The 57,671-nt window shown below is 46.4% G+C and carries 50 protein-coding genes and 1 riboswitch (1 of these 51 running past the window's edge); of the genes, 25 read left to right on the plus strand and 25 right to left on the minus strand.

All coding sequences use genetic code 11. The annotated features are described in order from the left end of the window. Positions 1-24: 24 nt before the first annotated feature. Positions 25-1,437 carry a D-alanyl-D-alanine carboxypeptidase/D-alanyl-D-alanine endopeptidase gene (gene dacB / locus GV64_RS21150; RefSeq protein ID WP_020582248.1) on the minus strand — a complete coding sequence of 471 codons (1,413 nt, stop codon included), beginning with the start codon at positions 1,435-1,437 and terminating at the stop codon, positions 25-27. Between the two features lie 193 nt (positions 1,438-1,630). Here dacB and GV64_RS21155 point away from each other — a divergent pair, with 193 nt between their 5' ends. Next, on the plus strand, positions 1,631-4,012 hold the full coding sequence (locus tag GV64_RS21155; RefSeq protein WP_236632976.1) for a Lon protease family protein: 2,382 nt from the start codon (positions 1,631-1,633) through the stop codon (positions 4,010-4,012). Between the two features lie 200 nt (positions 4,013-4,212). Here GV64_RS21155 and GV64_RS21160 read toward each other — a convergent pair whose 3' ends face one another. Both GV64_RS21160 and GV64_RS21165 read right to left on the minus strand, forming a co-directional pair. Continuing rightward, positions 4,213-4,722 (minus strand): hypothetical protein, encoded by a 510-nt coding sequence (locus GV64_RS21160; protein ID WP_152554148.1) that lies wholly within the window; start codon positions 4,720-4,722, stop codon positions 4,213-4,215. Between the two features lie 171 nt (positions 4,723-4,893). Next, positions 4,894-5,685, minus strand: coding sequence for a methyltransferase (locus GV64_RS21165; RefSeq protein WP_020582251.1), 792 nt, complete (start codon positions 5,683-5,685; stop codon positions 4,894-4,896). A 186-nt stretch (positions 5,686-5,871) separates the two neighbouring features. On the opposite strand from GV64_RS21165, the gene GV64_RS21170 reads away from it, so the two are divergent. The 4 genes from GV64_RS21170 to tcdA all read left to right on the plus strand — a co-directional run bounded on the left by GV64_RS21170 (position 5,872) and on the right by tcdA (position 10,719). Then, a complete protein-coding gene (locus tag GV64_RS21170; RefSeq protein WP_020582252.1) occupies positions 5,872-7,164 on the plus strand; it encodes an MFS transporter in 1,293 nt (430 codons plus the stop codon). 49 nt (positions 7,165-7,213) lie between these two features. Continuing rightward, positions 7,214-8,494 carry an MFS transporter gene (locus GV64_RS21175; protein ID WP_081622098.1) on the plus strand — a complete coding sequence of 427 codons (1,281 nt, stop codon included), beginning with the start codon at positions 7,214-7,216 and terminating at the stop codon, positions 8,492-8,494. Positions 8,495-8,575: 81 nt separating this feature from the next. Beyond that, positions 8,576-9,841 (plus strand): MFS transporter, encoded by a 1,266-nt coding sequence (locus tag GV64_RS21180; RefSeq protein ID WP_020582254.1) that lies wholly within the window; start codon positions 8,576-8,578, stop codon positions 9,839-9,841. A gap of 77 nt (positions 9,842-9,918) precedes the next feature. After that, on the plus strand, positions 9,919-10,719 hold the full coding sequence (gene tcdA / locus GV64_RS21185; protein WP_020582255.1) for a tRNA cyclic N6-threonylcarbamoyladenosine(37) synthase TcdA: 801 nt from the start codon (positions 9,919-9,921) through the stop codon (positions 10,717-10,719). Between the two features lie 9 nt (positions 10,720-10,728). On the opposite strand, the gene GV64_RS21190 is transcribed toward tcdA, so the two are convergent. After that, positions 10,729-12,498 (minus strand): SufS family cysteine desulfurase, encoded by a 1,770-nt coding sequence (locus tag GV64_RS21190; RefSeq protein ID WP_020582256.1) that lies wholly within the window; start codon positions 12,496-12,498, stop codon positions 10,729-10,731. 229 nt (positions 12,499-12,727) lie between these two features. Between GV64_RS21190 and GV64_RS21195 the strand changes: the two genes are divergently transcribed. From GV64_RS21195 to ilvM, 3 genes are all read left to right on the plus strand, one after another. After that, positions 12,728-14,011 carry a BamA/TamA family outer membrane protein gene (locus GV64_RS21195; RefSeq protein ID WP_020582258.1) on the plus strand — a complete coding sequence of 428 codons (1,284 nt, stop codon included), beginning with the start codon at positions 12,728-12,730 and terminating at the stop codon, positions 14,009-14,011. Positions 14,012-14,350: 339 nt separating this feature from the next. Beyond that, on the plus strand, positions 14,351-16,006 hold the full coding sequence (gene ilvG / locus GV64_RS21200) for an acetolactate synthase 2 catalytic subunit (RefSeq protein ID WP_020582259.1): 1,656 nt from the start codon (positions 14,351-14,353) through the stop codon (positions 16,004-16,006). Further along, positions 16,003-16,263 carry an acetolactate synthase 2 small subunit gene (ilvM, locus tag GV64_RS24510; protein ID WP_081622099.1) on the plus strand — a complete coding sequence of 87 codons (261 nt, stop codon included), beginning with the start codon at positions 16,003-16,005 and terminating at the stop codon, positions 16,261-16,263. Before ilvG ends, ilvM begins: the two co-directional genes overlap by 4 nt. 102 nt (positions 16,264-16,365) lie before the next feature. On the opposite strand, the gene GV64_RS21205 is transcribed toward ilvM, so the two are convergent. Both GV64_RS21205 and GV64_RS24045 read right to left on the minus strand, forming a co-directional pair. Next, entirely contained in the window at positions 16,366-17,565 is a 1,200-nt protein-coding gene (locus GV64_RS21205; RefSeq protein WP_020582261.1) for a hypothetical protein, read from the minus strand. A gap of 119 nt (positions 17,566-17,684) precedes the next feature. After that, the gene (locus GV64_RS24045; protein ID WP_020582262.1) at positions 17,685-18,644 is read right to left on the minus strand and encodes a LysR family transcriptional regulator; all 960 of its coding nucleotides are present in this window, start codon (positions 18,642-18,644) and stop codon (positions 17,685-17,687) included. A gap of 248 nt (positions 18,645-18,892) precedes the next feature. On the opposite strand from GV64_RS24045, the gene GV64_RS21215 reads away from it, so the two are divergent. Further along, positions 18,893-19,363 (plus strand): hypothetical protein, encoded by a 471-nt coding sequence (locus GV64_RS21215; RefSeq protein WP_020582263.1) that lies wholly within the window; start codon positions 18,893-18,895, stop codon positions 19,361-19,363. Positions 19,364-19,837: 474 nt separating this feature from the next. On the opposite strand, the gene GV64_RS21220 is transcribed toward GV64_RS21215, so the two are convergent. After that, complete coding sequence (locus tag GV64_RS21220) at positions 19,838-21,196, minus strand: hypothetical protein (RefSeq protein WP_020582264.1); 1,359 nt, start codon at positions 21,194-21,196, stop codon at positions 19,838-19,840. A 147-nt stretch (positions 21,197-21,343) separates the two neighbouring features. On the opposite strand from GV64_RS21220, the gene GV64_RS21225 reads away from it, so the two are divergent. From GV64_RS21225 to GV64_RS21240, 4 genes are all read left to right on the plus strand, one after another. Beyond that, a complete protein-coding gene (locus GV64_RS21225) occupies positions 21,344-22,435 on the plus strand; it encodes a helix-turn-helix domain-containing protein (RefSeq protein ID WP_020582265.1) in 1,092 nt (363 codons plus the stop codon). A 340-nt stretch (positions 22,436-22,775) separates the two neighbouring features. Beyond that, complete coding sequence (locus GV64_RS21230) at positions 22,776-24,017, plus strand: parallel beta-helix domain-containing protein (protein WP_026258220.1); 1,242 nt, start codon at positions 22,776-22,778, stop codon at positions 24,015-24,017. Between the two features lie 30 nt (positions 24,018-24,047). Continuing rightward, a complete protein-coding gene (locus GV64_RS21235; protein ID WP_201772506.1) occupies positions 24,048-25,220 on the plus strand; it encodes an SO2930 family diheme c-type cytochrome in 1,173 nt (390 codons plus the stop codon). Between the two features lie 430 nt (positions 25,221-25,650). Then, the gene (locus tag GV64_RS21240; protein ID WP_020582268.1) at positions 25,651-27,630 is read left to right on the plus strand and encodes a DUF1302 domain-containing protein; all 1,980 of its coding nucleotides are present in this window, start codon (positions 25,651-25,653) and stop codon (positions 27,628-27,630) included. Between the two features lie 208 nt (positions 27,631-27,838). Here GV64_RS21240 and GV64_RS21245 read toward each other — a convergent pair whose 3' ends face one another. Further along, positions 27,839-28,129 (minus strand): hypothetical protein, encoded by a 291-nt coding sequence (locus GV64_RS21245; RefSeq protein WP_020582269.1) that lies wholly within the window; start codon positions 28,127-28,129, stop codon positions 27,839-27,841. A gap of 465 nt (positions 28,130-28,594) precedes the next feature. On the opposite strand from GV64_RS21245, the gene GV64_RS21250 reads away from it, so the two are divergent. Then, positions 28,595-29,347 (plus strand): DsbA family protein, encoded by a 753-nt coding sequence (locus GV64_RS21250; protein WP_020582270.1) that lies wholly within the window; start codon positions 28,595-28,597, stop codon positions 29,345-29,347. A gap of 227 nt (positions 29,348-29,574) precedes the next feature. On the opposite strand, the gene GV64_RS21255 is transcribed toward GV64_RS21250, so the two are convergent. The 6 genes from GV64_RS21255 to GV64_RS21280 all read right to left on the minus strand — a co-directional run bounded on the left by GV64_RS21255 (position 29,575) and on the right by GV64_RS21280 (position 35,414). Then, entirely contained in the window at positions 29,575-30,006 is a 432-nt protein-coding gene (locus GV64_RS21255) for an H-NS family histone-like protein (RefSeq protein ID WP_020582271.1), read from the minus strand. 834 nt (positions 30,007-30,840) lie between these two features. Continuing rightward, positions 30,841-32,556 carry an AMP-binding protein gene (locus tag GV64_RS21260; protein ID WP_033402980.1) on the minus strand — a complete coding sequence of 572 codons (1,716 nt, stop codon included), beginning with the start codon at positions 32,554-32,556 and terminating at the stop codon, positions 30,841-30,843. 234 nt (positions 32,557-32,790) lie between these two features. Further along, positions 32,791-33,093 carry a GIY-YIG nuclease family protein gene (locus GV64_RS21265; RefSeq protein WP_020582273.1) on the minus strand — a complete coding sequence of 101 codons (303 nt, stop codon included), beginning with the start codon at positions 33,091-33,093 and terminating at the stop codon, positions 32,791-32,793. 150 nt (positions 33,094-33,243) lie between these two features. Continuing rightward, a complete protein-coding gene (locus tag GV64_RS21270) occupies positions 33,244-33,621 on the minus strand; it encodes a nuclear transport factor 2 family protein (RefSeq protein ID WP_020582274.1) in 378 nt (125 codons plus the stop codon). 66 nt (positions 33,622-33,687) lie between these two features. Beyond that, positions 33,688-34,896 (minus strand): aromatic amino acid transport family protein, encoded by a 1,209-nt coding sequence (locus tag GV64_RS21275; protein WP_020582275.1) that lies wholly within the window; start codon positions 34,894-34,896, stop codon positions 33,688-33,690. A gap of 185 nt (positions 34,897-35,081) precedes the next feature. Next, a complete protein-coding gene (locus GV64_RS21280; protein ID WP_020582276.1) occupies positions 35,082-35,414 on the minus strand; it encodes a PBPRA1643 family SWIM/SEC-C metal-binding motif protein in 333 nt (110 codons plus the stop codon). Positions 35,415-35,676: 262 nt separating this feature from the next. Between GV64_RS21280 and GV64_RS21285 the strand changes: the two genes are divergently transcribed. Both GV64_RS21285 and GV64_RS21290 read left to right on the plus strand, forming a co-directional pair. Further along, positions 35,677-35,925 carry a GlsB/YeaQ/YmgE family stress response membrane protein gene (locus tag GV64_RS21285; protein WP_020582277.1) on the plus strand — a complete coding sequence of 83 codons (249 nt, stop codon included), beginning with the start codon at positions 35,677-35,679 and terminating at the stop codon, positions 35,923-35,925. A 131-nt stretch (positions 35,926-36,056) separates the two neighbouring features. Further along, positions 36,057-37,181: a DSD1 family PLP-dependent enzyme gene (locus GV64_RS21290; protein WP_020582278.1), complete on the plus strand. Its 1,125-nt coding sequence runs from the start codon at positions 36,057-36,059 to the stop codon at positions 37,179-37,181. Between the two features lie 17 nt (positions 37,182-37,198). Here the strand turns inward: GV64_RS21290 and GV64_RS21295 are convergent, their stop codons facing one another. Continuing rightward, entirely contained in the window at positions 37,199-38,017 is an 819-nt protein-coding gene (locus tag GV64_RS21295; protein WP_236632977.1) for a CvfB family protein, read from the minus strand. Positions 38,018-38,089: 72 nt separating this feature from the next. Next, the gene (locus tag GV64_RS21300) at positions 38,090-38,689 is read right to left on the minus strand and encodes a DUF938 domain-containing protein (RefSeq protein ID WP_020582280.1); all 600 of its coding nucleotides are present in this window, start codon (positions 38,687-38,689) and stop codon (positions 38,090-38,092) included. 122 nt (positions 38,690-38,811) lie between these two features. On the opposite strand from GV64_RS21300, the gene GV64_RS21305 reads away from it, so the two are divergent. After that, positions 38,812-39,204 carry an acyl-CoA thioesterase gene (locus tag GV64_RS21305; RefSeq protein WP_020582281.1) on the plus strand — a complete coding sequence of 131 codons (393 nt, stop codon included), beginning with the start codon at positions 38,812-38,814 and terminating at the stop codon, positions 39,202-39,204. A gap of 65 nt (positions 39,205-39,269) precedes the next feature. Here GV64_RS21305 and GV64_RS21310 read toward each other — a convergent pair whose 3' ends face one another. Beyond that, positions 39,270-40,001, minus strand: coding sequence for an META domain-containing protein (locus GV64_RS21310; protein ID WP_020582282.1), 732 nt, complete (start codon positions 39,999-40,001; stop codon positions 39,270-39,272). Positions 40,002-40,414: 413 nt separating this feature from the next. On the opposite strand from GV64_RS21310, the gene trhA reads away from it, so the two are divergent. Then, positions 40,415-41,089 carry a PAQR family membrane homeostasis protein TrhA gene (trhA, locus tag GV64_RS21315; RefSeq protein WP_020582283.1) on the plus strand — a complete coding sequence of 225 codons (675 nt, stop codon included), beginning with the start codon at positions 40,415-40,417 and terminating at the stop codon, positions 41,087-41,089. Positions 41,090-41,182: 93 nt separating this feature from the next. Next, positions 41,183-42,349 carry a hypothetical protein gene (locus GV64_RS21320; RefSeq protein WP_152554149.1) on the plus strand — a complete coding sequence of 389 codons (1,167 nt, stop codon included), beginning with the start codon at positions 41,183-41,185 and terminating at the stop codon, positions 42,347-42,349. Positions 42,350-42,412: 63 nt separating this feature from the next. Here the strand turns inward: GV64_RS21320 and GV64_RS21325 are convergent, their stop codons facing one another. The 4 genes from GV64_RS21325 to pcp form a co-directional block, all read right to left on the minus strand. Continuing rightward, on the minus strand, positions 42,413-44,230 hold the full coding sequence (locus GV64_RS21325; RefSeq protein ID WP_020582285.1) for a DEAD/DEAH box helicase: 1,818 nt from the start codon (positions 44,228-44,230) through the stop codon (positions 42,413-42,415). 625 nt (positions 44,231-44,855) lie between these two features. Continuing rightward, positions 44,856-45,827, minus strand: coding sequence for an aldo/keto reductase (locus tag GV64_RS21330; RefSeq protein ID WP_020582286.1), 972 nt, complete (start codon positions 45,825-45,827; stop codon positions 44,856-44,858). Positions 45,828-45,893: 66 nt separating this feature from the next. Further along, positions 45,894-47,147: a sugar MFS transporter gene (locus tag GV64_RS21335; RefSeq protein WP_020582287.1), complete on the minus strand. Its 1,254-nt coding sequence runs from the start codon at positions 47,145-47,147 to the stop codon at positions 45,894-45,896. Between the two features lie 200 nt (positions 47,148-47,347). Then, complete coding sequence (gene pcp, locus GV64_RS21340) at positions 47,348-47,989, minus strand: pyroglutamyl-peptidase I (RefSeq protein ID WP_020582288.1); 642 nt, start codon at positions 47,987-47,989, stop codon at positions 47,348-47,350. A gap of 270 nt (positions 47,990-48,259) precedes the next feature. Here pcp and GV64_RS21345 point away from each other — a divergent pair, with 270 nt between their 5' ends. Next, complete coding sequence (locus GV64_RS21345) at positions 48,260-49,450, plus strand: hypothetical protein (RefSeq protein ID WP_020582289.1); 1,191 nt, start codon at positions 48,260-48,262, stop codon at positions 49,448-49,450. Between the two features lie 7 nt (positions 49,451-49,457). Here the strand turns inward: GV64_RS21345 and GV64_RS24905 are convergent, their stop codons facing one another. Together GV64_RS24905 and GV64_RS21350 are read right to left on the minus strand one after the other, a co-directional pair. Next, entirely contained in the window at positions 49,458-49,565 is a 108-nt protein-coding gene (locus tag GV64_RS24905; protein WP_020582290.1) for a MetS family NSS transporter small subunit, read from the minus strand. Between the two features lies 1 nt (position 49,566). Then, positions 49,567-51,054 (minus strand): sodium-dependent transporter, encoded by a 1,488-nt coding sequence (locus GV64_RS21350; protein ID WP_020582291.1) that lies wholly within the window; start codon positions 51,052-51,054, stop codon positions 49,567-49,569. 473 nt (positions 51,055-51,527) lie between these two features. Between GV64_RS21350 and GV64_RS21355 the strand changes: the two genes are divergently transcribed. Both GV64_RS21355 and GV64_RS21360 read left to right on the plus strand, forming a co-directional pair. Continuing rightward, positions 51,528-51,872, plus strand: coding sequence for a hypothetical protein (locus GV64_RS21355; protein WP_020582292.1), 345 nt, complete (start codon positions 51,528-51,530; stop codon positions 51,870-51,872). 19 nt (positions 51,873-51,891) lie between these two features. Further along, positions 51,892-52,698 (plus strand): carbon-nitrogen hydrolase family protein, encoded by an 807-nt coding sequence (locus GV64_RS21360; RefSeq protein WP_020582293.1) that lies wholly within the window; start codon positions 51,892-51,894, stop codon positions 52,696-52,698. 12 nt (positions 52,699-52,710) lie between these two features. On the opposite strand, the gene moaA is transcribed toward GV64_RS21360, so the two are convergent. Next, the gene (gene moaA, locus GV64_RS21365; RefSeq protein WP_020582294.1) at positions 52,711-53,691 is read right to left on the minus strand and encodes a GTP 3',8-cyclase MoaA; all 981 of its coding nucleotides are present in this window, start codon (positions 53,689-53,691) and stop codon (positions 52,711-52,713) included. After that, a riboswitch (molybdenum cofactor riboswitch) is annotated at positions 53,680-53,829 on the minus strand. (Overlaps the previous gene by 12 nt.) Before the next feature lie 620 nt (positions 53,830-54,449). On the opposite strand from moaA, the gene mobB reads away from it, so the two are divergent. After that, positions 54,450-55,004 (plus strand): molybdopterin-guanine dinucleotide biosynthesis protein B, encoded by a 555-nt coding sequence (gene mobB, locus GV64_RS21370; protein ID WP_020582295.1) that lies wholly within the window; start codon positions 54,450-54,452, stop codon positions 55,002-55,004. Then, entirely contained in the window at positions 55,001-56,239 is a 1,239-nt protein-coding gene (moeA, locus tag GV64_RS21375; protein WP_020582296.1) for a molybdopterin molybdotransferase MoeA, read from the plus strand. Before mobB ends, moeA begins: the two co-directional genes overlap by 4 nt. 87 nt (positions 56,240-56,326) lie before the next feature. On the opposite strand, the gene GV64_RS21380 is transcribed toward moeA, so the two are convergent. Then, entirely contained in the window at positions 56,327-56,662 is a 336-nt protein-coding gene (locus tag GV64_RS21380) for a glutaredoxin family protein (protein WP_026258221.1), read from the minus strand. A 321-nt stretch (positions 56,663-56,983) separates the two neighbouring features. Here GV64_RS21380 and GV64_RS21385 point away from each other — a divergent pair, with 321 nt between their 5' ends. Next, on the plus strand, positions 56,984-57,671 hold the 5' portion of the coding sequence (locus GV64_RS21385; RefSeq protein WP_020582298.1) for a Na/Pi symporter. Its footprint extends 485 nt past the window's final position; only the first 688 of its 1,173 coding nucleotides appear in the window; it begins with the start codon at positions 56,984-56,986; its stop codon lies beyond the right edge, outside the window.

A 57,671-nucleotide genomic window follows, 5' to 3' on the forward strand; every position in this document is an offset into this window, starting at 1 on the left:
ACCACCAAAAAGCTTACACCTTCTTTATCGCGTATCTGTCAGTCGCTCAAGAAATGCCCTGTGAAACAGCCTGATCTCATGGTGAAATGCTCTTATATCTTCATCTGTCGCCGGCTGAATCGGCCTCAATCCATTCAGCAGAACAGCAAATATCAAAGGTGAACTCTTTTCCGGGAAAGCATAGCCAACCATGCTATTCACTCCACTCATATATCCGGTCTTCAACCATCGACGTTCATTATCCCGCGATGCCAACCAGGGAGCTCTCTCTCCCCAGCTTCTCCAACCCGACTGCAGCACTTCAGTAAAATCATCAGCACTGAGCATGTTATATCGAGACAACCCAGACCCATCCACCAGCCTGCTTCTGGTCAGATCAATACCATCTTCTCTTAGCATCGCCAAAACGGCTTCTGTGCCTGAGAAATAAGAACCCCTTTCACCATTCACAGACGACCCAATGGTTTTGAGAATGCTGTCGGCGTATAAATTGTCCGATTTATCCAGTACTCGCTGTAATAAGTCAGGTACAGGCGCCGACAGATGTTGAGCAACAACCCATTCAAAATCATCCCCCTGCGGTTTATCAACCAACACCTCTCCTTCAAGCTTGATATTATTCGCCTTCAAGAAAGACTCAACGTACCTTATAGCAGCACGCTCAGGATCACGTACTGAAAAAGCCATGCGCATTGGTTTAGCATCAGGCTCAATACACCCTTCCAGACGGTACTCATGGTTTGATGATGGCCATACCTCCTGGACACAGCCATTCTGTTCATGCGCCCGCGGCTTTCGCACTTCTATTCGATTATCAATGGACAGCTGCCATTGGGGTTCATCGTAAACCATCTTTGCCCGCTGCCCCTCTTTTCCAGAAGGTACCAGCCAACCAAAAAAACAGTTACGGTCTAATATCATGGCGCTGACAGGAGCGGCAAAGCAGATGTTATGGTCATCCCAACTGGCACCACCTGCCCTTGGATACCCATTATATATAGAACCATCAAGCCAGATATTACCCCTGATGACTTTCACACCCTTGGTATTCAGTTTCCCCATCAATTCGGAAAGATCTGTTCTTGTAAGGGATGGGTCACCTGAAAACGATAAAACAAGATCCCCCGAATAGACCTTATCCTCTGACAAAGGCTTGTTACCCAATAAGACCGTTGAGTATCTGTAGTCCTCTCCCAACACACGGTATGCCGAGATGGCGGTTATCGCTTTGACTGTACTAGCAGGCAACAAGTTAAAGCGACTGTTTCGGTCAAAAAGAACTTTACCGGTTTCAGCATCAATGACTTTAATGGAGTGGATATGCCCGGGCGGTAATGTAGAAATCAACTGATCAAGGTCACCATCAATGGATGCACACCCTTGATTCGCGGCAAAAACAAATAGGACTGTAGACAGCCACTTTCCCCAGAAGTTCATAAAAAAGCTCTGCAACCACTGATAACACTTAAATCACTATGCAATTTCTAAATTCTCAGATCAACACACTGGTCTCAAGGCCGACAAACCTTTTTAATGAGAGTACTATAGAGATTGTAAAAGAAGATCTTCGACCACCATTGCTTCACTGAACTCCCATGGTGTAAGCATTTTGCGGGAAATGGCAAGACTTGTGAAAAAACTCAAACTAACAGCGAATCAGCTCATCGCTAAGCAACCAGTGAAGGATTTGGGTTTCAAGTCCACAGAAGAACTGGAAAATTACGTCGGTATCCTGGGTCAGGAGCGAGCCACCAGTGCTATTCAGTTTGGTGTCGCCATGCACCGCTCAGGTTATAACATTTACGTTATGGGCGAGTCCGGAACAGGCCGGATGTCCTACTTACGTAAGTACCTTGAAACAGAGGCCAAAAGACAGAGTTCCTCTGATGATTGGGCTTATGTGAATAACTTTGACAACCCCCGTGAGCCGAAAGCCCTGAGACTGCCCGCAGGCTTGGGCAGTGATCTGCAGAAAGACTTCGAGAGTTTCATCGATAAGCTCCTGATGACCTTTCCGGCGGCATTTGAAAACCCCACTTACCAGCAAAAGAAAAGTGCCATTGAACGCAGCTTTAATAAGCGCTATGACCAGGCCATTGATCAGATTGAACAGGAAGCGCTGAAGAGAGATATCGCTTTATACCGGGATACCGGAGCCTTAAGCTTTACACCTATGTCTGGCGGTAAAGCGATGGATGAAACTGAGTTCGCTCAATTACCGGACAAGAAGCGGGAAAAGTTCAATAACGATATCAGTGAACTGGAAACCCGGCTGAATGAGTCACTGGTTGAACTGCCCCAGTGGAAACGGGAATCCAACGAAAAGCTGCAGGACCTGAACCAAGATACCATCGACCAAGCCCTGGCTCCGTTGATGAAGCCTATGCTGAAAAAATACAGCAAAGAGCAGAATATTCTGGATTACCTGGAAGCGGTCAAGCAGCACCTGCACCGAACAGTGATTGAGTATCTTGCCGATGAGCGGGCAATGGAGTCTAAAGAAGATGCCAGTAAACGCTCTGCGCTTGAAGAGCTGTACTCCCCCAACCTGGTGGTTGGCCATAAGAATGATGCAGCGGCACCGGTTATCTACGAGTCACACCCCAACTATAAGAACCTCTTTGGCCGGATAGAATACGCCAGTGAGATGGGAGCCCTGGTTACCAACTTCCGTCAGATCTGTCCCGGTTCCCTGCATCAGGCCAATGGTGGCTACCTGTTGCTGGAAGCCAATAAGCTTCTGGAAGAGCCCTTTGTCTGGGAAGCATTGAAGCGCGCTCTGAAGGAGCGGCAGTTAAAAATTGAATCCCCATACTCCGAGATGGGTTTGATGAACACCATCACCCTCACTCCGGAAATTATTCCATTGCATGTAAAAGTGATTCTGGTTGGATCGCGGGATATTTATTACATCCTTCAGCAGCTTGACCCTGACTTCCACGAGATGTTCCGGGTATTGGTAGACTTTGATGACCAGCTGCCACGCTCCACTGAAACCGTTCAGGCCTTTGCGCAGCTGCTGAAAAATCGGGCAGATGATGAAAACTATCCGCCGCTTTCCGCGTCAGCAGTTGCACGGATGGTAGAACAAAGCTCCCGAATGACTGAAAACCAGACACAGCTGTCTGCCAAGATCGGTGAGCTCTTTGATTTGCTGGCAGAAGCGGACTTTATTCGTCGAAGTTGTAGCGGCCGCAAGATCAACCATGATCATATTGACCGGGCACTTGAAGCCAAAGCTGAGCGTACCGGTAGAGTCAGCCAGCAAATCCTGAATGATATGCTGGAAGGCAGTATTCTTATTGATACGGATGGTGAACAGGTTGGTAAGATCAACGGCTTAACCGTACTCTCGGTCGGTGATGCCTGTTTTGGTTCTCCTGCACGTATTACCTGTGCGGTCTATCCAGGCAGCCAGGGCATTGTCGATATTGAGCGGGAAGTGTCACTGGGGCAGGCTATTCACTCCAAAGGGGTAATGATTCTTACGGGTTATCTGGGTAGTCGCTATGCGCAGAAGTTCCCTCTGGCGATTTCTGCCAGTCTCGCAATGGAGCAGTCCTATGGTTATATCGATGGTGATAGTGCTTCAATGGCAGAGCTCTGCTGTTTAATTTCAGCACTGACCGAGACTCCAATCAAACAGTGTTTTGCCGTTACCGGTTCCATGAATCAGCATGGAGAGGTTCAGGCAATTGGCGGAGTTAACGAAAAGATTGAAGGATACTTTGATCTCTGTAATGCCAGAGGCCTGACCGGCGAGCAGGGTGTTATCATTCCTCAAGCCAATGTTCGTAACCTGATGCTGCAAAGCAAGGTAGTCGACGCGGTAAAAGCCAAGAAATTTAACGTCTACGCCGTTTCACATGTTGAAGAGGCTCTTGAGCTGTTAACAGGCCACCGTCCAGGGACCATCAACAGCAAAGGTAATTACCCGAAAGGCTCCATTAATCAGAAGGTTCTGGAACGCCTGAAAGAAATTGCCGAACTGACCAAAGAGAACCACAGTTAGGAATTTAGTCTTTTCACTAACCATGGCCCATAACCCGCCGTCTGAAAAATAAGGCTGTATTTTCAGACGGCGGGTGCCGTAGCAGGAGCAATCTTCACAGTCTATACCCTTTTATTCCCAACATTGAAAGATGTATATAACTACTGGAGCCCTAACGGCTCTAATAGCATTGGTTTGTCACATATCAATAGTACGAGTTTTTATCTATTAATTTTTCCCAGAAAATCAGCTGAGTGCTCATTACCTGAATAACTTAAACATACAGCCATCTGTCTTCGCATATTCAGCCTCTCGTTAGTAGAAGAAAGATAATCAAACCTCAGCGCAAGCATTTCAACCAATTTGCGGGCTTTCTCTTTTTTTTCTTCCAGTAATTTGAGAAAGTCGATTTGCGAATCACTCAGCACGCCTTCTTTTCTCAGAAAGATTGCAAAGGAGTCAGGATTGCCAAGACTATCAACAAACTCCTGGTACTTATCACCCAAAAATGCTTGCCCCTTAACTTTGCTTTCCCCTAAACCCCGATAAGTTAAATCGATCTTTCGATCACAAATATCAGCTTCAAATTCAGGGTGTAGAACTTCACCCTTAGCCATATGGCTTTTGCATGGACTAACCGCCTTGTTTTTTGATCCTTCTCCGGTAGCTGCACCGTCCGTTCTTTGCGCTGAATATAAGCTACCCGCCTGATCACCAACTCTTTGCATCACTCACCCGCTCCCAAGTAATGGCCGAACACTTCTAGACAAGTGATCCCAGATAAAATTCCACACTAGAAGAAGTGTCAAGTTTGTCTCCATTTGGCGTGTTCTGACAGGTGAAAGCAAGAGGGACACTGTCAACAAGGCTTATATCCCTAAACAAACAGTTTCACAGTATTGTTAAATCAAATAGGGGATAAGCGCCTTACGGTTCTGCGGGTAATCTTCAAACTGTTTCTGGTACCAGCGATGAGTCGCCAATGCCCGTGGTACCAAATTAGCCATGGTAACCAGAAGAATAAAGACACCAGCCAATGACCAGGTGAATATCGCGAAGCCTAACCAGGACAGCATCTCCCCCAGGTAACTCGGGCTTGAAACAAAACGGTAGCCACCGCCATAGGGAACTTTATAACGTGGCTCATTCGGGTTAGGCACCTTAGACCGCAAGTTACGAACCACCGCATCCGAGTGCACGTTTAACATAAAGCCAATGGCATAAATAATAATACCAACTATAAACCTCGGATCTGTCAGCCACTCTGGTGTGAGATGTTTTGCATGGTTAGCAATAAAATCAGCGCTGAAGAAGCCGTGTGCTGCGGTAGCAATCCAGCCAAAAATCACCACTGATATATTGAATGATGCTTTACTGCCTTTATGCACACGCATCAACAGTGGATTAATAAAGCCCCGGTTACTGTAATGGATAATCCAGATACCCAGAAAAATCAGAGGAACCAGCTGATCACTGTTCTGCCCCTGAAAGAATATGATGATAAAAACCAGTGGAGCCGGAAGTTCCATCAGCATCCACCCCAGCCGGGGCTCAAATTTAATGCCCGGGGCCCTACCCCCAAAACGACCGTAAGCGGCCTGCCCAAACTTGGCTGCCAGTGCAATAATCAATACATAGGCAAAACCAGCCAACAATGCTGTGTCGTAAAACACATCTCCGGTATACCAGGCCATGATATTTCCTTTTGTTAAAATTTTTATCAGGTAAGGCGTCGTTCACTCATTCTGAGACTTTTCTGGTATAAAATGCTTAGTCCACATGCATGAAATTCCAGTACCACTTATTAAATACTGAGCACTGAAACAGGGTTTAAAAACTGATCTAAACTCACTCTCTTTCCTTATTCATCAGGTAAGAACGTGCTCAATAAAAGTGAAGCCAGACTTGTGGGCATTACGGCTCTTGGTGGGCTGCTGGAATATTACGACTTCATCATCTTCGCCCTGATGGCCGGCTATCTGGCCAATCATTTTTTCCCTAGTTCAGATCCACATACCTCGCTACTGACAACATTTGCCACCTTCTCCGTGGGTTACCTTTCCCGACCATTAGGTGGTTTGCTATTTGGTCATCTTGGGGATCGCTACGGACGGAAATGCACTTTTGCTGTTACGGTTCTGATTATGGCGCTTTCTACCACGCTGATAGGCTGCCTCCCTTCCCATGCTCAGATTGGAATCTGGGCTCCAATACTACTGATCCTGCTCCGCTTACTGCAGGGCTTTTCGATTGGAGGAGAAATTCCCGGCGCTATTACTTTATTGAGTGAGAGCAATCAGAAACATCTTGGGATTATCATTAGCCTGCTGCTATTTGGCGTACTCAATGGCCTCTTGCTGGGACACCTTATCCACAGTCTTCTAACTCACTGGTTAGAACCACAAAGTATGCAAAGCTGGGGATGGCGGCTGCCTTTCTGGCTGGGTGGAAGTCTGGGAATTTTCAGCTACTTCATCAGAAAACATATTCATGAGTCCAAACTATTTCTGGAACTGAACAACCAAAAGCTGCGACAACAGATTCCAGCGCTGGTTTTAATAAAGTCTTATAAGAGAACAGTTCTTGCAGGTATCCTTCTTGTTGCTCCCTCAATTGTCACCATGTCATTACTATTTTTGTTTTCTCAAAGCTATCTAACCCAACTTATCCATTATGATGCACAAACAGTAACGATTGCAGGATGCCTGGGGATTGTATCGTCTATTAGTATTGCGGTTCTTTCCGGCTGGATTGCAGATAAAAGGAAGGCTGCAGATTGGCACATACTGTTGATGAAGGCTATATGCCTGTTAATTGTGTTTAGCGCCATTCCTATTTTCAAAGCCTATGCTGACTACAACCTGTCAGCATACACCGTAGCATTGTTCAGCAGTCTGCTGTTTGGCCCAATAATGACGGTGAGTACTTTGTTGCTCAGCACAGCATTCCCTATACCTGTTCGATACTCGGGAGTTGCTCTCTCCTTTAATACTGCATTGGCTACTTTTGGTGGTCTGGCTCCAGTTATCGCCATGACACTGATTAAAACCACCGATAACCTGACCTCACCCTCTTACTATCTCGCCTTTAGTGGTCTGTGCGGTCTGGCTGGCTGCTATCTCTTGAAATCTCAGCCATGCAGGCAAGACCCTCATCATAAAAAGATTGATTAAGAACCTTATCGTCTAGACTTTCCTGTTTTCTAATGCACTGGTCGAAGCTGTGTTTAGTAGAAGTGATTCAAAGCTTGTCTGGATAACGGCGCTTGGAGGCTTGCTCGAATACTATGACTTCATTGTCTTTGCCTTGATGGCCAGCTACCTTGCTGATCAGTTTTTTCCTGGCTCAGATCCACTCACATCACTACTGACTACATTTGCTACTTTTTCTGTTGGTTACTTTTCACGCCCACTGGGCGGTCTGATATTTGGCCACTTTGGTGATCGATATGGCCGAAAACAGACTTTTTCAGCAACGGTTCTGATCATGGCGGTTTCCACAGCTCTTATGGGCTGCTTACCCACTTATGCACAAATTGGTATCTGGGCCCCCCTACTGATGACACTGCTTCGGATAGCTCAGGGCTTTTCCATTGGGGGCGAAATACCGGGTGCCATCACTTTTCTGAGTGAGAGTAACCAGAAACAACAGGGACTGATCCTTGGTCTGCTGATATCAGGCCTGTTGAGTGGTTTTATCGTTGGCTGCCTTGTCCACAATGCGCTTTTACACTGGCTGGGGAGTGAAGCGATGAAGGCATGGGGCTGGAGAATCCCTTTCTGGCTTGGTGGATGCCTAGGCATTTTCAGTTACTTTATAAGGAAGCACCTACATGAGTCCCCGCTGTTTCTGCAACTGAACAGAAAGAGACAGCAGGAGCAAATACCCAGCCTTGTACTACTTAAATCCAATAAGAAATCCATTGTGACCGGTATTCTCTTGATGATTCCCGCCACCGGGTGCATGTCGCTACTATTCCTGTTTACGCAAAGCTATCTTACTCAGTTACTGGGTTACACAAGCAGCACAGTGACTGCTGCAAGCAGTTTTGGCACTATTTTCTCAATTGCTATGTGTATCCTCACAGGGTTCCTCGCAGACAGAAGACTGAACATAAGCCACTCCGTTGTTATGATGAAGTGGTGCTGCCTAATCGTCACTGCCTTATCATTTTTGATATTCAACATTTATGTTAATCAGCAGTTATCTCCCTATGCCGCCATTTTGATGAGCGGTTTGTCTTATGGTTCAGTGGCGGTTGTGGGACCTCTATTACTCAGTACGGTATTCCCCATATCCATTCGTTATTCCGGAGTTGCTCTTTCGTATAACATTTGCCTTGCCACCTTTGGGGGGCTAACCCCAATCATTGCCATGACACTTATCCAAAGTACCGGTAGCCTCTCTTCACCTTCCTTCTACCTGGTTTTCTGCGCGGCCTGCGGCCTGGCTGGCTGCTACTTACTGAATAGCGCGCCTTCATCAGCGGAGCCCATGAGTTAAAACCTATTTACCGAATCCGTTAGCACCGTTAAAACTCATCTACACTGATCCGTTTGCCAATTCTTTCTGGTGCGACAAACAGTGCTTAAGAAAAACGAAGTAACACTGGTCTGGATTACCTCTCTGGGTGGTTTGCTGGAGTTTTATGACTTCATTATTTACGCCCTGATGGCGGGGTATCTGTCAGAGCAATTCTTTCCTGGTCACGATACCAACAGCTCACTTCTGGCAACCTTTGCAACATTTTCAGTCGGCTATTTTTCCCGACCATTAGGCGGCCTGCTATTCGGTCACCTTGGGGACCGTTATGGCAGAAAAAGAACCTTTGCAGCGACAGTGCTCATCATGGCTATATCGACAGCACTTATTGGCTGTTTGCCGACCTATCATCAAATAGGTATCTGGGCACCCATCCTGATCACATTGCTCAGACTAATACAGGGTTTCTCCATTGGTGGGGAAATTCCTGGCGCCATCACTTATTTAAGCGAGAGTACCAGCAAGCATCAGGGGCTGGTAATCAGCCTTCTATTTACCGCCTTGGTGAATGGTTTTGTTCTGGGCTCTGTCGTCCACAGCAGCTTAATCGAATGGCTTGGTGCCGATGCCATGGCTGAGTGGGGCTGGCGCCTGCCTTTCTGGTTTGGAGGCGTACTTGGATTATTCAGTTACCTAGTCAGAAAACACTTTCATGAATCGCCGCTGTTTGCAGAACTCAATCAAAACAAGCAACGCCAACAAATTCCATTGATCATTCTCCTGCACGCCTATAAAAAAGCGGTCTTCATCGGTATCTTATTAATTGTCCCAGTGGCAGTATCCATGTCGCTGCTTTTCTTATTTACTCAAAGCTACCTGACACGATTATTGAGCTATGCCCCAGAGCAGGTCTCTAATGCTGGCAGTATTGGAATTGTTATCTCTACACTGCTCTTTATTCTGGTGGGTTGGCTGGCAGACAAACACAAGAGTCAAAAGTACAAACTGTCACTGATGGTCTCTGGCAGCTTGACGGTATCCTGTTTGGCATTCCCTATCTTTTCAGCTTTTGCCGATTTTCACTTCTCGGTCTACGGCGTCATGCTTTTAAGCTCATTGCCCTTAGGTATGACGACCGGTATCGCACCGTTATTACTGAGCACTGTTTTCCCCACATCGATACGCTACTCTGGAATCGCGTTTTCCTATAATGTCAGTTTTGCTATTTTTGGTGGTTTAACGCCTGTTATCGCCATGACACTCATTAATACTACCGAGTCGCTTATATCACCCAGTTACTATCTTGCAGCCAGTGGATTATGCGGTCTGCTAGCCTGTTATTTACTGCAAAGAAGCGCATCAAGCTAATGACATTCTGACTACTCAGCTTAACCAGACAGGCACTTGGTATTATAATCGCCGTCATTTTTCACGAGACACACTTCATGTCAGCAGCCTTTTCTCCCAGCGACAGCTTTAACGACCGGTTTGGAGGCATTCGTCGTCTGTATGGTGCCAGAGCTGTTGAAAAACTGTATAAATCCCATGTCTGTGTCATCGGCATTGGTGGTGTTGGCTCCTGGGCCGCCGAAGCTCTGGCCAGAACAGCGGTGGGTAAAATCACACTGATCGATCTGGATGACATCTGCATTACCAACACCAATCGTCAGCTTCATGCCCTGAGCGATACGATTGGACGATCAAAAGTGGAAGTGATCGCAGAACGAATTGCGCAGATTAATCCCGAGTGCCAGTGCCAGGTCATTGAAGACTTTATTACCGAGGACAACCTTCAGGAATTGATAACCAGCGAGTTTGATTATGTGCTGGATGCTATCGACAGCTTCCGGGTTAAGGCGGCTCTGATCGCTCACTGCAAACGGAATAAAATAAAAATCATCACCACAGGCGGCGCTGGCGGACAGATGGATCCAACCCAGATTCAAATCACTGATCTGACCAAAACCTGGCACGACCCATTAGCGAGAAAAGTCCGTAACCAGCTTCGTGACCGTCATGGTTTTAGTAAGAATACCAAGCGAAAGTTTGGCGTTGACTGTGTGTTTTCTACCGAACAGGCGGTTTATCCACAGGCTGACGGTACAATCTGTCAGACCAAACCATCCGGTGAGGGTTCAATGAAAATGGATTGCTCCAGTGGTTTTGGCGCAGCGACGGCAGTAACCGCAACTTTTGGTTTTGTTGCCGCCGCCAGAGTTATAGAAAAACTGACCAAAACTGATTAATAACAACATCTACCTGTAACGATGGGCAATTGCCTGGATTTCTTTAACAATGGCCTTGAGTCCGTTTCCTCGAGATGGGCTCAAATGGTTGAACAGGTCCAGTTCACGGAACCATTGCTCAATATTTTCTCCTTCTACCTCTTCGGGTGTTTTACCGGAGAAAACGGCCAGGACAATAGCAATCAACCCACGGATTACTCGGGCATCGGAGTCTGCTATAAAGTAAAGACGCATAGTCTCATCGTCATAATGATAATGCAGCCAAACACTGCTTTCACAACCATGCAGTCGAGCCTCATCACTCTTCCACTCTCCAGATAACACAGGGAGCTCTTTACCCAGCAGCATGATCTGGCGATATCGCTCCTGCCAACCTGAAAGATTATTCAAACGCTCTGCTATAGCGGTAAGATTCGGAGCCTGACGAAAGATCTCTGGCAGTTCCATCACTTCACCGCTTAACGTTTCATTTACTGGTTGAGTATTTTCCGGTGCACATGCCATCTCACTCTTCATATCAACAATGACATCATGAAGAGGCGTGTGGTGAAGCTTTTCCAGTGCATCAACAAAGGCTTTAACTTCATCTACGCTGTTGTATATAGCAAAAGAAGCTCTGACGGTTCCATTCAGGTTCAGACTTTCCATCAATGGCATGGCACAGTGATGCCCGGTTCTCACCGCAATGCCCTGTTGATCAAGCATCAACCCTATATCCTGATTGTGGTAGTGGCTGGATACAAACGAGACAACCGGTGCCTTATGTTTCGCCTGACCAATAAGACGAATGTCGTTAATCGAAGTCAGCCCATCTTCCACCAGCTTGCGCAGCTTATCTTCATGGGCGTTCATGGCCTCTGAATCAATACCGGATACAAACTCCATTGCTTTACCTAACCCAATGGCACCGGCAATATTCGGGGTACCCGCCTCAAATTTAAAAGGCAGACTGTTAAACCGGGTTCCCGAGAAGCTGACACGTTCAATCATTTCTCCACCACCCTGCCAGGGCGGCATACTTTCCATCAACTCCCGACGGCCATAGAGGATACCGATCCCCGTAGGGCCATAAACCTTATGACCTGAAAAAACATAGAAGTCCGCATCTAAAGCCTGAACATCGACCTTTTGATGAGCAACCGCCTGAGAGCCATCCACCAGAACCAGAGCCCCGGCATTGTGGGCAAGCTCAATAATCGCTTTGACCGGTGAAATCGTACCAATGGCATTCGAGATATGAGCAATAGCCACCAGCCGGGTTTTCTGTGAAAGCAGTCGTTGATATTGCTGGAGGTCGAGATTGCCGGACTCATCCAGCTCAATCACCTTGATGATTGCGCCAGTAGTCTCAGCCAATAACTGCCAGGGAACAATATTGGCATGATGTTCCAGACGGCTTAGAACAATCTCATCACCTTCCTTCAACTGGCTTCGCCCCCAACTGTTAGCCACCAGGTTGATGGCTTCGGTGGCTCCCCGCGTCCAGATCACCTCTTCTGCAAAACGCGCATTAATAAAGTGACGGGCAGTTTCTCTAGCCGCCTCGAAGGCATGGGTTGTACAGGCACTGAGAAAATGTGCCGCCCGATGGACATTGGCATTCTGCTCCCGGTAATAGCGATCAACCGACTCAATAACCGACAGAGGCTTTTGGGTCGTGGCTGCATTATCCAGATACACCAGTGGATGGCCATGCACCGACCGGGACAACAATGGGAACTGCTGCCGGAGGTGATCCAGATCTGGAAATATGGGTTTAGTGTCAGTCTGGCCCTTCATGATCATGCCCCTGAAATTCAGTTTGCCATTTTAAAGTGCACGTAAACTGAGGCAATACCGTATTCAGAAATTCTTCTAAATATTGATAATACAAACCATAAGATCAGCCTCACTCACAGTATCAGGCTCTGTTGACACTTTTAAGACAAACAAACCAATAAACTTGGCTCTTAGAAAAATCCCACTGTTGTCAGGAATACCCAAGGGATATCAGGAATTTATTTTCAGAATGATTGGAACAAGAAAAGCACTTACTCTGGGGTTACTTACCTTATTCAACAGCAGTTATTCATTAGCTGAAGACCCAACTGACAGCAAATCCGGGGCGCTCTACCAGGAAGCTATCGGTGTTCCATTTCTTTTCAGTTCCGAAGACTGGGGAATGGCTCTTGGAGGAGCGGGTGTCGTGAAAGGCCTGGTACAACCTCAGATGACACTTTTCGGAACGGTGATTGGGTCGAGCAATGGCACCAAGATGGGCTATCTCGGCCTTTATAACGTCATGGTGCCAGGCCTCAATCAATGGCAAATGGATTTCAGCGTTCTTGAATCCAGCCTGACTGAAACCAATTATTTCTTACCTGGCAACCCAAGCTACCCCAATGAAAAACCGGGGAGCAATGACTCCAATTTAGAAAACTCGGTTCGTACTGGTGGGCGTGAGCAGCACTATCAGGTTCATTTCCAGTACACCCTCCCAATCGGTGATGGCAAGGATGGTGCTCTTGCTGCTATGGCGAAAAAATCCAGAGGCTATGAAAGCAGCAAAACCCATTGGAACCCAATGACCACCGGAATCACCTCTCTGGAGCTGCAACCCTATTACCAAAGTCAGAAACTTGATGATTTCCAGCCAGAGCATGAAGCTGATGAGTCCGCCGGTGTCCGCCTGACTCTGGAATATGACAACCGTAACTCCAGCCATTTGCCAACCCGAGGCAGCCGAACATCATTCACGTATACCTATGACTGGGGCAGTGAAGATCGTCCGGACTGGTCTACGGTTGAGTTTGAATTCAGCAAGTTCTTCAGTCTTGGCAGCAATGACCTGATGAACCAACAGGTACTGGCATTGAATGCCTGGGTTGCTGATACTCCTACATGGAACGATACAACCACCATTAATGGTGAAGAGGTCTTCCGACGCGCGCCCTCATTTGCAGGTATTAATCTGGGTGGCTGGGACAAACTGAGAGGGTACAGCTCCGACCGTTTTTATGGCCGATCTGCCGTTTCCTACAGCCTTGAGTACCGTATGATGCCAAAGTGGCAGCCATTGGAAGATCTACCCATTATTGGCCCAATGTATGATATTCCCTGGTGGCAGTGGACACTGTTTGTGGATGCTGGACGGGTTGCTGATGATTTCGATTTTCAAGAACTCCATCAGGATATGAAGACCAGCTTTGGCGGTGGTATACGTTTTCGGGTAGAAGGTGTCACGGTAAGAACCGAAGTTGCCAGCGGCGCTGAGGAAACGTTCTTCCGGGTTTTTGTGAACCAGCCATTTTAATCACTGTCTGGCCTGCTACGCAGGCTGGCACTGAATACATTGCTGTGCTATAAAACCTGTACATTAGTGATTAAACTTTTAAAACGTATTATGTCTTCATTCCTGCGCCAGCTAGTCATTCTCAACGTGGTGATTATTATCACCGCGGGTGGCTTTGTGGACTGAAGAAACAGCATCCATAAAACCCCCGCACCGAAAGGTCCGGGGGTTTTTTTATATCTGATGAAAGGAGCTACTCCATGCAAAAACTCAATCTGGTCGTTCTATCTGTCATTACCCTCACTGTCATTCTATCTGTAGCGATTACCCATAGAACCTGGCAGTCGGGGGTAAGTCGACATGAATGGCGCTGAAGCGATTGTACAAACCCTGATCCACCATGGTGTTGATACCGTTTTTGGCTATCCAGGCGGTACCATCATGCCGTTGTATGACGCTCTTTTTGATTCACCCATCGAACACCTCCTCTGCCGCCATGAGCAGGGAGCAGGCTTCTCTGCCATTGGTTATGCTCGATCAAGCCACCGCACAGGTGTCTGCATAGCCACCTCGGGCCCTGGCGCAACAAACCTGATTACCGCCCTGGCGGATGCAATGATGGATTCTGTACCCATTGTTGCCATTACCGGACAGGTACCCACAGGCGCCATTGGCACTGATGCCTTTCAAGAGATTGATATCCTTGGGCTTTCCATGGCCTGCACCAAACACAGTTTTCTGGTCACAGAACCTGAAACGCTGTGCCAAACCCTTCATCAGGCATTCACGCTTGCCAGATCTGGTCGCCCGGGTCCGGTGCTTGTTGATATTCCGAAAGACATTCAACAAGCTATAGCCAGCTGGCATCCACCTCTGGACCTTGTAGCAAACAACTTCCACCCGGAAAAAGTTGAAAGTGATAACCTCCATAAAGCACTAGGGCTAATCACATCATCATCGCGACCTGTCGCCTACATTGGTGGTGGTGTTGGTATGGCCAATGCCACAGAAGAACTACGACAGTTTCTGAATATTACCGGAATCCCCAGCGTCTGTACGCTTAAAGGGCTGGGTACTGTTAATGCAGATGATCCATCCTACCTGGGCATGCTGGGCATGCATGGGACCCGGGCAGCAAACACTGCAGTACAAATGTGTGATTTATTAATTGTTGCCGGTGCTCGCTTTGACGACCGGGTTACTGGCAAGCTGGAAGCCTTTGCACCTGATGCAAAAGTCATCCACATCGATATTGATCCGGCAGAAGTTAACAAGCGCAGACCAGCAGACATCACTTTTCATCAGCCTATGCAATGGGTATTGGCAGGCCTGTCTACCCATCTGCAAAACAATGAATGGGCTGATTACTGCCAGCAACTTAAAACAGAGCACCAGTGGCAATACAATAAACCAGGCGATGATATTTATGCGCCATTACTGTTAAACCAGTTATCCCAACGACTCCCCGATAACGCTATCGTCAGCTGTGATGTAGGTCAGCACCAGATGTGGGTAGCCCAACACATGACGTTTCATCACACCCACAATCATTTAACCAGTGGTGGTCTTGGCACCATGGGTTTTGGATTGCCCGCAGCTATTGGTGCTGCTTTAGCTCGACCAAACGACCCTGTTGTTCTGGTGTCCGGTGATGGCTCATTCATGATGAATATTCAGGAACTCAACACCATAAGAAGAAGACAGCTGCCTATCAAAATAGTGCTGCTGGATAACCAGAAGTTGGGAATGGTCCGCCAGTGGCAGGAGCTGTTTTATGATGGTCGCTACAGTGAAACTGACCTTTCAGACAACCCTGACTTTATTACTCTGGCCCATGCCTTTGGCATTGGTGGAAAAGTCATAACCCACCGTGACGAAGTCACTTGTGCACTGGATGAGATGCTGGATATAGAGGGCCCCTGGCTACTCCATGTTCGTATTGATGCCATGGAAAATGTATGGCCCCTGGTCCCCCCGGGAGCCTCTAACCATGAAATGCTGGAGAAAAGCTCATGAGTTTCCAATTACAATTGCAATGCCATAAGCAACCAGACGTTGTAGAGCGGGTACTCAGAGTTGTCAGGCACCGGGGATTTACGCTGAACACCATGAGCATGACGCCCTCCAACTGTGGCCAGAAGATTGAGCTGTCAATGACTGTTTCCAGCCTTCGGCCAGCACACCTTCTGATAACTCAGGTTCAGAAGCTCCACGATGTTGTCACTCTGAGATGTATTGACTCACAAACAGACAATGCAGCCATTAGCTGTTGAACATGAAGGTCTGGCATCGCCAGCCTGACCTTCACGCAGAGAATCTCCATTCGATAACGGAACACACTATGATCCATAATAGTGTGTTCCGTTATCGATGACTCAACGAAGGACTTTGCCATCAAACTCCACCGCTCTTCGCCGAACCAACCCTTCCCGTCTTTTCTGATTTATAAATCCGGAGGTATCAATATTAAAAGACTCACCCAGGGATAAAAGGATTGCCTCGACAAATAGTATGGATGTTAAATCATAAGCATCTTTATAAAGGTGAAGAGGGCTCGTTTCATTCTGGTTAAAAATACGATCAAGACCAAAAGAAAGTATTTCACCATCAGCCCCCTTTAAAGCAAGTCTGTTACCATTTCTCTTTAGATATCCACCCATATCGTAAAAATGAACAAACCGTTTATCTCTGGAGTAAAGCCGGGCAAAGTCATTAACCTCTTCAACCATACCTTCATGAAATTGAGGGGGGTTATGTATCCAGGCTCTTATTTGGGGCAGTTTATCCATTTGATCCGGAGTGTATAAGAAAATCCAGGTCAGGTAGTGTCTAAGGAAACTTTGATCATCATTAGGAATAATTTTCGCAATCGGTTCATAGATATGTACCCTATTATCTTTTAATGCACCGGTTTCTCTAAGTTGCTGGGGCATTCCCGCCACCAGAAATATCACACCAAGCCCCTCCCCTATCCTCTCCAGAAGGTCAATGGAGTGACGTAGAGAGTCTTTTACGTTGCTTTGGCACTCTGAAATATTGTCGGGTCTATGGCGAAGATGGTAATAAATCTGACCAAAAATAGCGTTTTTAAAGGTAGCAACATATTCAAACAGCGTGAGCGGTTCTCTGTTAATAACCGGATTGAAATCATTATTTTTAATTTTATTGAGCGTATCCGGATTATAAGAAGTGACAAACCTCAACCAGACAAACTCTGGAAGAATAACCCCGATATAGACTTTGGGGTTTATTGACTGTCTGGCCCTGATAAACAACTGAAGATCAGTTCTGAGAAACTCGGTATAAACAGCATGATGAGCCATTAGCTTTGGGACTTCAGTAATTTTTTGTGGACCAAAATAGGTCAAAGAATGTGGAGAATTGACCACACCAAAGTCAGCAAGCCCTTGCAGAGCCCCCTTAGAAGCTGGATTCGATATACCGTTCTCAACACCCGCCGCATGGCTGGCTCCCGATATAATAATCTCAATTTCAGGCTCTTCTGAATGTAGAAAAAAAGGAAGGATCAACAACAAAACAGGAAACAGCTTTTTAACGCTTACCAGAAACTGCATATTGACCTTGTTAATTACGCGATTAAGAAGGTCAAGTATAGATATGATGTTTCTTTACTGCAGATGCTCAGCCAAAACAGAATTAAAAATGAAATACAGTAATAGCGTCTTAATTCAAGCTACTGCGCTGTAATACCAACCTCATCGTTCCTCAATGCATTCTGTCTATCCATCTCCTTCAGCTTTAGCCGAAAGCGGTTGATAATGAATTCCCTGAACCAGCGATGAGCACGATTGTGCTCCCAGTATTCAGGCCAGACCACGTAGTACTTGACCTTGGGTGGCTTGCCTGGCAATGCCTTCATATTCATATTTTGAACATAGATATTGGACTGAGCGGCCTTCTCCATGGTAACCAGAATATGGTTAGTATCCTTCACCAGTTGCAAACCAATAGGTAGATTAGGCGTCTTGGCGGCAACCCGTATGTTTTCACTCAACCCCTCCAGATAGTCCCTGATAAAGTGCGGGCTTCCCATCCATGAAGAGTGGCGGATCACAGAGTAATGCTCAAGATCCTCAACAGAAATAGCACTTTCTCCAATAGGGTGATCTTCATTTACCAGTGCACAGATCGTATCTTCCATTAACGGGGCATAGCTGAAACCAGATGGAGGTTTTCCCACATACCCCAGAACCAGATCCACCTGTCCTGCTTCCAGCTTTTTATCCAGCTGAGGGCTGAACTGTAATAGTTCAAAGTTAAAATTCGGTGCCTGCTTCCAGAACTGGTGCAGAATCTGCGGTAATATCTGCTCCAGAACAATGTAAGTCCCGGCAATTGTGAAGTTCTTTTCCGTAATCCAGGGATCAAACTGCTGATTTTCAAATATCGTACTGGCTTCGGTGACTACGCGATTCACATCATCTTTCAATGCCAGAGCCTTTTCGGATAGAAATATCCGATTACCCTGCCTGACAAGAATAGGGTCATTCAACGCTTCGCGTAACTGTGCCAGTGTCCGGCTCATGGCCGATTGGGTCACGTGCATCTGCTTGGCAGCCAGTGAAACACTTTGTGTATCCAGCAACGCCTTGAGGCCAGGCAAAAGATTCAGGTTCAGTCTGTACAAGTTCATGCGTTTGTAAAAAGTGCCTCAAAATCAGTATATGAAAAACAAAACAGTTGGGCACCAAAGCATCCAGCCACTTCGACCATGAGACTATAGTCATCTCACTCCAACTTCATCAGTACTAACCCCTATACATTCATCGCTAATCAGGTACACTGAAAAACAGGAATCAGAGTTATCTCTGGTGAATCTGGCCTTGGCGTCTGACACACATCCTTGTCAGGCATCAGCTAAAATAGCTGTCAGGAGGGTCTATGAGCCAAAACAAGTACAAGAGTATTCAGGATCTGGTAGACAACTACATTGACTCTGGTCTGTCTGCCAGAGAGTATGTAGAAGCCCGTGTGGATGCCGGAGATCTTAGTGCTGCCGAAGCCCTGAAACTGCTGTCTATTCTTCGAGAAGCACAGTCCATTACCTTTAAGCTGGCCGAAGTAAGCGATGATGAATTTGCCGGTCTGCATATGGTACTCATTCGCAAGGAAGACGAAGACGAAGATTATCAAGATGATGCTTCACCACTGTTCAGTATTGAAATTGATGAAACCCTGAATAACCATAAAGATGATGTTATTAACCTGCTCCAGAAGTTTGCTAAAGAACTGGCGGTACTGGCTACCCGTGGAGAACTTGAAGAAGCGGAAGCAATAGACACAGTTGATGACAACCCGGAAGACTGGCTGGACCACCCGAATATTTTACCTGCCAGCGAAACCCGTCACTGACGAGACTCATCAACCGAATAGTTTACATCTCCTTCAGATAAAGCCTCTGGAAAAATAAGCCCGGTATCAACCGGGCTTATTGCTAACTATGACTCCAGATCGAATATAAATCGATACTCATATAGCTCAATGTTTAGTCATCAACAGTTTCATTGATCAAACCACTGAATGACCTGTGGATAAGTCCCTGCACCCCAGTATCTTCAGTCACAGACGAGAACTGTTCATTTTTTAAACAACCCTAACAAGAAGAACTCAACTTACCAAAACACGCCACCTTGAACCAAGTAATAACCCTTTTACAGTCATTGCTTATCTTTCACCATGGATTCAATCTTTTAGCCTGACTGTCCTGCGGGGATTCTTTTTTGAACCACAGAGATCACAAAGAGCACGAAGAAGAGCCTTTTCTTTTGTGCTCTTTGTGATCTCTGTGGTTAACCATAAAATACTAAATACCCTCAAGAAACCTTCTCAATTAGCCACTTGTGGCTCTGGCTGACTGCTAACTGAGCTTTGTTTAGACAAAATAGCCTCAACATAAGATGCTCCATTATCAGAAAATCCACCCAGCAAGTCCGTGATAATATGCACCAATGCATTAAAACCATCTTCGCCAGACGTATTTAGTACGGTTTCCTGTAATGATGCCCTCGCATTCAAATCAGAGTACTCAACGGAAGGGTCATCAACATATTTTTCTGGCATCGTCCTTTCCAGAACATCATGAATGTCATGCCCCATATCGTAAGAGTGCTGTGACATTACCGTAACAATGTGGTCATTGTTAAACTCCCGAGCTTCATCATGCCGGGTTAATGCCTGAATGGTTGGGTGCTCCAGATTCTGTTCCAGGTATGCTTGGGTCATCACCAGACTCTGGAAATTTTCAAGCACCGTATGACGGTTTGACGCCAGCTGTATGGCATTGTTCTGGGCATCTGGAAAGTCGAGCATATTCAACAGACCAACTCTTAGCGTTTCCATGGTACTGTTTCCAGGAACTGGCATTACATGATATGGGTTGGAAAAATCTCCAATATAATGAAGCCCCCACCCCATAAAGCGCCATCCCCAGTAATCATGCCCTTGAGCGAAGGCAAACTCGGAAAGTTGTTTATAGAGCTGAATTCGGTATTCCGGGTATGTTCGTTTAAGAAAGCCCCCGAAGGCGTAGACAATGGGTGATTCATGATAGAAGCCCATATGAAAAGGTGCCTGAGTACCATACTCAAGATTTGGATTACCAAACGGCTGCTCACCGAAGCCATATACCTTTCCATAGTCCGTATTGCTGTCGGTAAACAGTCCAATATCCAGCCCATAATCAGGTTCAACACTGGCAGTGCTCACCACATCCAGTGGTGCAACTTTATCCTCAGGCATTAGCTGAACAAACTGTACATCACCCTGTGAGTCGGAATCAGCTAATGTACTGACCAATGCAAAATCTATCTCGGGCTGTTGACGTTTATCTCCTGGAAGCAACTGTAAATACAATGGTAATTTTGCATTAGGATTGATACGAATTGCATGGGTAAAGCGGGTACGAATATCGTTTTCCTTGTCCTTTGCGCGGAATTCAAGTGCCTCCGGACGTGGCGCATAGTGCCAGAGATTTTCCCGCATCCAGCTTTCCTGCTGACTTAGAAACACTTCCAGTTCACTCTCATTCGCTAACAAGAAGCTATTCAGGCTTTCCACTTCCACCGGCGCTGCATCACGAACTTGTGGTAAAGTGGCAACCAACTGGTGCGTTACCAACGTGTGGTTTGACCAGGCAGAAACCTGGGCAGATAGCATCAGGGAAACGGCAAAATAGAAAATGCGCATAATAAGACTCTGTAACATATAGTTTTTATTAAATTTATTATGCGTATACCATAACGATTATGAAGCGTTGATGACACATGAATATCAACAATAATCAGCAATAAGAATAAGTATTTTTCAAGATTTGTCGGAAAACCGGGGATCAGGATGCCTGACTACCAAATTGCCGCCACATTTTTCAGCCTCTCTCTGGCGATAATGACACTATTCCAGGTACTGCCGGGGATACGTGACTGTCGCGCCCTGTGCTTTGCCATGTTACAGATAAGCCTGATAGGTTACCTGTTACAACCTATTGTTGAATCCTGGACCAATAACTTCTGGCTGATCTGGCTATGTGTTGTATTTCGAAGCATGATCCCCACCCTTTTCTGGATGGTATGCTTACTACTGTTTGACGATAACTTTCGTTTGAATAGAAAAACCCTAGCTATTCCTTTATTTATTATTTTTTCGCCTGCTATCGGTAAAGTTGCGGCCCACTTGTTCGGTCTCGATACCTCTTTCATATTCAGCTGGTTAATGTTCCACCTCCCACAATGGCTAGAGTTTATTCTGATCACCCACGCTCTGATTACGGTAGTCCGCAGCATGCGAGATGATCTGGTCGAATCCCGCCGCGAGTTACGAGTCTGGCTATTAGGCAGTGTTGGTTTTTATATCGCCGTGGTTGTGACTATGGAACAGTTCTTCAATGGAGGTCCGCCCGCATTTAAACTGGCTCAACCCGTGCTTTTAGCCCTATTCCTTTTTGTCTTTTATGGTCGACTGCTTAAATTTCGCTCAGGACTTTTATTCACTGAACACGGGACAGAGCATGAATCAGCAGCACAGACTATTCAGGAAGAACAACTCCAGCCCACAACCAATGAGCCCGAAGGAGAACCAGTAAACCTGTGGATTGAAAAACTGAAAGGAATGATGGAGGATCAGAAGCTCTATCGACAGGAAGGCATTACCATCAGTGACCTGGCTGAAACCATGGATATTCAGGAGTACAGACTGCGGCAGTTAATCAACCAGCAGATGGGGTATCGAAACTTCAATGACTTTCTTAATGGTTATCGCATCCAGGAAGCCTGCCGTCGGCTGGTTTCTCAAGAAGACAGTCAGTTACCCGTTCTTACCATCGCCCTTGATGCAGGTTTCCGATCACTCAGCGCTTTCAACCGGGCCTTTAAAGAACGGACAGAAAAGACGCCAAGCCAATATAGAAAAGAGTATCATCTGCAGCCATAGGAACACTGCCCATAGAAGAACACGATTATCTGAACGAATCTCGTCCCCATACTTTTTAGACTCTGGGGACGACATGTTAATGCATACTCCCCCCCCCGATGCATGAAAAGATAGTGCCAGTGATTACCTGTGTGTTCTCACGGCAGGAAGACTGAATCCCCCGATTTATCTGGACCTATCGATAACTGACCAATTCTGAAATTTACTGACTGATTTTAAAATCAGGTGCATTTTTACCATTTCTAGTCAGAATCACTTTGCCCTGCTGAGCTAATGTAAACTCGCGTTTTGCTCACTTATACAACTCTCTATAAGAACAATAAGAAAGAGGATGCACCCTTTGAAAATCCACTCCGTTCTGGCAGTCACTGCCACTGCATTATTACTGTCAGCCTGTGGTCAGGATGCTCAGGAAGCAGTCCAGACTACCGAAGCCGCCAAAAACTTCCGAAAAGACCTTCAGGCAAAACTGATTAAGGCCAAGCCGGGTGATGTGGTTGAGCTACCGGAAGGTACATACAGCATCGACCGCAGTCTGTCCCTTAATGTGGATGGAGTGACCATTCGTGGTGCCGGCATGGACAAAACCATCCTCTCCTTCAAAGGTCAGCTAGCAGGGGCCGAAGGCCTGCTGGTGAATGCCAGTGACTTTACCGTTGAGGATCTGGCGATAGAAGATACCAAAGGCGATGCCGTCAAGATCAACCAGGGTAAAAATATTGTTATCCGCCGGGTGCGGGTTGAGTGGACCAACGGTCCTGATAATGCCAACGGTGCCTATGGCCTTTATCCGGTACAGACCGAAAACACACTGATCGAAGATTCGGTTGCCATTGGAGCATCGGATGCCGGTATTTATGTGGGGCAGTCCAGAAACGTCATCGTGCGTAATAACCGTGCTGAATATAACGTGGCCGGCATTGAAATCGAAAACACTATCGGTGCCGACGTTTATGGCAATGTTGCTACCAATAATACCGGTGGTGTGTTGGTCTTCAACATGCCTTACCTGACGCAGCCCGGCCACACCACCCGGATCTACGAAAACCAGATTATTGCCAATAACTACGAAAACTTCGGTACAGAAGGAACCGCCGTTGCAGCCGTGCCAGCTGGATCTGGAGTCCTGATCAACTCAAACGACAATGTTGAGATATTTAATAACGATATAAAAGACAATAAGACAGCCAACGTTATTGTCAGCAGTTACTACACCGCAGGCTACGAGTCAGATTACAAGCTGGCTGATGATTTTGACCCATACCCGGAAGGGATCTACGTCTACGGCAACCGCTTTGAAGGCGGTGGTGAAAGCCCTGACCGGATGGAACTTAAAGCTCTGAAGATTGCCGAGTTTGGCTTCAGCGGCAGCCTGCCCGATGTACTCTGGGATGGCATCGTCAACCCTGAAAGCAAAACCCCGGCTCTTTGCATTGATAACGGTGATAGCGGTGTTGTAAACGTGGATGCCGGCAATAACTTCAGTAATATCAGCACGGATATAACCCCTCACCGCTGCTCTGTGCCAAAACTGGCAGCTATCTCTCTTCCCGAATCTCTGCTAACAAAAGACGAGGGCTGATTTATGGTTGCTGTTATCAGGGTACCTGCCTTGATCAGGTTGTTCGCAGTATGGCTGATGGCTCTGGTATTAGCAGGCTGTGGTGAAAAACCACAGCCTCTGCTGATGACCTCGGGAGATAACTATCCGGATAATCTCAGCCAGTGGCAGATTTTGTCCATCAATGGCAATTCAATAGAACTGGCGGACACGGTTGTTCCCTATGAATTAAACACACCGTTGTTTACCGATTACGCCAGTAAGTTGAGAACACTCTGGATTCCCCAGGGAAAGCAAGCCAGCATTGTGGATGGTGAGATTCAGTATCCCGTGGGAACCATCATCAGCAAAACCTTTTATTACCCCGTTGCCAATGGCGCTACTCTTCAGGCTTCAGAAGGCGAAAAATCACTCTTTTCCCCCGAAGAAGGCCTACCACTGGACCAGGTGCGATTGGTTGAAACCCGTCTGCTGGTAAACCAGGAAGATGGCTGGGTTGCCCTTCCCTATGTCTGGAATGAACAGCAGACGGATGCGGTACTGGAGTGGGCTGGTGACAGTATGCAGTTAGCCCTATCTGGTATTAAGAGTGGCATTGATGGCTCAACAGAGGAAACATCGTTTACCTACATCATTCCCGATGCCAACCAGTGCGCCGGCTGTCATGCAGAAGACGACAGCCGACAAGCAGTAAAACCCCTGGGTCCAAAGATTCGTCACCTTAACCGGAACTTTACCTATGCCTCCGGAGAAGAAAACCAGCTGACACACCTGATGAAAGCAGGCCTTCTCACTGGTTTGAATGACGTCAAAAACGCATCACAAAATGCCCTCTGGCCTAATGGCAGACCGAATGAAACCCTGGCTCATCGAGCTCGCAGTTATCTAGATGCCAATTGCAGCCATTGCCATAATCCAAAAGGCGCAGCAAGAACCAGTGGCCTGTTCTTAACCATGGATACACCGCTGGATGCCACCCTTGGTTTGTGTAAACGCCCCATCGCTGCGGGTAAAGGTGCAGGTAACCGGCCAGTGGATATCTTGCCGGGCCACGCAGATCAATCCATTCTGACTTATCGGATGGAGACTCTGGAGCCGGGTGAAATGATGCCGGAACTGGGTAGATCACTCAGTCACGCCAAAGGCGTAGAGTTGGTTAGCCAATGGATCAACCAGATGGATTCCAATGGCCAACCTTGTGCAGGTGGAGGTTACGGCTCCTGATTTTTTAACGCCAAAGAGCACAAAGCTCACTGATAAAAGCCATTCCAGTTGATCTCTTTCCCTCCCCGCTCAGGGAGGGATACAGGCTGCCCTGATAGAAAGAAAAGCCTTAAAAACAGGGAAAAATGAATAAGGAGGAAGTTTAAAAAACAGGGTATAAATTTCTTGCATACCAATATGCACTTTAGTACAAATAGACAGGCCGAAACACAAAACAATAAAAATAATACCAAGCGTATTTTCTAACCATCGTCGTAAATATTGCGAACTTCGGTTCAAGTTCAGACGAAATAACTGGTCATAGTGGGGACTATTACCAGGGGCTCCAAGGCTGTACAGGAACCCGGGTTATCAGCGCAATAGCGCAGTTAGATTAATCCATTGGTATACAAAATAACTCTAATAATAAACGGCAAGGATACAGCCCCTCATGTTGAATCGACTGCAGCTCGCACCGGCTACTGCTGGCTTTATGTTAACGGGCACACTGCTTCTCTCCGCTTCTGCTCAGGCTTTTGAGTTTGAAGCAATGGATGGAGAAGTACAGGGAACCCTCAATACCACCATCACCCTGGGCGCCAAGTACGACCTTGAAGGTTATGAAACGCCAGAATCCAACGAACAGCTTGAAAACGACGGCGATCGTTCATTCAAAAGAGGCTTTGTCAGCAAAGCGCTGAAAGTTACCTCTGAGTTGGATGTTAAAAAAGACAACTACGGTTTCTTCGGTCGAGCCACTGCCTATTACGACCATGTACTGATGAACGGTACCAACCACTGGCAGGAAAATAACGACGCTGACGTTGCCAAGGGTCTCTATGATGAAAGCGGAACCTTCCCGGGCTGGTCCGATGAAGTTAAAGACAACCAGGGCCGCGGTGTTAAGCTGCAAAGTGCTTATGTTTTTGCCGACTGGCAGTTTGATGGTGGCCAGAAGCTCAGCCTGAAACTGGGTGACCAGACCCATAATTGGGGGGAAACCATTTTCTACGGTGGCGGCATGATGGATCTGAACGCCTATGATATGGCACTGGCAACCGTTCCTGGCTCTGATGGTGATTTGAATCTGGCACAGGGAATGGTCATGGCCGACTTGCAGTTCAACGACCAGATGACTTTATCTAGTTTTGTCCAATATGACTGGGATCGCTCGATTATGCCTGGCCGAGGTACTTATGGCTCTGGCGAAGATATCTTTGTTCCAGGTTCGGACTTTGCGCATTATGACCTTGCAACATTCAATTTAGACCCAGCCACTCTAACAGCATTACAAGCAGCAGGTCTTACATCCACCCAAGACCAGATCCTAACAGCGATGGGACTAGACTACACAGCAGACTATGTTACTGTTGCAGACGTTTCCGGTGTTGATTCTGCAAAAAACTCAGGCCAGTGGGGATTAAGGTTTACATTTACGCCAGAGTCTATGCCTGAGACAGAGTTTGCTCTTTACTATGCAAACTACCACTCAAGCCTGCCCTTTATTGATGCCTATGTTAGCTCAGCTGACGCACTTGCAGGTATGCAGAGCGTTGGCCTAGCTTTAGGGGGATCAGTCGACGCCGCAGTGACAGACTACCTTGATGCAGTTGAAGCAGCAACCACCGCTGGAGGCGGGAATGGTACAGTTGCACGGCAAATGTCTCAGGTTGGTTTGGCAGGCCTTCACATGCTCTCTAACGGAACTTTCGCAAAAGTTGTTTACCCAGAAGACATCAAAGTCTGGGGAGCTAGCTTCAATACAAAGGTCTGGGGCTATACACAAATTGCAGGTGAGTTAACTTATCGTGAAAATGCTCCCATTTGGGTCGATCATCCAGAAGACCTGCTAACCAAAGCAATTGAGGGCACAACGAACATAGGTCAAGGTCAAGACTATAATTCATCACAAGCTGTTGAAGGAAAAACAGCGAGCCCCGATGAGTGGTTTGCGAACTACGAACGTACACCAATGTGGGATGCATCTCTATCAGTCATTCAACCTTTCGGAGCTGTTCTCGGTACTGATCTGATGTACGTTGTTGGGGAAGCTGCATTTCAGCAAATTTCCGGCCTCGATAACTACGAGCGGTATGTTGCGAAAGGTTCAAGCGACTGGGCTGGAGAAGATGTTTCAGAAAATGCCGACGAACGTCTCGACCGTTTTAGCTGGGGCTACAACATGATGGTCGGCGCCAACTGGAATGATGTCGCCATGCCCGGCCTGAATCTGGAGTCCACCTTCCGCTTCACGCACGATGTCGATGGTAACTCCCATATGACCGGTCGCTTTGAAGAAGGCGAGAAAAAGATCAATATGGGGCTGACTGCCAAGTATGACGATATGATGGCTAAAGTGACCTGGGGTGGCGATGCTGATACCGTTCTGCGTAAAGGCACCATTACCGGGACCGTTGGTTATACCTTCTAAGCCCGATTAATTCCCATGCACAGCGTGGGAGCGTGAAACACTGAAAACTCACCACAAAAAAGCCGGTTCCCATTGAAGGTAACCGGCTTTTTTATAACCTTTCTGCCATCAGCCTCTTCTGGAGGCTAATCTGCAACACCTAACCACACCGGCCTGAGAAACAAAGCAATAGTTTTGTACTATGAGCCTTAATGGTTCAAATCAACAATTACGCATTTGGATCAATGATCACATGAGCGCCCTTTTCGGCTGCCATCTTGCGACAGGCCTTATAGTCACGGTCACTGGTGATATAAAAGGTAGGTGCCACATTGACCGAAAGATTCGGAGACATATTCCCCTGGGCTGAGAAGCGAGATTCACTGGCCTGACGAACAGCAGAAACACTTCCCATAGAATAACAAACCATGCCCTGTTTCTGCTGATCTTCAACCCTGTCAACAGCCTGAGCAACACCAGCCAATAACAATCCCGCTACAGCAACAGCAATTACTTTCATTGTTTCAGTCCTTTACATGTTTTTTAAGGAACTGTTGTTATCGGCCTCTTTAGCGATCATTTAGCAGGCTATCAATCTTTCCCGACAAGCTGTCAGGGAAGCCAACAACAACGCCTGATGTAAAGTATATTTGGCTTTTTTCACATCACTGCTCGATACCGATATTCTGTCCTTCCGGGTACTTCAGCGGTCTTGACACTATCCCTTCAGAGCTCCTGCTCAGAAGCCCCTCAAGGACCACAATACGCAGACTTCACCCCATAAAACCTGACTTGAAGCAATAAACACCCCAGAATCACAGGGCATTACCAATGACATACTCAATGCTTAATTAATAATCAGAATTAAAAAGATGATGCTTACAATATTATTACCTTAACTAAGAGAGACTTCATTCCATAGCGGTCACCCAAAAAGGTATGATGGGTAAAAATAGCCCTAATCAAATTACATTGGACGTTAGCCATGAAAAAACTTCTAGCCATTGCTGCCACAGCCTTAATACTTCCGTTAAGTAGCCAGGCAAAGCCACTTGACCAGGAACAACAGCAACAAGTCCGAGAACTGGTTCGTGAAACCCTGATCGAAAACCCTGAAATCTTTATTGAAGTAGTAAATGAGCTGAAAAAAAGAGAAGAGATTGCCAGAACACAGGCTCAAGACTCAGCACTCAGCACCAGTCAGGCTGAGCTTTTCAACAACAGCAATGATCCATTTGCGGGCTCAAAAACCCCAAAACTGAGTATTGTTTACTTTGGCGATGTTAACTGCGGGTTTTGCAAGAAACAGGATCCGGTACTTGAATCATTGGTAAAAGCTTATCCTGACCTGAAAATCATATACAAAGACCTGCCGATCCTTGGACCAAGTTCACGAGAAGCCGCCGCTCTGTCATTAGCAGCACTTTCATTAACAGAAGGAGCAAAAGGCAATACAACCTATCTCTCCTTGCATAAGCAGTTTATGTCACACCCAGCCCGCCATGACTCCAACTCTATTGCCAGCAGTGTAAAAACTCAGGGTCTGAATCTCGATGAGCTCAAAAAAGCAGTTGATGCTGATATTAACCAGCAATTGGACAGCAATATCATGCTTGCTCAAAGGTTGGGTATCACTGGTACGCCAGCACTGGTGTTCCCCGATGAGATAATTGGTGGTTTTACTAACGAAAGTACACTGAAAGAGATGATTGGACAGCGGCTAAATCAGGCAAAGTAAAACTCGGGTCCCTTGATATTCCAGCCCGGATATTCAATAAGCTGCCCCAAGTCTCGTGCAGGACTTTATCGCTCTAAGTGATTTATTAAGAGCGTGCCTTAACGGGCTTTACGGTCGACTCTGCAAAACTCACTAAGAACCACAAAAGACAAGCGAGAACAGGGGCATGTTTATGGAGTATCCGGGCTAGAAGGCTCTCTGATTTAATTAAACCGAGAAATGAGCAATTAGAGCTCAGAAACGATACAGGCCTTACGTTCCTTACCGGTACGCTCAAGATAAGCCGAGAAGTCCGCAGGAATACGTCCTGTTGTCGCTCCTTCCCAATCTACTGATGAGCCATCGGTAGTTTCATAGCGGAACAAGTAACGCTGGCGTGTTTTCCCTTTACGTCCGCTGGTGCTCTTGTCATCAGCCAGACCTTTGATATCACCCATAGACAGGCCAAGCTCTTTCATCTGCTGAACGACCGCATCCAGAGCCTCTTTCTTTCGAGCCTGCTCTTCTTCAATCTCCATTTGAGCCATCAGCTTTTCTTCATAGATGGCGTCAATTCGCCCAATAACACGCTGAAGATCTTCAGCATGCATATCATGGAACAGCTTACGAACCTGAACTTTAGATTTCAGGACACTGAGCGCTTCATCAAAAATATTCATTGTTTGAAACCAATCTTGTCAATAAAAGTATCAATTAAAAGTGGAGTTAGAAATCAATAGAAAAACTTAACATTGACGCTTCTGTCTGTAAATAGAGACAAGCCCGTGCATTGTTGGTAAAAATAAATGAGCATATTATCTCATCACCTCTCACAAAATGCTTTCTGTAGACATCATCTTACATATTTCCTGCTTTGGATCACGAAAAATATGAAATCTCAGGTCTATCACCGGAAACCTGATTTTTCATCAGCTAGTTTGGGAGTTCAGTAATGATTGGTAGCTAATTCAGAGAACACGCAGTAAAAACAGAAAAGACAAAATAAAACCATATTAACAATCAAAGTACTACCGACATAACAATTCAGTCTCACTAAAACATGGATAAAAAAATATAACCACATCGCCTAAATCGATAAAAACCTAATCATTCAGTTTAATTCATATTTTTAAATACGCCAAAAAAAACTCAAGCCCTACGCTATCAAAGACTTTAAGATAAGCACAAAACCCCTGATGTTCCAAGAAAGTCGAGTATCAAATTATTATCGATAATTGAAAAAAGTTAAACTTAAAAGAGGGACGTTATTTGAAACAAGAAACCCAAAAAATGAAACACACCCTAGATTTTCTTTAAACGCAGGCCAACCAATTAGAACAACTAATATTTCTCAGGACAAAAAATCAAAAACAACGAAACAGACAAAAAAGGATACGGCAAAATCTATTCATCAATTAAAAAAACCAAACTTCTGTAATAAACATGAGAATTAATAAAATCCAACGTAATTTCAAAGCCCCGTCATTTACCGGGGCCCTGATTTCCAGCGAAAGTCAGGAAGCGGCTTCCCGTTTCTTCATCTCCTCGGCACGAAGATCCTTACGCAAAATCTTACCAACGGGTGTTGTTGGCAGCTCATCACGGAACTCAACCTGCTTTGGGATCTTATAAGCTGTCAGGTTAAGCCTGCAGTACTCATTAACCTCTTCAGCCGTTAAGCTCTTATCGCCTGGAATAATAAAGAGCTTGACAGCCTCACCGGTTTTTTCATCAGGCACACCAATAACAGCACAGTTCTGAACCTTGTCATGCTTGGAAACAATATCCTCCACTTCGTTAGGGTAAACATTAAAGCCAGAGACCAATACCATATCCTTAACCCGGTCGACAATCTTCACGTAACCTTCATCGTCGAGAATGGCCACATCTCCAGTTTTGAACCAGCCTTCATCATCGATCACCTCAGCAGTTGCTTCTGGACGCATCCAATAGCCTTTCATCACCTGAGGCCCTTTCACGCAGAGCTCTCCCCGCTCTCCCAGAGGCAACTCATTACCCTGATCATCAATTGTCTTGAGAGCGGTTCCAGACATTGGCAAACCAACAGTCCCCAATTTAGAGTAACTGCCTGCAGGATTTAACGAGACCACCGGGGACGTCTCGGAAAGACCATATCCCTCAGAAATTGTACAGCCAGTCATATCCTTCCATCGATTCGCAACGGCTTCCTGAAGGGCTGTCCCACCCGACATAGTCAGTTGCAGCTCTGAAAAATCAAGGTCCTTAAACTCAGGGTGATTCATTAACCCAACAAACAGAGTGTTCAACCCAATAAATATGTTCATCTTGTGCGGCTTCAAGGCCTTAACAAACGTATCCATATCACGGGGATTGGCGATCAGAACGCTGTGCCCTCCCAGCTGGAAAAACGCCATCAGGTGAACCGTAAATGCGTAAATATGATAAAGAGGCAAAGGCGCTATAGCAGTATTTCCATCAGGCTTCGCCAAAGGAACACCGTTTTCATCTGTTTGTGATAGCACACTGGCTGTCTGCAGAACATTACTTACCAAATTGCGCTGGGTCAGCATGGCACCTTTAGCAACCCCGGTAGTACCTCCGGTGTATTGCAAAACTGCCACATCATCAGCACCAGGAGAAATTGGTTTGCTGAACCGGGATTTTGATCCCAGCTTCATCGCCTGATTGAAGCTCAATGCCTGAGGCAGTTTGTATGAAGGAACCATCTTCTTGACGTGTTTTACGGCAAGATTAATCAGGCTTCTCTTAGGCCAGGGCAGCAGGTCTGCCAGTTCAGTAACGATCAGATGCTTGATTGGCGTATCCTGAATGATGTCCTCAACCAGATGGCCGACTACATTCAGGCAGACCAGAGCCTTGGCACCAGAGTCTGTAAACTGGTGCTTCATCTCTCTGGCAGTGTACAGTGGGTTTGTATTGACAATAATCAGCCCCGCTTTAATCGCACCATAAACGACAACGGGATACTGAAGCAGGTTAGGTAACTGAATGGCAATGCTGTCACCAGGTTTCAGTGTCGTATGGTTTTGGAGATAAGCAGCAAACTCTGTACTCAGACGGTCTATTTCGTGAAAGGTAACCGTTCTGCCCATGCTTGTATAAGCCGGCCTGTCACCGTATTTATGGACTGCATGTTCAATGACTTCACCCAGGTTTTTGAACTTATCAAGATCAATTTGGTCAGCAACACCGGGGGCACGCTTGCCATCCCAAAAACTGGCTTCCATGAACACCTCATATTTATTGTTGTTATCCAAAGGCAATGAAGCAGTAGTATTTATCTACCCTGTGTCTTACAAAGATCCTTCCTGCTTCATTCATTTTTGATGAATCATACTATCTAAACGTTCAAGCTTGAACCCAAAATGATACTTTATGCTTCTTTTTGTTATAAAAAGCCATGAACACGCTTGGAAAAACATTGCGTGCCCACCTGTTAAAAGGTCTCCAACAAGGTGTATTTAGGGAGCGGGAAGCAACTTATCTGCCCAAAGGTGACTGCGATTCTCAGAAGAAGAAAGTAAGATCAACTTTTGTTTTCGGGTTAACTTCTTAATGGCGGCCTCTCGCCGACTTGCTGATGAGCGGTTATCGGCATCTTCCAGGTAAACAAGTTGCTTTGGCTTGCGCCCCCTGAAAAATCTGGCACCACCAGCAGCGCCACAATGCTGCTGCCACCGCCGAACAATATCCGTGGTAATGCCTGTGTAGAGACTGTTATCACTGGCAAGAATGATGTAAACCGACCAATATCCAGCAGGCATATCTGGCTCGTCCTGAACGAAATCAAGGTAGTTTTATAACATTGAGAACCGGGAGACTTAAAGAACATAAGCCTGTCGCATTGATAGAATAAATATCTCCGAAATAATCTGAGATGCTTGGAGAAACATGCCGTCAGGACTCACCCAGCCTTATACACCACTGTGCAGATGCCAGATTTTCAACCCCTCATCAACGGTTCTTAAAGCGTATGAAGAACGAACTATCACATTTCTCATGCCCTGTTCTGAACCTTTCTCAGAGCATCGTACATTCCAGTAACAGGCACAGCAGACCAAATCCTCTCTCACCATTTCAGCGGCCAGATCATACTCCATATTATCGATTTCCCACCGACTGAACATAAACCGGTACCACCCATGAATTTCTTCTTTACCCTGGAGGTCACTACCACACGCTTCCCAGAAAACCGCACGTTCTGTAAATTGAGTCATTAGCCCCAGGGCATCAGCCCTTTTGTGATAGTCTGCGTACTTCAGAAAAAACGCATCCAGGTTAGTAAGGGGCATGAGGCCTCTCCGTTCTTATAGGTTAGAGAAGGAAAAAATAGACCATTTTGTTAACCTGGTTATCGATCAACCAATCGACGGTAATACACCGCTGATCACACCAAACTGAGCACCAATCACCAGAAGGCCAATAATGATAGCGCCCGCTAGAGCAGGAATACCTCCAGCCACTTGATAAGGTTCCTCCATATGAAGTTTACGAACCTTCCAGACCAGTGCAACCGGGATGAATACTGCCAGAATCACCAGGGCAATTGCAGCGTAACCAAGTGCAGTGACAAAACTACCCGGCATAAAAATGGCTGCCAGCAAAGGTATTAGCAGAGTCAGAGTGATAGTTTCAATACGCCCCCAAATACCATGGGACCGACCAAACACTTCAGCCAGGTAATCGAATAATCCAAGAGCGACACCAAGAAATGAAGTACCCAGGGCAAAAGCGGCAAACGCACTGATCATATAATCAAAGCTCGCTGTTCTGGAGTGACTGCCAATAGCATCCATCAGTGACGTAACACCATCCGGACTATGCGCCATACTGATTACCGTTGCAGAAGAAACCACCCCAATAACCACGATCATCCAGATCACATAAATGCCGAAAGGGAGCGAGCTGCCTCCAATCAGTGCATAACGAAACCGGTGAGGTTTTCCCTGAACATACTGAACAACGGTAGGAACCGCACAATGATAGCCAAAAGATGTGTACAGTACCGGTAATGCAGCAACAAGAATTCTGGGGGCACTGTTTTCCAGCACGACATTGCTCAAGCTGACTTCTGGCAATAGCGACACTACGATATACAGCAACAGAGCCAGCATGAGAGCAAACATCACCCGGTTCACTACATCTACCACCCGGGTGCCCGTAACAACCAGTATTGCGACCAGTAATACAACGAGCGTTGCCGTTATCCGAAAAGGAAGATGAACCCCCTCTTTTGCCAGCAGACTACCCAGCACATTGGCACCGCCAGAAATATAAGCTGCGCAAAGCGAATAGTAGAGGAACAGCATGGCAGCAATGGCGATACCCTGACCAACCGGCCCCATCAAACGCCCCATCACACCATGAAGGTTTTCGGCTTCCGGACAGGCCCGACACGCCTCTGCAATCAAAAGGCCACCATAGGTAGATAGGCCCCACATCAGAAACATCAGGAATACACCCCAGCCAAGACCAGTCAGTGCTGCTACCAGAGGCAATGCCAGCATACCAGCACCAATCGAAGTACCGGCGACCAGAAGGCTACTACCCATCGTCTGACTTTTCATATTCGGTCCACCTGATAGATAAAACAAAAGCCACTAAAAGCGGCTTTTGAAAGTAGGAGGCTTATTAAGATAGGTCGACAAGATGACTCTATAAATAACCTATCTGCACTAATAATGGACCGAATTAGAATTTTTTCTACTTATCAGGTGATTTTTTCAGCAATCAGAAGGGTTCAGCTTTGTTATCAAGCACAGCATTTTTTATATTTTTTTCCACTACCACAAAGACATGGGTCATTTCGTCCTGGCACTTTCTCCAGAACTGTCGTTTTTGGTGTTTCTCTGAGCAGTTGAAGAGCTGATGTGTCTTCAGGCGCTTCCTCATCGACTTCAATGTGGCAGAACCAGCCGTTCTCCATGAACTCTTTTTCCAGCTCAGCCTTACGCTCTTCAGTCTGCACAGTGAGTTCTGCAGGATTCCTTTCTGTTCCAAGGCGGGCCTTTTTCTTGCCGTCAAACACCCGGAAGGCCTGCTTGTCGTCGATCTGAAGATTCGTCTGGGTATAGAATTTGCCCATTTGGTCACCTGCTAAGCTGGAAAAATTAGCCTCTCTGACAGAGAGGAAGATATGAAAAGCAAAACCGGAGCAGTTTACTGGAAGTCCCTGTTTTTAGCCACCAGCCAATTCCTGACGGATTGAGCGCTCAACGACCATTCCAAGCTCCATAGTTTCAAAAAACTAAACTAAAATTGCCTCAACCCACCTTCTTCATAAACCCCTGCCAAACCCTCTCAAATGGCAGGCCATTACCATTTTATCTGTATCTTCAGGAGGAGATATGGGCATTATTGATATCCTTGTTTTTCTGCTTGTTGGAGCTATCGCAGGCTTTCTTGCCGGCCAGTTCTTTAAAGGCAGTGGCTTTGGTTTGATGTGGAATATCATTATCGGGATTATTGGCTCAGTGGTCGGAGGCCTGGTATTTGGCATCCTGGGCTTTGCCACAACCAGCCTGCTTGGCAGTATAATCAGTGCCACCATTGGAGCCATTCTTCTCTTGATCATTATTCAGAAGATAAAAACCTGATCCAGTTCTGATGACATAATTAAGAGCGGTTTTCTCCAACGACGCTTCATAGAAAACCGCTTCCTGCGAATTAAGGGCTACACTGTGTATTCCTTATTAATACCTCCATGAAATATCTGATCAATTAATTTATGACACCATCTCAGCCATTCTCTCTGGAAGCGCTTGATACCCCTGCCCTAGTCGTTGATTTGGACTGTATGGAGCAGAACCTAAAGCGAATGCAAACATTTGCTGATCAGCACTCAGTTGCTCTTCGCCCCCATACAAAAGCCCATAAAATACCTGAGCTTGCTGCACTGCAACTTGAGATGGGAGCCAAAGGTATCTGTGTGGCAAAATTGGGTGAAGCTGAAGTGATGCTGGCTAGTGGTATAAAAGATATTCTGATCACAACGCCAATCGCTAACCCTATCAAACTGGAACGTCTGGCAAACCTTTATGTTCGGTACCCTGGCGCCAGAATCATTCAGGTGATTGATCACCCGGATCATGCAAATGCCATAGACTCTATCGCTACCAAAAACGGTGTAACCATTGAGGTACTGTTAGAAGTGGAATGTGGTCAAAAACGCTGTGGTATTGAGGTAGGCTTTGGACTAAAGACACTGATTGAACTGATCAATGCCTTACCCTCCATTAAATACAGCGGTATTCAGGCTTATACAGGCCATCTACAGCATGTTCGCGATTACCAGGAAAGAATAAAGCTTGCCAGAATCTCTGTAGAGCCTGTTTTTGACTTTATCAATACCTACTTAACCACCGAAGCGTTAAGGCCAGAGGTTGTCTCCGGTGGCGGCAGTGGGACTTATGACGCCTATGAGGGCATTCCCTTCACGGAGTTACAGGCAGGCTCATACCTTTTCATGGATTGGGACTACCACACCATTGGCTCACGAAATGGATCAGCAACTTACCAGGACTTTGACTGCGCCCTGAAAGTGTGGACTACAGTCATCAGCCAACCGGAGCCTGGCCGGGCAGTGGTCGATGCCGGCATGAAATGCCTCTCCATCGACTCGGGCATGCCCCACGTTGAAGGCCATAAGGATATTCAGTATCAAACGGGAGGCGATGAGCATGGTATCCTGCACTACCCTGAGAGTAATCAAGGCGTAAAAATAGGCCAGAGAATGATGATTATTCCCAGCCATTGTGACACCACACTGAATCAGTATTCCAAGCTGTACGGCATCCGCAATGGCATGGTTGAACAATGCTGGCTGATCGAGGGTCGGGGCCGAAGTGACTAACTCACCAAACCAGTCTTTTATATAAGACGAATGCCGTCTTCCTCAATACGAATAAGACGTTCTTTATACAAACCGCCAATTGCCATTTTGAACACCCGTTTGCTGACCGAGAACTCTCTTTTCACCGTATCAGGGTCAGTACGATCATTGAAAGGCAAAAAGCCATTTTCAGCTCTTAGTCTATCAAGAATAACAGCACCAAGACCTGTCATCTCCTGCTTGTCAAAGCCCGGTTTTTTCAGGCACACATCCAGTTTCTGATCCGGTCTTACCCTTTTAATGAAGCCATCAAACTTCATCCCCATTCGGATCGGTCTATCGATATCCTGATCAAAGAGCACACCCAGATATTTATTATCAATAATTGTCGTATACCCGATGTCAGTGCGGTCACAGATCATTATTGGAACCGGCTGACCATTGCTATACCGGTGTGGTGACGTACTTAGAAATTTACTGATCTTTGAAGAGGCAACAATACGGTAGCTCTGCTGCTCCTGATAGATATAGACCACATAGAACTGGTCTTTGACCATCCGTTCTTTCTGCTCACTGAAAGGAACAAGCAACTCTTTCGGCATATTCCAGTCAAGGAAAGCACCGATGCGGTTGGTATCGGTGACTTGAAGGCAGGCGAACTGCCCTACCTGAGCCTTCGGACGAAGTGTCGTTGCGATGGGAACATCATCAGAGTCAAGGTAGATAAAAACGTCAAGCTCATCACCAATCTGACACCCCTCTGGTACAAAGCGTTTTGGCAATAGAATATCATCCAACATCCCTCCATTAAGGAATGCACCAAAATCCAGAAGGTTGACCACCTTCAGATGATTCATTTGACCAATTCTAACCATGGATCTATCCGGGGAAAAAAGCAGGCGGGAAGTATAACACCCTGACTGTACAGATTATGACAACTGTTTTTGCCACACCAGGATTCGATTGTTGGCGGGCATTTCGCAGTCAGCCAACAGCATCAATCCCTGTTCTCTGGCCAGGCTATCAATTGCCTCAAAATTACGAACTCCCATATGAGGCGCCCTCTGTTTGAGATGCTGGTCAAAGAGGGCATTACTCTCACTGGTATACTTCCCGTGATAATTGAAGGGCCCATAAAGACAGAAAATGCCCCCGTTCGCTAGATGACAACCAACCCCCTGCAGCATCGCTTCCACTTCAGACCAGCTCATGATGTGGGAAGTGTTTGCTGAAAAAACACCGTCAAAGCCTTCAACAGGCCATTCAGGCAATGAAACATCCAGCTCAATGGGGTATCTGACATTCTCCAACCCAGCCTCTGATAACCAGCTGATAATACCAGAGTGGTTATCTTTTAGGTCAGATGTCTGCCACTTGAGCTGCGGCATCTCCCCTGCAAAAAAAACGGCATGCTGCCCAGTACCACTACCTATCTCAAGAATATGCGTGCATGCATCAAAGTATTGAGAGATCACTTCAAGTATGGCTATTTTGTTGTTTTCACAAGCCTGCGAATAGGGTTTTTGCATTACTTGCCCCGAGAATCAGTTAAAACCAATTAATGGCACATGAGTTGCTTTGGTATTGCAATCTTCTATGACAATAAGCTGAAACTCATAATAAAACATTACCCGGAGCAAGGAGTAGCCAGATGAAATATTTCTCCCGCCGTGCCGTTAAACCTGGCGACCTGAACCCCGCATACCGACTGTTCGGCGGTACTCTCCTGGCCTGGATTGATGAAGAAGCCGGTATTTATGCTTCCTGTAAAATGGGGCCCGGAAAGCTACTGGTGACCAAATATATGTCGGAAATTGACTTTGTCAGCTCCGCTGCCTGCGGGGATATTCTTGAGTTTGGCCTTGAGGTCGTTAATATCGGAACAACCTCTCTGACATTATGTTGTGTCGTACGAAATAAAGTAACCAGACAGGTCATTATTGTCATTGATCGCATTGTATTTGTCTGTGTTGATCAACTGGGCAACCCAGCACCGCACCAGATTGATGCAAAAAACATGCCTAGCACACCAGAACCGCACTAAAAAGGCACATAAAAAAGCAGGGCGCACCTAGATGGTGCGCCCTGCTTTACACACAATATGGTGAATCAATGCTTCGAAGGCACTGATTTCAAATTAACAGAAGGTTTAACAGCAGTAATAAACATCACCTGCCCGTTCTGAATGACTTCTGCAAGCAATTCATAATTGCTACCAGGATTGACCAGCTCCGGCGCATAGTTGACCATATAGTCCACCACATCAACATTCCTGCCTACCTGAATTCGCTCAATGCCAATAATGCCTGCAGGGTCATTTGGCATCGAGCTGTCTTGTAGAACCACAATAATTTCAGAACCTGGAGCGAAAGTCCCCTCACTGGCAGCGATCTGACCACTGACATTGGCAGACTCAGCAACATAGGTTAGTTTTTGATCACTACTGCGACTACTCAACATCAACCCATGCTCTTTAATAGCGATATTATCCAGCTTTGGAAACGTTGCCAGGTACTCGGCTTCTTTGGTCATAAACGGTGCTGGACAAGCAGCCCGACTACCCCCCATCGGAGTAAAGTGGATTTTTTTATTAGCAACCTGATAACTACCAAAATAACGATTGCACTGAGCCTGACCACCAATTCGACCATCCTGCGCCGTGGCAGGCCGAAGCTCCATGGTTACTCTTGGACCAGAGGCTGCCTGACCGTTCATTGACGTCAATACCCAGGTTTTGTTCTCAACCAACTGCGGGTCAACGCTGGTCAGCTTATGGGAGCTGCACCCAAACAAAGCAGCGCCTGCAGCCAAAACGATACAAGAGTGAATCAACCTTTTCATGTCATACTCCAGCTACGGGAATGAAGAAAAAACAGGGGAAGGCCATCAGCGATAGCCTGTAGAGGGTGACTGCCTGAAACAGAGAGGCCTGACCTCCGCACAACATGGCCCTTTAATCAGCCAGCAAAACAGAAGCTGATAGGAATAAAGTAGTCGATCATCAGGTATTGCTGCCATTCTAATTTATTGGTTTAGATGACTTTTCATATGAGTTATCGAATCTTTACGTCTTTGTGCGAAACGCTGGTAAAACTTCATTATGACCAGCAAGTCTGCAAAACCTGACAGAGGCCTTTTCGAAATTGGCTCGTCACAGATAGTAATCACTGAGGACAAATGAGAATAATTCCTATGCATACAGGAACAAGATTCAGTATGATCAGATACACTGGCACAAAATAAACAACCGGTATATGGCTCTGAAATCTACTGCAGGAAACAAACTTATCAGCCGGGGTTACAGTCTGGCTGAAGAGATTGCGAATAGTATTACCCACGGGCTGGGCGCTCTGTTGAGTGTCGCGGGCCTGACGCTGCTGGTAACCTTTGCAGCTCATCAGGCTGATGTATGGCGGGTAGTCAGTTTCAGCATCTATGGCGCAACCATGATTCTGCTGTTTTTGGCCTCCACGCTGTATCACAGCTTTCAGCACCCTAAGACCAAGAAAGTTTTCAAAATACTGGATCATTGTTCGATCTATCTGCTCATTGCCGGGACTTATACACCTTTTCTGCTGGTCAGCATGAGAAGCATGACTGGCTGGATACTTTTCGCCATCATATGGACACTGGCAGCGCTTGGCATCATCTTCAAGGTTGTATTTGGTTCAAGGTATAAAAAGCTGTCCGTGAGCACCTACGTTCTTATGGGCTGGCTAGTTCTGGTTGCTTCCGGTGAACTGGCAGATAACCTATCGACCGGTGGAATATATTGGCTGGTTGCAGGTGGATTACTTTACACCTTTGGTGTGATCTTTTATTTGTGGAAAAAACTGCCGTTTAATCACGCAATCTGGCACCTCTTTGTATTGGGGGGCTCAGCCTGTCACTTTTTTTCTGTTTTGTTTCACGTTTTACCCCCCGTTTGAATCATTTGATAGGTTCGTATAAATCTTTTTGAGGTACACGAACCTTTTTTACACTTCCTTGTCAAACCTCCACTTTTAAATCACCATTTAGATATGAATATTATGGAGCCTTCAACTTCTCGACAAGTCGAATTCGTTAATCAACATAAAGAGCAGTATCCCAAGGAAATAAGCCCCACCAAGAAGCAATTCTCTTCGCAAAAAGCAGGCGTTCACAAAGTAAGGTTAACTGATAGCTCAGGGCTACTTCCAGATAGAGCTGTCAATCCAAGTTCAGGCATCCCACAAGAGCAATTCCGGCCTTTAGGATTAAGGCGGGGTACAACCCACACTATTTCTGATGTGCCTTTACCGATTGAAGGCTCAGGATCAAGCGAAGATGATGAACGACAGAAAATTTCTGACTATTTTGAAGCAAAGCTGTTGGCTCTTGTCGGCCTACCGGTCTCAGAATATCCAAGACAATACCCTCCAATTGGAGTAACAACACAGTTCATTTCAAGAACAAAAAAAACAAATGAAAAATTCATCAATTTACATAACCAGTTGAGACAGTATTTTGCAAAAGATTTATGTTCAACAGAAATGGATTGCTACCGTGAAAAAAATAATATCCCAACGTCTTACAACAAGTCTTCATTCCCACCCAGTCTAAAGCTTGAAGCAGATGTTCACTTTATATTTCGCCATCACCCAGCGCTTTGCCGTCTCAGTTTTAGTAGCCCTTACCCTTATATTCTTCTTTTTTCAGACGAAAATGTTTATCAAATGCATCTTTTTATACCCGAAAATAAAATAACAGTTAAGGACGTCAAAATATTCTACAGCCAAAATAATAAGCCGGTAATCCAACAGAGAAACATATACCCAGAAAGCAGCGCTGCGGCTGTTGCCGCCATGCTTGCTCATGAAAGGGGGAAAACAATTAATGTGGACAGACTCTGTTCGGGGTCAGCCTATAATTCAGCAGGCATGAGTGAAGAGTTAAGGGTTTACGGCCTTGATTGTCGTGATAATAAGTTCAGCAGCCCCCCAGCTCTTTCTCAGCTAAGTCAGGCAATCCAATCACATGGTTCTGCCGCTGTTTTACTTAAATACGAAGATATCCACTGTATATGGGTACTAGTGGATAACATCGATTTAACGTCGGGCAAGGTCAGGTGTAGAAACCCATACAATTGTGAAGAGCTGGACGTTAAGCAGCAAGCATTTTGTGATAAGTGGATTCCAGAAGAGGGTTTTGTACAACTAAAGGCGTAGAATAAAAAAGAAGAATATTTACAGAAAGTATGCTGGTGACTTTACAGTCACCAGCATAAAAAATTAGCGATTCCCGCTATTATCACGACGTGGACGACGGTCACCGCCACGGCTGCCTTCACCACGACCACCATCACGACGGCCACCTTGAGGGCGACCGCCATCACGGCGACCAGCACCATCACGACGACCACGGCGCTCTCCTTGAGGCTCCTCACCTGTCCACAGCTTTAGTTCCATTGGACGGTTACGAATCTTAGCGCCTTTTAAAGCCTCAATGACGGCCTTATCCATCCCTTCTGGCAGATAGACTGACGAACAGCTATCAAATAAGCGAATGTGACCAATACTCTGTCCAGAGATTTTGCCTTCATTGGCAATAGCACCAACCAGATCACCAGGGTTAATTCCCTGATCACGACCCAGTTCTACACGATAACGAACCATCCCATCATTGTTGCGCTCACGGCCCCGGTCGCCACGTCGCTCACCATCACGCCCACGACGCTCTCCACGATCAGGACGATCGCCTCTCTCTCCACGCTCACGCCCTTCACGACGAGGCTGTTCTGGCTCTTTAGCATCCGGGAACGGGCGCTCTTTCTGTGCCATAAAGCACAGTGCCGCCGCCATGTCTTCATAGCTCAGAGCATTTTCCTGCTCAAGCTCGGCCACCAGCTCACGGAACACATCCAGTTCTTCACCCATCTCCAATACTTTGCCCACTTCCTCCTTAAACTGACGAATACGGATATCCCGCACATCGCTCATGGAAGGCAAACGCATGGTATCAATACGCTGTCGTGTAGCACTTTCGATGGCGCGTAGCATTCTGCGCTCTCTGTGAGTGGCAAACAAAATAGCAGTACCTTGACGACCCGCACGGCCAGTACGGCCAATACGGTGAACATACGCTTCAGTATCGTAAGGGATATCGTAGTTCACTACGTGGCTCATCCGCTCAACATCCAGCCCCCTGGCTGCTACGTCCGTAGCAATCAGAATATCCAGAGAACCTTTCTTTAAGCGATCAACCACTTTCTCACGCAGCGCCTGACTCATATCACCATTGAGTGCCGCAGCAGCAAAGCCACGGGCTTCGAGCTTTTCAGCCAGCTCAACCGTTGCAGTTTTGGTGCGCACGAAAATGATCATGGCATCGAACGGCTCGACTTCAAGAATACGGGTAAGTGCATCCAGCTTGTGAAAACCGCTAACCATACAGACTTTTTGAGTGATGGTATCAACGGTTGCCGTCTTGGCTTTAATCTCAACCATTGCCGGATTTTTAAGGTGGTTATCCGCAATCTTACGAATCTGGTATGGCATGGTTGCCGAGAACAGAGCCACCTGACGATCTGCAGGCGTCTGCTCCATAATCCACTCGATATCGTCTACGAAGCCCATGCGAAGCATTTCATCCGCTTCATCCAGAACAACAGTTTTCAAGCCATCCAGCTTCAGGCTTTCACGACGCAGGTGGTCCATAACACGACCCGGTGTACCCACAATTACGTGGGCTCCACGCTGAAGGCTGCGTAACTGACCACGCATATCCTGACCACCGTATACCGGCAGTACATGGAAGCCTTTCATATGGCGTGCATAACGCTGAAATGCTTCAGCAACCTGAATAGCCAGCTCACGGGTTGGCGTCAATACCAGAACCTGAGGATCACGCTGCTTCAGGTCAATACCTGACAGAAGTGGCAGTGCAAATGCGGCGGTTTTACCAGTACCGGTCTGGGCCAGTCCAAGCAGATCACGCCCTTCCAGCAGGTGAGGGATACTTTGAGCCTGAATCGGGGATGGGCTCTCATAGCCCACATCCTGCACAGCCTTAAGTACAGCCTCAGACAGAGGAAGGTCCGCAAAAGTCATCGCGTTGTTGGTATCAGTCAATTTGATACTCCATAAATTCAATTCTTTACCATAAAAATGCCGCCATCTTGATCTCAAACGCTGTCAGGTTCAGATCAGACGGCATTTGATGGTCCGGTAAACCGGCTCATGGCTGCTTGGTGCTGGCGACGCTCGGAGCAAACAGAAATGGAATGGCGGTGCACTTTACCGATGCCTTACTGATAGCATTCGGAGGATTTGCAGGCCATGGACTTCCTGGTGCTGCTATCCGGCAAGTTCTGTCTGATACAACAACAGAAAGACATTACCGAATCGCCTGTGAGGTCCACGACTGCGTTTGGAGAGGCTTGATAACAAGCTTGGCCTGCATTGATAGAGGATAATAAGATCTATCGATCTTCCATCGACTGAGCACTCAACAGAGTATGTAGTTCAACTTTCAGCCGGATTAAATGCAGGAAACGAAGCGCCAGGACTTCCCAACAAAACCCTTGCGGCCAAGAAAGGCTACGCACAGGGTAGAAAAAGGTCAGCTAGTTTAGCGTGTTTTTTAGACAGTGAATACCGTTTTTATACATCCACGCCTAGGGAATTATCACATAATGAGATATTTCCCTCCGGATTCGACCTTGATCACGTCTAATCAGGGAAGCATACGACCTCTGGCACTGACATACAACTGATACCATTGCTCCCGGCTCAATTCGATGTTTTCAACCTGATGGCAGGCCCGAATACGCTGGACGTTTGTGGTGCCAATAACTGGCTGAATGCCCGCAGGGTGTCGCATCAGCCAAGCCAGTACAACCGCCTCTCTGGAAGCGCCCAGCTCCCTGGCAAATTGATCAACCAGTCGGGCTGTTGCCTGTATGAATTCCGGTTCATCTCTGACATCCTTCCCGGTAAAGACACCCTTGCTCAGACAACCCCAAGCCTGCAACTGAATATTATGGCTGCGACAATATTCTACAGTGCCCGGTGTAAAACCAACCGACTGGCCTTCAGGATGGTTAACCAGCACCCCTTCATCCAACCAGTCCAGGTGAGTCAGGCTCATCTGGAGCTGATTCACAACAATGGGCTGCTCAAGAAAGGATTGTAGGTATTTAATCTGATGCCCACTCATATTAGATACACCAAAATGCCTGACTTTCCCTGATTTCTGCAATTGATGAAAAGCTTCAGCAATCTCTTCTGGCTGCATCAGGGGATCAGGGCGATGAAGCAGAAGCAGATCAAGGTAATCCGTCTTCAATCGGGCAAGACTATTCTCAATACTGAAAAGAATCCACTCCCGGGAGAAGTCGTAGCGATTAGGAATCTGCCCTTCAGCAAAACGAATACCACACTTGCTTTGCAGGAATATGCTTTCTCTCAGACCAGGCCGATCAGCCAGTACTTGTCCAAATACCTGCTCTGCCTTACCACGGGTATAGATATCTGCATGGTCAAAGAAATTTAAGCCGCTCTCCAGAGCACTATCCACAAACTGATGCGCCTGCAAAATATGGTCTTGTGAAAGCGGGCTATTATCCCAGTTGCCACCCAACCCCATGCAACCAGCAGCGATTCGGCTGGCTTCAGGCAAGAAAATAGTCAGGGGAATTCGATTCATAAGACTCCAACCCAATAGGGTTACTTATTTATTATGAGGCATAGTAACAGCCAGACTGTAGGTTAGCTATGAACCCTCACCCAATACCTGCTTACGCCAGGAAAAGAACCCATAAGCAGAAATAATGAGATAACAAAAGACAGAAAGGCAGAACGCAGCCTTAATCCCCCAATGGTCAGCAGCAACACCTCCAACTAGTGGAATGATTGCGCCACCAACGATTGAAGTGGTCACAATAGCGGAAGCCTGTGTTGCCACAATGGGGGATAAACCTTTCATGGAAAGACCATAAATAACAGGAAACATGATGGAATTAAACAAGCCAACCAACGCCACCAACAGCACTGCAATCAAACCACTGCTAATCATCCCACCGATCAGCAAACCGCAGGCTCCAATGCCAGAGATAATCAGCAGATAATCCGCTCTGGCATAATTCATTAACCAAGGTCCCAGAAGCCTGCCAATCAGCATTCCTCCCCAGTATAGAGAGACAAAAAGTGAAAGCACGCTATAAGGCAGATCAACCTGTTCAAGCAGGGCGTAATTGATAATAAAGCTCCCCAGCAACACCTCTGTACCAACATAAAAAAAGATCGCAACTGCCCCCAAAATGGTATGGGGATAATTCCAGGCACTGTCTTCGCATGACTCCTTATCCTGACGATCCTGAGCAAGCAGATCAGGCATTGGCAATACACTGTTTACCAAAGCCAGCAGCATTAGTGTTCCCCCCAGAAAACCATAAGGTAGAAGTAATGTCATAGCCCCCTGCTGTGTCAAAGAAAGTAGACTAAGACCCATCAAGCCTGTCGCTCTTGAAGCATTTAAAATTTCTGGTCCTGCCACAATCGGAGCAACCGTGGTGCCAAGGGCAAAAAAGGCATGGAGAAATACCAAACGTTGGTGCTCAGTGGATGGGCTGCCCAAAGCGGCCCCATAGGGACTGGACACCACTTGTAGAAAACTAACACCAGAAGCCACTACAAATAGTGCTACCAGAAAGAAGTAATAACTGTCCAAATACCAGGCGCCAAAAAACAGCAGACACCCTAGTGCTGAAACCAGATAACCTGAAATCATTCCCACTCGGTATGAGGTTCGCCGAACCACCTGACCGCAGGGATAGCTATTGATTAGGTATGCAAAAAACCAGACGACCTGAATCAGTAAAGCCTCAAAATAGCTGAGCTGAAAAACGTTTTTTAGATGAGGAATAAGTACGTCATTCAATGAGGTCAAAACCCCCATCATGAAAAACAGAACAGCAATGGCCGTCAGTGCCACACGTTTTGTATCGACTGTGAATGAGCTGATCATTTTGATTAACCCACCTCCATGAATAAAACAGTCTCAGCCACAGCAGAGGTTTCGTTAAGAACCTCTGCTGTGGCTGAGACTGTGATAACTGGTACAAGTTCACAAAAGAAGAAAATGACAGAACGCCTGCCAGGCAAGGAGAACTTCAACCCGAAACTTTTCTTTTTAGATCAGTGTATTAGCGCGCACCTAGGTTCTGATCAAGCAATTTCACCACCTGATACAAAAATATCCTTCTGAACAGAAAGTACTGTCTCCGCACAAATGGATATGCCTTTGATAATGCGCTCAAGTGACATGGAAGGCTCATCAGCCTTTATTGCCTGCCCTGGTAGCAAAGGCACATGGATAAACCCGGCACGAATGTGACTATCTCGCAACTCATGCATAACACCATAGAAGAGATGATTACATACAAAAGTACCAGCACTATTAGAAACGGCAGCAGGAATCCCCGCCCGACGCATTTCCTGAACCATTGCTTTAACAGGCAGAGTACTGAAATATGCAGCAGGGCCTCCATCTACAACCGGTTGATCAATAATTTGGTTACCCTCGTTATCCACAAGACGAAAGTCATCCATATTGATAGCAATACGTTCAGGCATAATACCAATACGCCCTGGAGCCAGACCGACCATAATCACAGCATCAGGCTCATTATCATCGATTGCAGAAATCACTGTAGCGATGGATGTTCTATGGACAACAGGAACTGTCACCGTTTTAATAACACCTAAATCCGGCAATTCAGTACCAGTAAGAACTCTTATTGCTTCTAAAGCCGGATTCAACGGCATACCACCAAAAGGTTCAAAACCACTGATTAATACCGTTTTCATAAGTCTGAAACCAACAACAAAAATGAAATTATAAAAATACTTTAAGAGAACTTACTTTTTTCTGAACCTTCGGTCAGGAAAATAGTCAGACCCCTATAACTTTACGGATTAAATAAATCTTCCTAAGCACATAAAAACACTGAAAAGCCGTAATAACTGATCTGAAAAATACTGATTTCAAACAATACATGCTTTGTTTTTTTAGATCGCAATTTTAAATAGACACTCTGCACATTTTTTCTGACAACACATAATTAAGGCTTCACCTCTATGAATGTGAATAACTCAGAGACAAGTATTATTCACAACTTTCGACAAAGCCACCCTATTATCAGTGCTCCTGTTGAGGTTATTAAACAACCTTTACTTTTCATCCACCAAACAGCAAGGATAGGTTTTTTTCTTGGCTATAAAGTCGTTGCCGCATCAACAGCATTAGTCGGTGCACTGCTGGGAGCCATCTATGGCACAGGTATCGTAGTCAGTAATCTATTTAAAACCAGTGTTGAAAACAAATTCAACCTCAGGCCTATTTATGACTATGCCATAAGCCTCTCTAAAACATTCTCGGAAAATGCATTAATACCAAAGCTTGCAGCAGGCATTGCTGGTGGCGGAGCTGTTACCGCATTAGCCCTCCCTGTTTTCATCTCTCCTTATTTCTGGGGGGCATTAGCCTGTGCCGTGCCTCTGTCGATGATAGATACAGCTTTTAATGGTAAGCCAAAAAACATACGTCAAGTATTTGATGGCGTATGGAAATACTCTGACCCGTATACTTATTTCAATACCCCCGCTGATGACCATGAAGAGATAGAAGAAATTCGAGAGTACTTTTTCCCTGATCGCTGCAGCTCCAACAAGCAAGATAAAACGAAAAAGAGAGAACCTTTCAAGCTGAACTCATCAGAGTCAAAGGCAACAAAACCTGAACATACTGAAAAACCCACATTAAATCTCACATCAGAGCTAAACCTCAGGCCACAACCTGCTCCAACTAATTGTACTGTCATGCCCAGTCAGCAAATAAACAACGCCGAACAACTCAAGCATCCTCCCGTGCACAACAGTTTCCAGGCAGGAGTCGTTCCTCTGAGGATAGAGTTACCAAGGTATCAACCTGAATCTGAAGTCGATCGTTTCTGCACACTGAAACAAGAATCAAGCCCAAAAGATGCGGTAGTACTTTGTAGCGATACAGGGCATGAATATATATTCAGTTATAAATGGCTGGCTAAGATGGCCAGAAGACTTAACAGAAAAAAAGCACCACTTTTTAACCCCAGGACAAGACAACCCTATGACTGGAATCAGGTTTTCAGGGTACCTGCTAATACAATCAGGCAATGGCTAAAAGAAGAAAAAAAGAGTCAGAACTCAGCTTGCAAACCACCCGAGTCACTTTCAGGCGGAAAACGCCCCCCAAGCACTGGCTTTTCAAATCAACGCTCGGGAGGATGAAAGGTACTTATTTATCCATAGCCTTACTATTCATCGCCTTACGAATACAGAGAGCAGCCCCACCCCAGGTAACCCCAAAGCCAAAAGTAATCATGGCAATTGCTGTAAATGTCATATCAGGCCTCCAGGGGCATTGGAAAAGGACGACGGGTTGAAATCAGAAAACCAGCAATGACCATGGCAGCCACCATCCCCCAACCAAACAGCATCTGATCAGCAGAGGCATAACCGCCATAGTTCTCAGTAGCTGCGGTCACCAGGTTATTACCCACGATGACCAGCAACAGACCAACGCAAAGGTAACGGATGCAGAATTCCCACCAGTAACCCACAGCAATTTCCGAAATACTGTTTACATGACTGCGAAGTTCAGGAAGCTTCTTGAAAACCCATGCCATCAGGAAGAGTTCAATCAGGCAGCTACCTAAAAGCGCAATGTTATTAATGTAATAGTCAACAATATCCAGAAGCAGCAGGCCGCCATTGGTCGCATAAGCCATGGAAATCAAAGCACCAGCCCCACAGATAACCGCTGCAGCTTTACGACGGGTCCAGCCCATTTTATCGATAGCAGAAGAAACAACGGCTTCCATAATGGAAATATGAGAACTCAGGCCAGCCACAACCAAAGCAATAAAGAACATTGGCCCTAACAACCAGGGCATAGGCAACAAATTAATGGCCGTCGGAATAGTTACAAACGCAAGACCAACACCTGAACTGACCACTTCAGTCAGGGGCACTCCCTGTTGAGCTGCCATGTAGCCCAATACGGCGAAAATCATGACACCGGCCATCATGGAGAAGCCGCAATTAATGAAGACGGTCATGATTGCATTATTATTGATATCGGACTTTTCAGGCAGATAACTGGAATAAGCGATCATGATCGCAAAGCCAACACTCAGTGTGAAAAAGATCTGACCATAAGCAGCTGACCACACCTTTGGATTCAACAACGCTGAAAAGTCAGGCTTAAACATCCAGTTAACACCATCGGCAGCACCGGGAAGCATTAAAACCCGAAGCGTCAGGACAACCACCATAATAAACAACAAAGGCATCATAATTTTGCCAAGTCGTTCAATACCGGTACGAACACCAGTAAAGGTGGCGTAGAAGCTTACCGCCCAGGCCAGCAAAATAGGTGCGACAATGTGCCACTGCAGAGAACCCAGTGCAGAAGGACTGTTATCACCTCTCAGCTTCAGGTATTCACCAAAGAAAAATGCATTGGCATCCACTCCCCAGCTCTGGGTAAAGGAGAAACCAAGATAAGAGATACTCCAGCCAATAACCGCTACGTAGTAGCAGGCAATAATCGCCGCCACCAATACCTGAAACCACCCCAGATATTCCATTTTACTGTGCAGTTTGGCGAATGCTCTTGGGGCAGAGCTACGCAGTTTCTGCCCCAGGCCGAACTCCAGAATCATAAATGGAATACCAGCCGTCAGCATGGCGAAAAAATAAGGAATAAGGAAAGCGCCCCCGCCATTTTCATAAGTCATGTAGGGGAAACGCCAGATATTACCAAGACCAATTGCAGAGCCTACAGCGGCGAGAATAAACCCGGTGCGTGAGGCCCACTGTTCCCGTTGCATACATCACTCCATTGCAACAAGTAATACGGAACCAGTTCCATATACTGAAATCGAGAAAAAGGGATTGTGCCTGTTACCGCTGATCCGGGGTGTGGGATCGGAAGGCCTTTGACGACAGGGGTGATTGCCTGACAAAGAAGTTACGGCATGCGCAGCGGGTAGCTGCAGGTATCAATGAAAAACGTAAACTTATAGTAATTTTCCACTAACCAGTAAATGCTTTTTACTAGATAACAAAGCGATACGCATTGATATAAATCAAAAAAATAAAACTATAGTTATGATCTTTAACATGAACTTCCAGCCCGCACATTTGCAATCCAGGAACTCCATGCAAAGCCCGTATTTAAACAGAGGTGCTTGGTTGGCTTTCTTGGACACAGTGATAGTCTAGGAACCTCTCGGACTGAACTGATCGTAGTGAGAAAAAGTCCGACAGGCTCCACGTAAGTTGTATCACTTGGAATACAGTCATGAAATGTTATTTCATAGCCCTGTTTATTTTGCTCTCTCCTACTGTTAATGCTACAGACTTTGATTCGATCTTTGAGGGCAAATACACTTGGGGGCATGAAGCCCACAGCTTTACCCCATGCGGTAGCGATGAGTCTTACTGGGTCAGTTTTGACTGGGCTGGACAGGCAATGCAGGACTTTTATAAAAGAAATTTCAAAACACCCTACCAGACAATGTACCTGAAGTTTCGCGGACACATTCTGGATGAAAAGGTCGACGGTTTTGCTGAGCAATATGATGGGCTGATTCGCATCAGTGAGGTCAAAGGTTATTCATTTGAACAACCCATCAACTGTCAATAAACAATGGTAAAACAGTATTATGCGACTGACTCTTGTCCAGATGGAAGTAACCTATAAAAAGCCTCAAGCTAATCTTGATACTGTAGAGTCACTGTTAACCTCATGCCAAACCCCTGGACATATTGTTCTATTACCTGAGTTGTTTACTTCTGGCTATCTTTTTAAGAATGCTACTGAGCTGCATGATCTAGCGAGAGAAACTGCAGGTAGTAAGACGATAGCTAAACTTCAATCACTTGCCTGCCAATTTGACACTCTGATTGTTGCCGGACTGCCAGAGAAGAAAGGTAACCAATATTTCAACACTGCAGTCGCTGTTGATAAAAACGGCCTAAAAGCCTGTTACCGAAAAATCAGCCAAACCAATATTGACCGTCAGTACTTCTCACGGGGAAATAAACCCGTCGTCTTTGAACATATGGGTATACGGTTTGGTATAGCGATCTGCTTTGATCTCTGGTTCCCTGAAATCATGCGGGAGTATGTAAAGATGGGTGTCGACGTTATTCTGCATCCAGCCAACTTTGGAGGGCAACAGAGTCTTCACATGGCAAGGGCTAGAGCGATTGAAAATGACGTTTATATTGCGACGTGCAATCGGCTGGGATCCGAGAGTACCGAGACAATTTCTGGCCATTACTGTGGTCACAGCCAAATCTGCACACCAACAGGAGATTACCTGCTCAAACTGGAACATCAAGAGGAAACAGCAACGGCAACCCTGAATATCGATTCAAAGAACCCCAAAAAAGTCATTGGGGTCAATCTCATTGATGAAATGAATGCCATCACTAAAATACTCAAAACCAACAATAAGGAAAGCTAGCCACTGAATGAACTAACCTCCCATCTGAGACAGGTTTTGAGTACCTCCGGTCCAGCCCTGTTCAAGGAAATGACTGTCTTCTTTCAGCCTGAGAGAATCACGAATTCGAGCCACCAGCGCTTCCTGCTGTTCATCACTCTGCAGAAGATCTCGTAGATCAATGCCCGACTCAGCAAACAGGCATAGCTGGAGCTGCCCCAGACTGGTAACCCTCAGTCGATTACAGTCGTTACAGAAATCCTTACTGTAAGGCATGATCAACCCAACAGTGCCTTCGTAATCACTGTGGCAATACTCCTGGGCAGGTCCAGCATCGGCCAGGCGCATTTTTCTCACCCAACCACGTTCCAGCAGCAGTTCCTGTATCTTTTTTCCCGGGAAATGATACTTCTGGAAAAAATCCTGATTGTTCCCGGTTTGCATCAGCTCGATAAAACGAATAGAAACGGGATAGTCCCGGATCCAGTCAAGAAAGGCATCCAGCTCGTCATCATTAATGCCTTTCATAGCCACCGCATTCACTTTGATGGATGGCAGACCATGATCAAAGGCGTTTTGAATGCCGGATAAAATTTCCCGAAGCCGGTTATGACCGGTAATCAGCTCAAAGGCTCGCGGGTCAAGACTGTCCACACTGACATTGATGGCATCAATACCCGCATCCAGCCAATCCGTAACCCGCTGATCCATTTTGTAGCCATTGGTGGTCATGGCCAGCTTCTTTATACCGGGAATTTGCTTGATGGTTCTGACAATGTCGGAAAAATCCTGACGCAAGGTAGGCTCCCCACCGGTCAGGCGAATTTTTTCCACACCGACGGAGGCGAAAGCAGTTACCAGACGACGTATTTCGTCAACGGTTAATGCTTCACTGTGGTGATGGTCAAGGCAGCCGTCAGGCAAACAGTAGTTGCAACGAAAGTTGCACAGGTCTGTGACTGACAGCCGCAAGTAAGGGAATTTCCGTCCCTGAAGATCCTGCAATGGTTGCATAGAACACCTTTCCAATCGCGGGAGGCAGCAGAATTTCTTCTACAGCCCTGGCAGCCAGTTATGCATTCTCTGACTGCGGCTTCCAGTCCGTAGGGGCAATCCCCCTTTAGGTACCGAAGCTCGGCGCTCGCTTGTTGATTCAGTTAATCACAACGTTAAACAGCCTTTCGGGGCTGTTAAAATAGTAGAAGTCATACTGCTTAAGGGACTGCTGAGATCGTTTTACAACAGTCAAGTGAATCCTACCTGCTTATTTCTCGAAAAACCATGACATCAGGCACTATTGTTTTATTGGATTATTAAGTAAATCTGCTATTCTCCTGACCCTTTTGTTCCATGAAAGCCGTAAGCGACGAATACGGTACACCTTGCATGCAGTCTGGATCTTTTTTGTACGGATAGCAAAAGTGATCCAGATTAATTAAGCACACGATGAGCAACATGCTATCCATGGTTCCTGTTAACATCTAGGGGGGGGTTAGCAACTGGACATACAACCAGCCACCCATTATTTGCGCCAGACAAGGCGCGAGCTGCGTAGTGTGGTTGTTCCACATGAGCAGTGAGCAACGCTGTATGGTGCAAGTAATGGGTGGCCCTTCGGGTTAGTCATACAAGCACTCATGCAGTGTTGAACGCCTTGAACAGGGAACCACCATGTCCTGCGCCGTTCGCCTTGTCTGAGTGATTGTATGACCAACTGGTTGAATGGCCAGTTGCTAACACCCCCTAGTTGCAGGCTACAAAAGACACCTTCTATGACTGCCCCAAAGATTATTGCCAACATTCCCGTTCTGGGCATAGCAGCCTTCAGCGGCACCGGTAAAACAACGCTTATTGAAAAACTACTGCCACTGTTAGGTAGCAAGGGGCTTCGAACCGGCATGGTCAAAGCCTCTCATCATACGATAGAGCCAGACCCTCCCGGAAAAGACAGCTATCGTTTACGACATGCCGGTGCCAGCCAGCTGGTGTTGAGCATGCCAGGTCGCTCTATTTGCTATACCGAGTACCCAGATGGATACGAAAAACAACTGCAGGAGCAACTGCAGCTGCTCAACCAGAATCAGCTGGATTTAATTATGGTGGAAGGTTTTCGAGAGGCGCCCATACCTAAAATCGAGCTTCATCGCAGTGATTATGAAAAGCCCTTCCTGTTTACTGATGACCCCCATATCATTGCCATAGCCTGGGATGGCAATCCCGGCATCAATCTTCCTGATCATCTGGCAGAACTGGATATCAACCGCCCCGAACACATTGCCGGTTTTATTGAGAACTTCTGCCATAGATATGAACGAGGCCAAGCATGAGTGACTGCTGTGCAACTGATGGATTAATGAGGCTGGAAGCAGCACTGGCAACCCTGATCGACGGTGTAAAACCAGTATCTGCAATAGAGACCGTTTCCCTGGAAGAGAGCCTTGGCAGAGTATTAGCAGAGCATATCGTATCGCCTATCAATGTGCCTTCTCATGACAATTCTGCCATGGATGGTTATGCCCTGATTCTGAAGGATTTGCAGAACCATGACACCTTACCTTTGGCAGGACAGTCTCTGGCAGGGCACCCTTTTTCCGGAGAGATTCCCGCCGGACACTGCATCCGTATCATGACGGGTGCCAGCATTCCCAAAGGTGCCGATGTGGTTATTATGCAGGAGCAGACTGAGACCACAGATCAGGGTATTCATTTTCTCCAGAAACCAGAGAAGATCGGCAACAATATCCGAAAAGCAGGAGAAGATATTCCGGAAGGCTCTCAGGTGTTCACACCGGGCCGGAAAGTCCGCCCTCAGGATATCGGACTGCTGGCCTCGCTGGGTATTGCCAATGTCACCGTCTATCAAAAAGCCAAAGTAGCCGTATTTTCTACCGGAGATGAACTGAAACTTCCAGGTGAGCCACTGGGACAGGGCGACATTTACGACAGCAATCGCTTTGTTATCAAAGCCATGCTTAAAAAACTGGACGTCGAAATCATCGACCTTGGCAAGATTCCTGACGATAAAGAGGCATTAAGAAAGGCGTTCCTGAAAGCCGATCAAGAGGCTGATGCAGTGATCAGTTCCGGTGGTGTCTCTGTTGGTGATGCAGATTACACCAAAGACATTCTTGATGAACTGGGAGAAACCGGTTTCTGGAAACTGGCCATCAAGCCGGGCAAGCCTTTTGCTTTTGGACAACTTCCAAACAGTGTTTTCTTTGGTCTGCCCGGTAATCCAGTATCGGCTACCGTCACCTTCCAGAAGCTGGCGGCTCCAGCATTGCGCCATATGATGAACCAGCAGCCGGTAGAAAAAGTTGAACTCACACTGTCCACGCAAACCCAGCTCAAGAAGCGTCCAGGGCGCAGGGATTTTCAGAGAGGAAGGCTGGTTTACAGTGAATCCGGTGAACTTCAGGTCATGTCCACGGGTCATCAGGGTTCTGGAGTCCTCAGTACAATGAGTCATTCTGACTGCTATATCGTGCTGGCCGAAGAGGATGGTGATAAACAAGCCGGTGATCTGGTGAAAGTGCAGCTCTTTGATGAGCTTTTACAGTAAATATTTCCCAACAATCGGCAAGCCTTCTTATTGATATAAGGAGGCTTGCCTGCTTTTGGCTGATTAAATAGATTAACTCAAGAGAACTTAGTGCTCATTTGCCAGCCTGAGAATTTGTGATGGGTCGTACCCCCTGACCACTTCGCCACCAATAAACACTAGCGGAACGCCCTTCCCTTTCAGTCTTTTAAATTGTTTAAAGCCTTCAGCAGACTTCTCAATATCATACTCATAAAAAGGAATATTTTGATGTTCAAGTAACTTGCGGGTTTCCTTGCAGTAGCCGCACCACTCAGCAGAATACAGGATCACTTTGCCACCGTGTTGAACAGAGAAATCAGGCGGTGGATTAAAATAGTTATTAATGAGATCCCATTTCTGATAAACAAACAGCGCAAGCAGGAAAAGCATTACCGTTTTCAATTTGAACATCCTTATCAAATAGAAAGTCCCTAGAAATCAGGAGTTTTAAAGATCATAAATATGCTAAAAAAACACCCCTACTCCTAAATATAGCCCACTTAGCGGTTGCCAGGTTTCATGTAATCACTGCCCTGCAGCCTCATACAAGAAGAGATTAACCGTGTACGACAACGCTTCCTCAGCCCAGTATCAGCCACATCATTATGCGACTTTCCTAGGGAAACACCGCATATGTCAGTTTTGTGAAGAAACTGTCATAAAACTGTCATAAAGACTCGATATTTTTATCATCAACTTTATAAGCACCAGGGTGCACTCTTTATGTCTGAAATGACATCTGCTTCTTCACAGAGCACTGACTTCAAAACCATGACCACGCGCCATTACGGTCGTATCTGGTTACGTGTGGTTCTGTGGATCTACGCTCTGCTGGTAGCTGTTAGTGTCATCGGCTCCGGCTTCAAAATGGCTGTTGGCGGCAGTGAAGCTGCAGCACAGCTGTTCAGCTTTGCCAATAATGCCATCATGGCTCTGCTGGCAGGTACACTTGCAACAGCGCTCGTACAATCTTCCAGCACTGTTACCTCGGTCATTGTTGGTCTGGTAGCTGGCGGTCTTCCGGTACACATGGCGATCCCCATGATCATGGGTGCTAACATTGGTACAACTATTACCAACACCATCGTAAGTCTTGGCCATATTCGCTGTCATAAAGAATTCAAGCAGGCTTTTGCCGCATCTACCGTACATGACTTCTTTAACTGGCTGGCTGTATTGATTCTTCTACCGCTTGAACTGTTCACTGGTTTCCTGAGTAAGCTTTCTGCATCGGTAGCAGGCATGCTGGTAGGTGGTCAGAACGTATCCATGAAAGGTATGAACTTTATCGAGCCATTAACATCACCGGCTGAGGATATTATCAAAGGATTTGTATCCGTACTGCCTGACAGCACACTGTCTGGTATTGCCATGATTGCTATCGGTATTGTCCTGATCTTTTTCTCTGTGG

The sequence above is a fragment of the Endozoicomonas elysicola genome (genome assembly GCF_000710775.1).
Lineage (GTDB): Bacteria > Pseudomonadota > Gammaproteobacteria > Pseudomonadales > Endozoicomonadaceae > Endozoicomonas > Endozoicomonas elysicola.

Coding starts and splice junctions, on each gene's coding strand:
- GV64_RS21360 (WP_020582293.1), top strand. CDS start 51,892: ATGCGACTGACTCTTGTCCAGATGGAAGTAACCTATAAAAAGCCTCAA.
- moeA (WP_020582296.1), top strand. CDS start 55,001: ATGAGTGACTGCTGTGCAACTGATGGATTAATGAGGCTGGAAGCAGCA.
- GV64_RS21220 (WP_020582264.1), bottom strand. CDS start 21,196: ATGCGCATTTTCTATTTTGCCGTTTCCCTGATGCTATCTGCCCAGGTT.
- GV64_RS21225 (WP_020582265.1), top strand. CDS start 21,344: ATGCCTGACTACCAAATTGCCGCCACATTTTTCAGCCTCTCTCTGGCG.
- GV64_RS21205 (WP_020582261.1), bottom strand. CDS start 17,565: ATGCAGTTTCTGGTAAGCGTTAAAAAGCTGTTTCCTGTTTTGTTGTTG.
- GV64_RS21240 (WP_020582268.1), top strand. CDS start 25,651: ATGTTGAATCGACTGCAGCTCGCACCGGCTACTGCTGGCTTTATGTTA.
- GV64_RS21300 (WP_020582280.1), bottom strand. CDS start 38,689: ATGCAAAAACCCTATTCGCAGGCTTGTGAAAACAACAAAATAGCCATA.
- GV64_RS21260 (WP_033402980.1), bottom strand. CDS start 32,556: ATGGAAGCCAGTTTTTGGGATGGCAAGCGTGCCCCCGGTGTTGCTGAC.
- mobB (WP_020582295.1), top strand. CDS start 54,450: ATGACTGCCCCAAAGATTATTGCCAACATTCCCGTTCTGGGCATAGCA.
- GV64_RS21265 (WP_020582273.1), bottom strand. CDS start 33,093: ATGCCTGCTGGATATTGGTCGGTTTACATCATTCTTGCCAGTGATAAC.
- pcp (WP_020582288.1), bottom strand. CDS start 47,989: ATGAAAACGGTATTAATCAGTGGTTTTGAACCTTTTGGTGGTATGCCG.
- GV64_RS21275 (WP_020582275.1), bottom strand. CDS start 34,896: ATGAAAAGTCAGACGATGGGTAGTAGCCTTCTGGTCGCCGGTACTTCG.
- GV64_RS21245 (WP_020582269.1), bottom strand. CDS start 28,129: ATGAAAGTAATTGCTGTTGCTGTAGCGGGATTGTTATTGGCTGGTGTT.
- GV64_RS21305 (WP_020582281.1), top strand. CDS start 38,812: ATGAAATATTTCTCCCGCCGTGCCGTTAAACCTGGCGACCTGAACCCC.
- GV64_RS21325 (WP_020582285.1), bottom strand. CDS start 44,230: ATGACTTTTGCGGACCTTCCTCTGTCTGAGGCTGTACTTAAGGCTGTG.
- GV64_RS21335 (WP_020582287.1), bottom strand. CDS start 47,147: ATGATCAGCTCATTCACAGTCGATACAAAACGTGTGGCACTGACGGCC.
- ilvM (WP_081622099.1), top strand. CDS start 16,003: ATGAGTTTCCAATTACAATTGCAATGCCATAAGCAACCAGACGTTGTA.
- GV64_RS24905 (WP_020582290.1), bottom strand. CDS start 49,565: ATGACATTTACAGCAATTGCCATGATTACTTTTGGCTTTGGGGTTACC.
- GV64_RS21280 (WP_020582276.1), bottom strand. CDS start 35,414: ATGGGCAAATTCTATACCCAGACGAATCTTCAGATCGACGACAAGCAG.
- GV64_RS21355 (WP_020582292.1), top strand. CDS start 51,528: ATGAAATGTTATTTCATAGCCCTGTTTATTTTGCTCTCTCCTACTGTT.
- GV64_RS21345 (WP_020582289.1), top strand. CDS start 48,260: ATGAATGTGAATAACTCAGAGACAAGTATTATTCACAACTTTCGACAA.
- ilvG (WP_020582259.1), top strand. CDS start 14,351: ATGAATGGCGCTGAAGCGATTGTACAAACCCTGATCCACCATGGTGTT.
- GV64_RS21330 (WP_020582286.1), bottom strand. CDS start 45,827: ATGAATCGAATTCCCCTGACTATTTTCTTGCCTGAAGCCAGCCGAATC.
- GV64_RS21295 (WP_236632977.1), bottom strand. CDS start 38,017: ATGAATCATCTGAAGGTGGTCAACCTTCTGGATTTTGGTGCATTCCTT.
- GV64_RS21250 (WP_020582270.1), top strand. CDS start 28,595: ATGAAAAAACTTCTAGCCATTGCTGCCACAGCCTTAATACTTCCGTTA.
- GV64_RS21320 (WP_152554149.1), top strand. CDS start 41,183: ATGAATATTATGGAGCCTTCAACTTCTCGACAAGTCGAATTCGTTAAT.
- moaA (WP_020582294.1), bottom strand. CDS start 53,691: ATGCAACCATTGCAGGATCTTCAGGGACGGAAATTCCCTTACTTGCGG.
- GV64_RS21270 (WP_020582274.1), bottom strand. CDS start 33,621: ATGCCCCTTACTAACCTGGATGCGTTTTTTCTGAAGTACGCAGACTAT.
- GV64_RS21215 (WP_020582263.1), top strand. CDS start 18,893: ATGAGCCAAAACAAGTACAAGAGTATTCAGGATCTGGTAGACAACTAC.
- GV64_RS21310 (WP_020582282.1), bottom strand. CDS start 40,001: ATGAAAAGGTTGATTCACTCTTGTATCGTTTTGGCTGCAGGCGCTGCT.
- GV64_RS21350 (WP_020582291.1), bottom strand. CDS start 51,054: ATGCAACGGGAACAGTGGGCCTCACGCACCGGGTTTATTCTCGCCGCT.
- GV64_RS21285 (WP_020582277.1), top strand. CDS start 35,677: ATGGGCATTATTGATATCCTTGTTTTTCTGCTTGTTGGAGCTATCGCA.
- GV64_RS21165 (WP_020582251.1), bottom strand. CDS start 5,685: ATGGCCTGGTATACCGGAGATGTGTTTTACGACACAGCATTGTTGGCT.
- GV64_RS21290 (WP_020582278.1), top strand. CDS start 36,057: ATGACACCATCTCAGCCATTCTCTCTGGAAGCGCTTGATACCCCTGCC.
- tcdA (WP_020582255.1), top strand. CDS start 9,919: ATGTCAGCAGCCTTTTCTCCCAGCGACAGCTTTAACGACCGGTTTGGA.
- GV64_RS21195 (WP_020582258.1), top strand. CDS start 12,728: ATGATTGGAACAAGAAAAGCACTTACTCTGGGGTTACTTACCTTATTC.
- GV64_RS24045 (WP_020582262.1), bottom strand. CDS start 18,644: ATGAACTTGTACAGACTGAACCTGAATCTTTTGCCTGGCCTCAAGGCG.
- dacB (WP_020582248.1), bottom strand. CDS start 1,437: ATGAACTTCTGGGGAAAGTGGCTGTCTACAGTCCTATTTGTTTTTGCC.
- GV64_RS21190 (WP_020582256.1), bottom strand. CDS start 12,498: ATGAAGGGCCAGACTGACACTAAACCCATATTTCCAGATCTGGATCAC.
- GV64_RS21255 (WP_020582271.1), bottom strand. CDS start 30,006: ATGAATATTTTTGATGAAGCGCTCAGTGTCCTGAAATCTAAAGTTCAG.
- trhA (WP_020582283.1), top strand. CDS start 40,415: ATGGCTCTGAAATCTACTGCAGGAAACAAACTTATCAGCCGGGGTTAC.